Source organism: Rhizobium sp. WW_1, assembly GCF_003610155.1.
In the GTDB taxonomy this organism is placed as follows: domain Bacteria; phylum Pseudomonadota; class Alphaproteobacteria; order Rhizobiales; family Rhizobiaceae; genus Rhizobium; species Rhizobium tropici_A.
The window spans coordinates 279,494-337,164 of the sequence record NZ_RAIN01000004.1; the positions used below are offsets into that span (position 1 = coordinate 279,494).

Sequence of the window (57,671 nt, forward strand, 5' to 3'; positions counted from 1 at the left end):
CTAAATTTCCTATTCTCCGGCTCTATTCTTCTAATTTCTGCGTAGGCTGCGGAGTAAAACGTATTTATCAAGCACGCGAGCAAAGCAGGCGCCAGAAATTTACGCAGATATGTCTTTTGCATAAAATAATTTCCTTGTTTGCTTGATTGGATTTCAACGAGATCAGGTCAGGCCTTTGGGAGGAACTTAGTATTTGCATGTACAGTAGCTATACCAGCTACGGCACCTGCACCAGACGGCCGCTGCCTCTGATCTCGGAACGCCGCAGGACAGGATGCCCGTATAATTCGATATTGCCGCTGCCGCTGATCGAAATATCCGCATCCGCAGCGGCGGCCACTTCCGCATCGCCGCTGCCGCGAATCCTGATTTTGACGGATTGAGCGGCCAGATCCTTTAGCCGGGCGGCACCTGAACCGGAAACATCCAGATCGACCGTCTTTACACTCCCCGTGGCGGCAACGCTGCCGCTCCCCGATATGCCCAGACGCAGATCGGCCTGATCAAGCCCGGATAGGACAAGATCGCCGCTGCCGCGCACCTTCCAATCGGTAACGAGCGGGCCCGACAGACTGACGTTGAATTTGGAATTGGACCAACCGGGATCGCAATCGAGGCGCAATCTGCCGCGCTCCAGCCGCACGTGATCGAGGAGCGCGGGATCGCCGCTGATGACGGCTTCTGCCTTCCCACCGGGCTGATACTGAACGGAGGCGGGGATATCGATGGACAGGCTGCCGTCGGAACTGAAGGGCAGGATAACCTGCTGCCTGCCGGATGCCGCGGGTCCGCAATCGGATTGCACATCCCCCCACCAACGGCCCGCGCTCGCCCAATTCGGGCCGGATAGCCCGATACCGAGCGCAAGAAAGACGAATGCACAAATCAGTCCGGTCGTCGCGACAGTCGCCATTTTCCCGTTCATTGTCCATTTCCTCCAAATGAAGCTCAGTGCTCAAGCCCGGCGCTCGTCTGCCTGCGCCAAGCGGAAATGCAGGCGGGCATACTGTCCGAGCATGCGTATGCCCAAACTCAGGCCCATCAGCAGGAGTGCACCACCGCCAACGAAGCAGCTTACCAGCCCGGCGCCGACAAGCAGGCGGGCCAGCATGCCGACCGAGGGCAAGCCGATATGGAACAGCACGGTGGTGACGACGATCTTCAGACCGACCGCGCCGACGGCCACCAAAGCGATCGCGACACCGAGCGTGACGAACATCGCCGCAAACAACAGCGGCAGCAGGAAGAAGATGTCGACGATGGCAAGGCCCGCCAACGCCATCATGGCGGCCAACAGGTTCGGCACGCTCCAATGCGCCTCGAAGCGGCGCAATCCGACATCCGCGCGCAGCTCCCTCGCGATCCTGGCGGGATCACCGAGCGCGGCGGAAACCTCCTCCTCGCTCCGGCCCGACGCCTCGGACTCGGCAAAATGGGCCGCATAATCAGCAACGATATCGTCGATTTCGTGAGGCGGCAGGCCTGCAAGCCCCAGCCTCAGCGTGCGCAAGAAGACGTCCCTGGTCATGGCAAATCCTCAAGTAGCTTGTCGACGGCGCCAGCAAGAGAGCGCCAGTCGCGACGATGAGCCTCGAAAATCGAGCGCCCCAGCGGCGTGAGCCGGTAGTACTTACGCGGTGGCCCATTGCTCGACTCGACGATGCGGGTCGCAACGAGACCGTCATTCTGCATTCTGCGCATCAGCGGGTAGATCGTTCCCTCACCCATTCCGACCGCCGCAACCAGCGTGCTCGCAATTTCGTAGCCATAGCTCTCGCCCCGCGAGAGCACGGCAAGGACGCAGAGATCGAGCACGCCTTTTCGCAGTTGAACTTGGATCGAGTCAGTCATGAACGCCTCAACTTTACAAGACGAATATAACAAGCTATCTGTTTATGCAAGATAGTGGTGCGACATTTGAGCCGACTTCGCAATCGCAACGCGGCCATGACAGTCCGCGCGCTGACCTGCCGTGCCGCAACGATCCAAATAAGGCGTGGCGTAGATACTCTGAACACAGGAGAGTGTTATGATGATCCACCTTGCCCTTGCCGCTGCGCTTTGTTTTGCAGCACCACTCTGCCATGCGACCGGTTTCAAGTTCATTCGAATTCCAGCCGACACTCATGGTCCGGCAATCACGGCGGCGATGTGGACACCCTGCATGGAAGCGCCCACGGCAATAAAGGTCGAACAATTTACGTTGCAGGCAACCCCGGATTGCCCGATCATGGGTGAAAAGCTTCCGCTCATCATCATTTCGCACGGCTATGGCGGCGGCTCCCTCAGTCATCGAGACACCGCCCAGGCGCTCGCGGACAACGGCTTCGTTGTCGTTGCCATCAATCACCCACATGCCAACTACGCCGACATGAGCCAAGCAAACGGCATGGGCGTACTGATCGAGCGACCCATCGATATAAAGCGCACCATTGATTTTATGCTCGGCCCATCACCCGATGCGGAGAGCATCGATCCTCAGCATGTTGGCTTCTATGGATTCTCCCAGGGTGGCTATACCGGTCTCGTTGTTGCAGGCGCCAATCCGAACTTCAGCAAACTGCCGCCGCGCTGCGCGGACCCAAAAGTGACCGAGTGCACGCCGGCCGACCAAAGACGGCCTTTCCAGCGAGAACAACCGCCTCAGTCGTGGACACATGATCCCCGCGTCAAGGCGATGGTTATCGCCGACCCCTTGAGTACAGTCTTTCTGACGGCCGATAGCGTGAGGGATGTAAAAATTCCACTGCAGCTCTGGGGATCGCAGCTCGGAGGCGGTCAGGACGCCGAGCCGGAAAACGTCGCAAAGCTTGCGGTGCTGCTACCGAACAAACCCGATTTCGTGGTGGTCCCCAATGCTAGGCACTTGTCTTTCGGAGCGCCTTGTCCAAATACTGCGTCATCTTCGGATGCCTACTGCGCAGACGCGCCCGGCTTCGATCGCGTCGCATTCCACAAGCAGTTCAACGCCGCAATCGTCGCATTTTTCCGCAAGCATCTGATGCAGCCATAGCAGCGAACGCGCTGGCGTGAAACTATATGCAGCCATGCGACGGTTGAAACCGACCCGCGAATCCGATCAGATCGCGGCATGGCGAAAACGATACGCATAGCGGCGGCTCTGTTGCTGCGCTCGGATGGGAAAACATTGCTGGTGCGCAAGCGTGGCACTGCTGCCTTCATGCAACCCGGCGGCAAGGTGGAGCCAGGGGAAACAGCGGAAGAGGCTCTCCTCAGGGAGCTGTTCGAAGAGCTCGGCCTTGTAGCAGAGACAGGGGATCTGACTTTCCTCGGCCACTTTCAGGCACCTGCAGCGAACGAGCCGGACCATCTGGTCGTTGCGGATATATTCCGGCTGCATGTGGGCGATGCCGAGATTAAGGCAACGGCTGAGATCGAGGAGGTCCGCTGGGTATCGCCACAAGATCCGCAGGATATCATCATGGCTCCACTCACCGAGCATCACGTTCTACCGTTCCACCGGCAACGGGGCGCATCCGTGGACGATTGAATTCCAGCTTCCGCCGCTTCCGACATCATAGGGAGGCGAGCGTGAGCGCCAAAATCCGGCGCCGGCGCCAGCAAGCATACCGTGCGCGAGCAGCGATTGACCGGCAATCGACATCGAAGCGGCGCGTAATTCTGTCACGGTCTTGGCGAATGAATATTCGATCGCGCTTGCCGGCCGCGCAGCAAACCCGAGCGCAATCCGAATATTGTGGTAAAATGAGAAAATAACAGTTTTAAACTTCCCTCCCCCCATGTTTACTATGAAAATAAACCAAGGACATAGAATACCTAAAGTCGCGCCAATTTTTATTGAAAGCAAAAGCAACATTGGATACATAAGTAAAAAACACTACGTGAGGCCGAAAATGAAAAGAGAAAATACTGCCAGCCACGAAAGGTTTATTGAGCTCGCGAGCAAGATCGTTTCTGCCTACGTACTTCGCAATGCGACCGCGCCGGAAGATTTGCCGAGGCTCATCATGGAAACTTATTCGGCACTTGCAGGCTCTCAACAGCCGGCGACATCGTCGTCGTCGACAGAGAAACTGTTGAAGCCGGCCGTGCCGATCAAGAAATCCATAACCGATGACTATCTGATCTGCCTCGAAGATGGCGGAAAATATAAGTCGCTGAAGCGGCACCTGAATAGCAAATATGGGCTGACGCCTGAAGAATACCGAAGGAAGTGGGGCCTGCCTGCAGACTATCCGATGGTCTCCGCCTCTTATGCCGCCACACGGTCGACGCTGGCAAAGAAGGCTCTCCTAGGCCATGCAAAGGGTGTACCGGACATTCCTCCGGCCATCGAGCCGACGCGACGCCAACGGAAGGTTGGCTGATTCCAACCGCGTCGTCACTGACGATCATCATTCGGTTCATCTCTTGAGACTGTGCTGCCTTTGCATGATCAAAATCAGCACAGGCTCGGAGTGTCGGTTCGAGCCGCTCGTTTCGCAGGCGAGAGCCGGCTCGGAGTTGGGGCCACTGGCGTCACAACGCGAGCCGCCTGGCCTCCACGCCTGCCGACGGCGCGGCTATGAGGCCGTTTCGACCGTCCTGGCATTGACGACGATCGCACGACCCGCAAACCAGCCATTGATCGCGGCGCCGAGACCAAGCAAGACGAACAACACGGCGCTCCAGGCAAAGCTGCCCGTCCAGCCATGGATCATGCCGACGACAAGCGGACCGATCGCAGCAAGCAAATACCCCACGAATTGCGCCATGCCGGAGAGGTGCGCGGCCACATGCGCATCGGGCGAACGCAACACGATGACGGTCAGCGCCACCGCGATCAATCCACCCTGCCCGATACCCTGCAGTACGGCCCAGAACCAGATCGTCCATAGCGGCGCGAAAAGCAGGCCCAACAGCGCAACTACAGCGATCACGCAGAGAATGACGTTGATCGCGCGCTGGTCCTTGCCCTTGACGGCAATATGAGGAGCCACCAGGCACGCAGCCGCCTGCACCATGACCGAGACCGACACGATGACGCCGGCCGTCACCCCGTCGAGGCCGCGCTCGCGCAGGATGGGCACCAGCCAGCCGAAGACGCAATAGGCAAGCGCAGATTGGAGCCCCATGAAAAACGTGACCTGCCAGGCAACACGATCGCTCCAAAGACCGGTAACGCGAAAGCCGGTACGCCGCGCCTGACTGGGTGTTCCGATGACCTGCGGCAGCCAGAGAAGTCCGACGGCCAGCGCAGGCAGGGCCCAGACGGCGAGCGCGCCGCCGAGCGAGTCACCAAGCGCACGCTCGGCAGGAAGCGTGAATCCCGCCGCGCTCGCGGCGCCCGCACACAGCGCCATCGTATAGCAACCCGTCATCAGCGCTGCCTTATCGGGAAAATCGCGCTTGACCACCCCCGGCAGCAACACATTGCCGATTGCAATGCAGGCGCCGGCCAGTGCAGTGCCCAGGAAGAGCAGCGAAACCGACGAAAGGCCCCGCAACGCCGTCCCCAGCGCAAGAAGGAAAATCACGCCAAGCAGGACACGCTCGGTTCCCATGCGTTGCGCGAGCCGCGGCGCGAGCGGCGAAAACAGCCCCATGCAAACAACAGGCAGTGTCGTGAGGATGCTGGTGCCGAAGGCGGAAAGACCGAGTCCGGTCCGAATTTCCGGCAGAAGCGCCGATGCGCTCGAAAAGACGGGCCTCAAATTGAAGGCGATGAGTACAAGGCTCGCTCCCAGGAGAAACCTGCCAATCGGCGATTTGCCGCCATTTGGCAGCGGCGCCGGAATTTCATCGGCCTCCGCATCGATCAATTCAACGGACATAGGATTTTGCGAAGACATGGTCATGACATAAGCAACCGATCAAGAGCAGCAACAACGGGGGCCATGAAGCGGCGGACGGCCGCATCGGCCGCTTCGGGATCGCCAGCTTCGATGGCATCGACAATCGCGATATGCGCCTGCATATCCGGTTCGGGGATGTCTCTGTCGAGAGTCGCCTCGATGGTCTCGGCAATCGAAAGAGAGAAGAACTCGTAGATTTCGATCATGGCCCTGTTTTGCGAAGCCGCAACGACGGCCCTATGGAAGGCGAGGTCACGCTCGATAAAGGCAGCCTTGTCGCCCGCATAATTGCCGCGGGCAACGAGCAGGGCACGCAATTGCGTGACGACGGCCGGGGAATGGCGCAGCGCCGCGAGCCGGGCAGCCTCCACCTCCAGGGCAAGCCGAGCCTCGAACTGGTCCCTCAATCCCGCGCGGCGCGCCATGTCCAGGGGTCGGCTGACATCCGTGTTCGAGCGGACATAGGTGCCAGACCCCTGGCGCGTTTCGAGATAGCCCTGGGATACCAGCACTCTTACCGCCTCGCGGATCGTGCCGCGACTGACTGAAAGCATGGACGAAAGCGAGGCTTCGTTAGGCAATTTTTCGCCGACGAGCCAACGTCGGCCGGTGATTTCGCTGCGAATTGCCTCCACGGCCGTGTCCGCAAGCGTGGTCTTAGTCAGAGCGCGCATGATTGGATTTCATCAAGTCATCAGATGACTTTATCACTTAGCCAAGCGACGATCCTCAGTCAATCCTATTTTCGGAAAGACGAACGATCGATCAGAGCCATTCCGGGAAAAATGCGCAAAACCCTCTCAAGCTGCATGGAGCAAGAAGATCAAGCTTTGCCATGAGTTGAAGCCACTGAAAGGCTCTAACGGTGCCGCTTCGGCTTTCGAAAAAGAAGAGCTATCTTGCGCCATGCCCCTATTTGATGGCGCCCGAGCGGGCCATCGCAGCCAGACCGATCGCCGCAGCCAACGAGAATGCCGCAGGCAGATAAAAGACGTTCGGAAGCCCGAGATAGGCGACACCAACGCCTCCGACACCGCCGCCAAGTGCGCTTGCCAGCGCCGAAGAACTCATGAAGATCGCCGAGGCCGTTGCAACCGCATTCGGGAGAAGCCTTTGGGCAACGATTAGACCGAGAACCATATAGAGCCCCCAGACTCCGCCCATCAGGATCTGCCCGGCAAACATGCCGACCGCCGTCGGCCAGGCCGCAAAGCAGAGATTGGCCATCACGCCGCAGATCGCGGCGAGGCACATCATCCAGAGTATCCCGATCCGTCGCGCCAAAAGGACACTGAACGGCATGAGGATGAGTTCGATGAGTGGCTGCGTTCCGATCACCGAGCCCTGGATGGAGGGATCGAGTTTGAGCTGATCCTGCATATAAAGTAGCAGGAAGCCATATTTGATCGGCTCGCCGGCATAGACGAGGACATAGAGGCCGGTGAAGGCCAGCAACGGTAGTATTTCGCTCCAGCTCACGCCGCCGGCCGTATCGGTCTTCTTCTCCGCTCGCCGCCCGAGGCCCGACAAAGCGTGCTGGGTTCCAAGCGGAATGATCTGCGCAAGGAAACAGATCGCCGTTCCCCAGAGCATGGCACGAAGCCCGATTTCAACGGCAAACCACGCGCCCAGAAACGGCCCGATGACCCAGCCAGCCGTCAAAGCCATTCGGATGATGGCCACAACGCTCTCGTTTGCGCCGGTACCCTTCGTTTTGAGATCGTCATGAATGGCAGTGAAAAGCTGCGAAGTGGCAGATCCGGAGAAGCCCAGAATGACGGCGCCGATCACGAACGGCATCCAGACCTTGGTCGAAAGAGCAATCCCCGCCCAGCCGAGAGCACCGGCAATGGCGCAAAGCCGGAAAAGGCTGAGACGCCGGCCGGTTTTATCGGAATAGCTTCCGACAAGATAACCGGCAACCGGCGCTGTAAGGCCTGTCAGATAATAGAGGCCAGCCACCGGCAAGGATGCCCCGAGCTCCTTCACGAGGAAAAGAACGATCTGCGGCAAGGAAGCCGAGGTCGCCAGCCCCGAGAGAAAGAGCGCGAGCGTCGCGCCGCGATAAAGCGGCGAAGCCCAAACCTGCTGGATTGCCGTAGCCCTGCTGGAGGTCGTCAAGGATTGCGCGTCCATAACCTCATCATCCGTCATAACCGGTTGCCGACATGCCTTTCCCGGTTGAGCGGCACAGGATCGTCCTGATCGGTTGCAGCCAAACCAGGGTTTGCTGCCCGATGGAAACCACGCCTTCGTCCGGGGTGCTACCTATCCTTCTGTCAAAGCCGCTCAAGACGCAAATGGTTGTATCGAGCTTTGACCCGTCTGGCACAGATTGTCCACATCATTCATCGTACCAATCAACCCGGTCTGATCTCAGCCGGGCATGGCTCTCGAATAGGCCGCGAGAATGAAGCGCTCGGCCTGAAAGAGATATTTCTCCAGCGCGTCGGCGGCACCGGCCGGAGAACCGTCCTCCAGATGCGAAAGAATGGTCGCATTCTGGCCGACATAGGGAGCATGAAGATATTCCGGATCGCGGATCAGGCCGAAGACAAGGCGCAGCTCCAGGGAAATCTGCCCATAGAAGGCGGAGAGCCGGGGACTATCGGCCAGTTCCACGATGGCCGCATGAAAGGCGATATCGGCGCTGCCGACCTCCAGCCACTCGCCGCGATCGCGGTGCTGGACGGCGGCATTGATGGCCGCTCGCATCTTGTCGACGCTCGGATGACGGTGATGCGCATTGGCAAGCGCCGAACATTCGATCAGGCGGCGAATATGGAAGATATCCATGATCGTCGAGATGCTCGGCGTGGAAACGAAGACGCCGCGATTGGCCTCGTGGCGCAGCACGCCCTCTTTCGTCAGCAGCCGGAAAACCTCGCGCAGCGTATTGCGCGAAACCTGCAACTCCTCGCAAAGAGCCGCTTCCGAGAGATGGCTGCCCGGCGACAGCGTGCCGTTGATCACACGCTCGCGAATGCGGGCTGCGGTCAGTTCCGCAACCGTCTGTCCGGTCTCCGCCACGGCCGTCGGCTCGATGCTCGCAAGATTCGTCTGCTTCATTTGTTCTCCGGACGCCGGCAAAATCGCCTGCCGAAATCAGCTTATGCCCGGAATTGCCTGGAATTCAGGTCGGCAATCCCATGGCTGGCTGCAGGCTTTGGATATCTCAACGGAGCAATCCGTTGGACGATCTTGCGCGAACGCCTCCCCTTTTTTGATTGGCAACATGAAAATTGTTCAACAATATAGACCAGATTGTTGTTTGATGCTATCTCATGCTCCAACAAATATAAATGGGAACGAGATACAGATGTTCGCGAGACGCTTGTTTTGGAGAAAAACGTCGCCCGACCGCGTCAGGATTGAGTGGCTGCGGGCGTGAGCATGCTAACATCCGATCTCAACGGCGACCTTGCGAGGGCCTTTGCAGTGTCTCATGCAAAGAGCGATCGGCGCGCGCTCCCGGATGCAACGAACGACTTACCCAATACCGAGGTAAACGCATGACGAATGCTGAAGGCGACAACAAACCGCTTTTGTCTGTCGCGGATCTGACCGTGCGGTTCGGCGAAAACCGCGTGGTGGAAGGGCTATCCTTTTCGGTCAATCCCGGCAGAACACTCGCGGTTGTCGGCGAATCCGGCTCCGGCAAGTCGGTGACCTCGCTTTCGGTCATGCGCCTTGCCGACATGATGGGCGCACGCTTCGAGGCCGGCCGCATCCTCTTCAACGGCAAAGACCTGCTCAAGCTCTCGCAGAAGGACATGCGCTCCGTCCGCGGCAAGGAGATCGCCATGATCTTCCAGGAGCCGATGACGTCCCTCAATCCCGTCTTCACCATCGGCGACCAGATCTGCGAAGTCCTTCTGTTGCACGAGAAGGTCGGCAAATCCGCCGCGATGGCTGAGGCCCGACGCCTGCTCGAAATGGTGCGCCTGCCAGATGCGGCGGCGTTGTTGACGCGCTACCCGCATCAGCTGTCCGGCGGCATGCGCCAGCGCGTCATGATCGCCATGGCGCTCGCCTGCCGCCCGAAGCTCTTGATTGCCGACGAGCCGACCACGGCGCTCGACGTGACCATCCAGGCGCAGATCCTAAACATCATGCGGGACCTGCAGAAGGATCTCGGCATGGGCATGATCTTCATCACCCATGACATGGGCGTTGTTGCCGAAATGGCCGATGACGTTGTGGTTATGTGGAAAGGCAAGAAGGTCGAGGAAGGCCCGGTTCGTCAGATATTCGCCGATCCGAAACACCCCTATACGAAGGCGCTCCTGGCAGCCGTGCCGAAGCTCGGCAGCATGACCGGCCAGGATTTTCCAAAGCGCATGCCGCTGACCGTTCTCGACGGCGGCGAGCCGAAAGTCGTCGGTGAGGAACGGGTGCAGAATACCGCCCGCTACGATCAGCCACCGCTATTGTCCGTGCGCGATCTCTTTGTGCGCTTCGATATCAGAAAGAATATTTTCGGCCAGGTCACACATCGCTGCAGCGCCGTCCAGAAGGTCGCTTTCGACATTCACCCAGGCGAGACGCTGGCCCTCGTCGGCGAATCCGGCTCGGGGAAATCGACCATCGGTCGCACCATCCAGCAATTGCAGAAGGCGCGCTCGGGCGAAATCACGTTCAATGGCAAAAGCTTCGCAGCGATGTCAGCGCTGGAGCGCTTCCGCCTGCGGCGCGACGTGCAGTATATATTCCAGGACCCCTTCGCTTCGCTCGACCCGCGCAAGACTGTGGGATTCTCGATTGCGGAGCCGATCAACACGCATGGCATCATCTCCGGATCTAAAGAAGTGCGTCGCAGGGTCGATGAGCTTCTGGAACGCGTCGGCCTGACATCCGTCCATGCCGATCGCTATCCGCATGAGTTTTCCGGCGGCCAGCGCCAGCGTGTCTGCATTGCCCGCGCGCTTGCCTCCAATCCGAAGCTCATCATCGCCGACGAGGCGCTTTCCGCCCTCGATGTATCGATCCAGGCGCAGATCATCAATCTGCTGATGGATCTGCAGGCAGAGCGCGAACTCGCCTATCTGTTCATCAGCCACGACATGGCCGTGGTGGAGAAGATCAGCCACCGCGTCGCCGTCCTCTACCTCGGCCAGATCATGGAAATTGGCAGCCGGCGGCAGGTCTTCGAGACGCCGATGCACGCCTATACCCAACGGCTGATCTCGGCCGTGCCGATCGCCGATCCGACACAGGAGCGCAGAACCGCACTCATCGAGGGCGAGATCCCCAATCCCGTTCGCCGCGTCGGCGACGAGCCGCCGATTCTGGCTCATGAAGAAATCACGTCAGGCCACTTCATCGCCAAGAGCGCCTGAACGACCGTCAACCATCGCATCGATCTGAAGAGGAAACAGGTTCAATGAAAACAATGAAATGGGGATTGAAGACCGCTCTGACCGCACTCGTCATGTCGAGCGTCGCCATCAGTGCCGCTCCGGCATTCGCGGCAGGAAAGCTGACCGTGTCGTCGTCGCAGGACCCAGGCAGTTGGGACCCGATCGACACGTTCCTCGTGGCATGGGCTGCCGTCTCGACCAATATCTTCGACGGCCTCACCTATCGCGGCCCCGATCTCAAGCTGGTACCGGGTCTTGCCGAATCCTGGGAAGAGTTGGATCAAGGCAAGCGCATCCGTTTCAAGCTTCGCCACAACGTCAAATTCCATGACGGCGAGCCCTTCAACGCCGAGGCGGTGAAGTTCACCTTCGATCGCCTGCTCGGCGAACAAGGCGCCAAGGGACCACAGCGTTCGAACTACACCGCGATCGAAAGCGTTGATATCATCGACGACTACACGGTCGACATGAAGCTGAAGACGCCCGATCCGGTGCTTCTGACGAAGCTTGCCGGCTATGGTGCCATGATCGTTCCGCCGAAATACATCAAGGAAAAGGGCGAGGATTACTTCAACCTCAACCCGGTCGGCACCGGCGCGTTCAAGTTCGTATCCTATACGCCGAAGGTGAACATCAAGCTGGAAGCCAATCCGGATTACTGGGGCGGCGCTCCGAAGATTTCCGAGCTGGAATATCGCTTCATCAGCGAGCCGGCGACCGCAGTTGCCGAGCTTCAGGCCGGCCGCGTCGATATCGTCATTCCGCCGACCATTCCGATCGGCATGCTCCCGGTCATCCAGGGCGACTCCAAGCTCGAAATCGCGAGCGTTCCCGGCCCGACCGTCGACTCGCTGCGCTTCAACACCCGCGATGGCATCACGGCCGATCCGCGCGTTCGCAAGGCGATCATCATGGCCGTCGACCGCGACACGATCGTCAAGTCGATCCTGGCCGGCCAGGGAACCGAGATCGTCAGCTTCCAGAATTCGCTGTCCTTCGGTTACGATCCCGACCTGAAACCCATTCCCTTTGATCCGGCAGGCGCCAAGAAGCTGCTTGCTGAAGCCGGCGTAAAGCCCGGCGCCGCCGTTCAGATCGATATTCGCGGCAACGACGCGACGATGAACGAAGTGGCACAGGTCGTCGCGAGCTACCTGCAGATGGTCGGTCTCACCGCCACCATCAAGCCATACGAAACCAACGTTCTGCTGAACGACATCATCCCCCAGGGCAAGACCGGCGCGATGTTCCAGCAGAAGTGGGGCGGCTGGACCTTCGATTACGACAACACCGCCTATTCGATGTACCACTCCGGCGAAAAGTGGAACCCGTACGAGAAGGACGCGACGCTGGACAAGCTACTGGAATCGCAGCGGCCGCTCACAGATCGCGCCGAACGCGAGAAGGTACTCAAGGAGATCGGCAAGTATGTCGCCGACAAGGCGCTCGAACTGCCGCTCTACAACAGCAATGCGATCTACGGCGTCAGCAAGCGGGTCAAGGGCTTCGTGCCCGCTCCCGATACCCGCATCAAGCTGAACGAAGTCACCGTCGACTAATCATCCAGCAAGACGCCGCCGGCTCGGTCGGCGGCGTCGTCTGAAAGCTATCGGGGTAAGAACGTGGCCGGTTTTCTCATCAAGCGATTGCTGCAGGCGATTTTCGTCATTATCGCAATCACGCTTCTCGTCTCATTCGCCATCCGCCTGACGGGTGATCCTGCCTTGATGATGTTTCAGGGTGGCGGCAGCATGACGGAAGACGATCTCGCGCGCATTCGCACCGCGCTTGGCACGGATCAGCCCTTTTTCGTCCAATATTTCACCTTCCTGAAGGGGCTGCTGACGCTCGATTTCGGCCGCAGCTTCACCGGTGGCACGCCTGTTTCCCAGTTGATTGCCAACGCCCTGCCCGCGACGCTTCTGCTCGCCTTCATCTCCATGGTCGTGTCGATCGCGCTCTCCATCCCGCTCGGGATCAAGGCCGCGACGGCACGCGGCAAGACGGCGGACCAGATCATCCGCGTTCTCTCGCTGCTTGGCCTCTCCTTCCCGAATTTCTGGCTGGCGCTGATGATGGTGCTGTTGTTCTCCATCACGCTCGGCTGGTTGCCGCCGAGCGGCATGGTTGGCATTTCGAGCTACGTCATGCCGGCCGTGACGATGGGCGTGATCCTGACGGCGACGAACGTCCGCCTGGTGCGCACCGCGATGCTGGAGACGCTGCAGTCGCAATATATCATGGTCGCGCGGGCCAAGGGGCTCAGCGAAAGCAAGGTGCTCTACAAGCACGCGCTGCGCAATTGCGCGATACCGCTCATCACCTATTTCGGCATCCAGTTCGGCGGCCTGCTCGGCGGCATCGTCGTCATCGAGCGCGTCTTCAACTGGCCCGGTCTCGGCACGCTGGCATTCGATGCCGTCGGCGCCCGCGATTATCCGGTGCTGCAGGGCGTGATCACCGTGCTGGCGCTGTTCATCGTCGGCGTAAACCTTCTCGTCGATATCGCCTATGGCCTCATCGACCCACGTATCCGCACGGAGTAACGCCCATGGCCGCCACGATCTCACGCCGTTCGCGTTTCTACAGCTTCGAATTCATCGTCGGAGCCTCGATCACCGTCGTCATCTGCCTTGCCGTGCTTCTCTCCGATGTGCTCTTCCCCGGCGGCGCCGAAAAGATCGACCTGATGGCACGCCTTGCCAGACCCTTCGTCAGCCTCGCTCACCCCTTCGGTACCGATCCGCTCGGGCGCGATGTGCTGGCCCGTGTCGTTGCAGGTGGCAAGATATCGTTGACCGTCGGCCTCATTTCCGTGGCTGGCGGCGTAGTGCTCGGCGTTTTGGTGGGCCTTGCCGCGGGTTATTATCGCGGCATCTGGGACATGCTGCTGATGCGTTTCGCCGACATCCAGCTCGCCATGCCTTTCATTCTTCTGGCAATAACCTTCATCGCCATCGTTGGCGGCAGCCTCACCAACACCATCATCCTGCTCATCGTCTCGCAATGGGTGCAATATGCGCGTCTTGTGCGCGGCTCGGTGCTCAGCCTGCGCGAGCGTGAGTTCATCCTGTCGGCGCGCGCCATCGGCGTCAAAGACTGGCGCATTATCTTCCAGCATCTGCTGCCGAACCTCGTCGGCCCGGTGATCGTGCTGATGACGCTGAACATCGCCAACAACATCCTGCTGGAAAGCAGCCTCACCTTCCTCGGATTGGGCGTCGACCCGACCATCCCGAGCTGGGGCGGCATGTTAGCCGATGGCCGCACCTATCTGCAGACGGCATGGTGGGTGAGCCTTTTCCCAGGCCTCGCGATCCTTTTGACCGTGCTCGGCCTCAATCTCCTGGGTGACTGGCTGCGCGACAGCCTCGACCCGACTGGCCGAACGACAAGGTAAGACATCATGACCCTGATTTTCGAAAGAAGCTTTGAGCGAACGTTGTCGCGCCTCGTTGCCGATGCCAAGGCCGGCCAGAATTTCGAGGCCTGGACCTTTGATGACAGGAAAAGCCGCCAGCAGGCGGAACGCGCGCTCAAGGAAAAAGGCGTAAACGCGCGCATTCGCAGCGCGTACAAGCCGCTGGTGAATGCCTTCGTCGAGGAGATCGATCTGCAGGATGTGGCTGCGATCGAGATCCATTATCCGGTTCATCCGAAGGCGCCGGATAATCGCTTCCGGCTGGAAGCCTATCCGCTAGCCGCGATGGTCGAAAATCGCAAAATCACCTTTGCTGCGAGAACCGACAGCGACTTTCATTATGATGTCGTGTTGCACACCAATGCCGGCAGTGCGCACCGATTGAAGGTGTTGGTGCCCAATCGCGTTCACATTGACGCAGCAGGCGAAACGAGCGTCTCGCCGACCGGTTGGCTCGTGCGGAATGGTGGCGTGATTGGCGAACCGCTGCGCACCGATTACGAAGATCTCTTCGAAGAAACGATCGCCGCAATAACCCATTTCGACTGGGGTTCGACCGAACCCTATTTCGAGGAATTGAATATCCGCGTCGCCCTGCCGGCAGCGGATGAGGCCCTGCCAGTCGCCGATGAGGTCATGAGTCTGCGCGAGGCGCTGCATGAAGACTTCTATTTCTCCCTGCTTGAGTTCTTCCAGAAGAAGTCCGGCCGCCCGCTAGGCGACCGCGGATTGAAGCCCGGGCAGATCGTTCCGCAGATTCTGCAATCTTCCGGTGACGTCTCGGTAAAAGTGCAGACGCAACCGCTCAGCTCCCGCTACTGGGATGGGCCGGAACAGCAGATCGAGACGGCCACGGAACCTCTGGCGGCGCGGCAGATCGAGGCTGTGCTTAACACTATCGGTGGCGAGGCGTTCGAAACTGTCACTCGCTCTGGACGCTCTGTTCGCGCACGCTATGTCAAGGGCCGCGATGCCGCCGTAATGATCAGCGGTGGCCAGCACGCCAATGAGACGACCGGCGGCGTGGGTGCGCTGCGTGCCGCACAGCGCCTGGTCAAGGTCGAAGGCGCTCATTTCACCATTTCGCCGCTCGAAAATCCCGATGGCTACGCGCTGCATCAGCGCCTGCGTCAGGACAGCCCGCGCCACATGTATCACGCCGCCCGCTATACCGCGCTCGGCGACGACCTCGAATACCGCACCGAAGAGAATGCCGGTCCTTATCTCTACGAGAAGAAAATCCGCTTTCAGGCGGAAAAACTGAGCGGCGCGCAGCTTCACGTCAACCTGCATGGTTACCCGGCGCATGAATGGACCCGCCCGCTTTCAGGCTATGTCCCGCGCAATTTCGCCATGTGGACACTGCCGAAAGGCTTTTTCCTGATTGCCCGCTATCATTCCGGCTGGGCGGCTCAGGCCGAGCGGCTGCTGGACAAGGTCACCAGGCACCTCGGAACCATCCCCGGCCTGTTGGATTATAACGACCGACAGATCGCGCTCTACGAAACCCATGCCGGCGAAACCGGATTCCGTATCATCAACGGCTTCCCCTGCCTCGCCAATATCGACGATCGCCATACGGTGCCCATCACATTGATCACCGAATACCCCGATGAAACGATCTATGGCGAAGCCTTCGTCGACGGCCACACCGCGCAGATGGAAACCGTGCTTTCGGCCTATAGCTCCTGGCAGGACATCATGGCTTCGAGCTAGGCCTTGCCGGCCGATCGAGCCATATCGAGCAGCGCGGTCATGGCACTGGACGTATAAGCGTCCGAGCGACGCACGAAAAGCGTATCTACCAGCGACCGCTCCGGCGGAAGCTGATGAATTGCGACCCTGCCATCTTGATGAGCGGCTGCCACGGCGCCCTTTGGCAGAAGGGTGATGCCGACGCCGGCGGACACGCAGCTTATGATCGTATCGAGAGAACCGAATTCCAGCGGTTTCGAAGTGACGATGCCCAAATCTGCCAGAAGCGCCTCCAGCCGCTGCCGATAGGAACAACCGATCTGAAAGACGATGGTCTTCAGATCAGCAATACCGACCAAATCCTCCAGCGTGGCGATGACGGGCGAGGTGACGAGAACGAGTTCCTCCTGAAAGATCGCCTCGTGCTCGAGATCGGGATGGCTGACCGGGCCTGCCACGAACGCGCCCTCTACCCGGCAAGCGACGACATCGTCGATGAGCCTGCGGGTCGTGCCCGTCGTGACGACAAGGCGAACCTGAGGATAGGCCTTGGCAAATCGTCCCAGGAGCGGCGACAGGCGCAGCGCCGTGGTTGTCTCCAGACTGCCGATTGCGAGCGTCCCGCCCGGCTCGCCATCATCCTTGGCCGCGGTGCGGGCATCAGCCAGAAGCTTGGTGATGCGGCCGACAAAAGGCAGAATGCGCTGCCCGGCGGGTGTGGTCGACACGCCCCTTGCGTGCCGGTGAAACAGGCTGACACCCAGCTCCTCTTCCAGTGCCCGGACACGCGCCGTCACATTCGATTGGACCGTATGCAGTTCCTGCGCCGCCCGGTTCATGCTGCCGTGCCGCGATACCGCCTCGAAAATTCTGAGATCGGATATGTCCATGCCCTACCTATCTCAATCAAAGATAACTCTTCTCATAATAAATCAATTTTTATGATATAGCTTGCAGCGTATTCTCTCAAGCACCGATCGTTGAGAGAGTTCCCATGACCGACGCCGCAGCCCATGAAATCGACCGGAACCACAAGACACAGGCGGCATGGCGCGCCATCCTGTCGGGATTCTGCGCCTGCCTTATCGGCATCGGGCTCGCCCGCTTCGCCTACACCCCGCTTCTACCCGCTATCGTCGATGCGCATTGGTTCGAAGCCGCCGCCGCGGCCTATTTGGGCGCCGCCAATCTTTCCGGTTATCTGGCCGGCGCATTACTCGGCCGGCCGGTCGCGACGCGGTTCTCCACCATTTTCACACTCCGGATCATGATGCTGGCCGCGACGGCTGCTTTCTTCGCCTGCGCCTTTCCTTTGAGCTTCCTATGGTTCTTTATCTGGCGCTTTGCCGCCGGGTTTGCGGGCGGCGCCCTGATGGTGCTGGCGGCGCCGGCCGTCCTGCCGCTGATAGCCTCGGCGCGCCGAGGCCTTGCCGGCGGCGTGATCTTCATGGGCATCGGCGCCGGCGTTGCGCTATCGGGCACGCTCGTCCCCCTGCTGCTGCAGCAGGGCCTGCGCGAAACGTGGTTCGGCCTCGGAGCCCTGTCGCTGCTGTTGACCATCATCGCCTGGAGCGGATGGCCGCGTGATGTCGTCGCATCGCCCGCCCCGACCCATCATTCCCTCCACATCCCGGCGCCCGGCACGCTGCGTGCCGTTTATGTAGAATATGCGCTCAACGCGGCCGGTTGGGTGCCGCACATGATCTTCCTCGTCGATTTCGTCGCACGGGGGATGGGCCAGGGCCTGCAGGTCGGGGCGGAATATTGGGTTCTTTTCGGTATTGGCGCGACGATAGGCCCGCTTCTTGCCGGCCATCTCGCGGATCGAACGGGTTTTGCGGCGGCACTGCGGCTCGCCTTCCTGCTGGAAGCCTTCGCTGTCGTCATTCCCGCTCTTGGCCTCGGACAGGCATGGCTCATCGCCTCGAGCCTGATCGTCGGCGCCTTCGTCACCGGAACCGCTCCCCTGGTGCTCGGCCGGATCGCGGAACTGCTGCCACATCATCCGGCCCAACAAAAGGCAGCCTGGAGCCTGGCGACGGTGTTCTTCGCATTATTCCAGGCGGTGGCAGCTTATGGACTTTCCTTCCTCTTCGGACGAACCGGCGGAAATTATCATCTGCTCTTCTTGATCGGCGCCAGCGCCATGGTGCTGGCTCTGGCGATCGATCTGGCCGTTCCTGTCTTCACCCACACCACCCGGCAGGGATCGGAAGACTAATTACCCGTCAAAAGACCGGCGCAGATAGCGAAAACGACCATGTCGTCAGCAATAAATAAGGCTCTGATGGTTGTCGCGAACCCGTCTCGCAATACTTTACCCTGACAAAACCACGCTGCGCCCACATGGCGCCAAAGTTTCAGGCAAGTTGAGATTCATGAGGCATTTTCTGCTGTTACTCGCTGGCCTGTCTGTTGCTTGTCTGGGATCATTCGCGCCGTCGGCGCATGCAGACGGATTTGTTCGCGCCGATCATCAGCGGATCGTCGATGAGAAGGGCAATGCGCTCATCCTGCGCGGCCTTGGCCTTGGAGGCTGGATGGTGCAGGAAGGCTACATGATGGGCCTTGCCAATCTCAAGGCGCAGCACATCATTCGCCACCGCATCTCGGAAGTCGTCGGCAAGCAAAAGACCGAGCAGTTCTATCGGTCCTGGCGCGACAATGCCGTGACCAGGGCGGATATCGATGCGATGGCCAAGTGGGGCTTCAACAGCGTGCGTCTGCCGATGCATTGGCAACTGTTCATCAAGGACGGAAGCGGCAAGGATGCACCACGGGATATCGTATGGAACGAAGAAGGTTTTCGACGGGTCGATGCACTGATCGGCTGGCTGAAAGCCAATCACATGTATCTGATCCTCGATCTGCATGCCGCACCTGGCGGCCAGGGTCACGACATCGCCATTTCCGACCGCAATCCGAGCAGGCCTTCGCTCTGGAATAGCGACAGGAACCAGGCAATGATGATCGCGCTCTGGAGCGAAATCGCGCGGCGCTACAAGAGCGAGGCGACAATCGCCGGCTACGATCTCCTCAACGAGCCGAATTGGGGTTTCCAGGACGAGAAAGACAAGGGGGGCTGCCGCGAAACCGAAAACCGGCCGCTGCGCGATATCTATCAGCGCACCATCCGCGCAATCCGCGCGATCGACACCAACCACATGTTGATCATCGAAGGCAATTGCTGGGGCAACAACTACGCCGGCATATTGCCGATTGCCGATCGCAATACGGCGCTCAGCTTTCACAAATACTGGACACCGACGACGCAGGAATCAATCGAGCCATTCCTGAAGCTGCGCGAACAATATGACATGCCGCTTTGGAACGGCGAATCCGGCGAAAACAACAACGACTGGTATGCCCGCGCCGTCGCTTTGCAGGAGAAAAACGGCATCGGCTGGTCGTGGTGGCCCCTGAAGAAAATGGGCGCGGGCAATCCGCTGGAGATCAAGGCGAATGACAATTATAATCGATTGACTGCCTATCTTCGCGGGGAGGGAAAGAAGCCCACGGCCAAGGATGCTTTTGCAGGCCTGATGCAACTTGCAACCGATAGCCGTTACGACAGGAACGTCCATCATCAAGGCGTGGTCGACACATTGATGGGCCCCTCTCGCAAATCGGACGCCACCGATTAGGAGCGCACCATCGATTAGCACATGCGCCCCTTGAATTCCCGACTCGATCTACCCGATCGCATGTCTGATGGTTTTCGAAAGACGCAAGAGCAACCGAGGCCTCGACGAGGCGACAAGCTTCCAGGACAGAATAGTCCTTGCCATGTTTCGAGGAAGCACGCCGATTGAAAGAAACCATCCGGCCAGCACCAGGCGACGTTTTCGCGATGCTTTCATTTTGAGGCTCGCAACGGCGCCAGCCGCAGCCAGCGAGAGCCTGGAATCATCCGCAACCGGATGCTGACTCCTATCGATGCAAAGCGATGCCAAACGCTCCTCCAAATGCACGGGATCGCGCAGACCGGCATTGTCGGGCACATCCAATCCAATGTCCGCCGCCTGATCCGACAATGCTTTCAATCGGCGAAAATCATGCGCAATACGCCACCGTGCACGCTGGCCGAGTTTTTCGGCAAAGACGGAGTGATTGGCGCCATGAATGCGGTAAGCGCCAAGGCAATCCTCGATCGACGTCACCTCGCCGTGGAGCGGTGCCACCGTTGCAAGATATCCATCCGCACCCTGCCGGAACTCCGGCTCCGGGACTGGCATCACCCTGTCCAGCACCGAGCGCTTGAACGCCAGACCGCTTGTAACGGTCGTTTGATAGCGACCCTTGCGCAACAGTTCCGGGATGACATCGCCGGAATCGAACGGCAATTCCATCGGCGGAAATATATCCTTCACATGCATCTCCTCATCAACGATATGCAGCCGGAACTGAACCTGCGCCGTCTTCTCTTCCCATGCTTCGACAACCTCCGACACCGCATTCGGATAGAGATAATCATCCGCATCGAGAAACAGTACGATCTCGCCGTGACTGGACGCAAAGCCTGTATTGAATGCTGCAGCATGTCCGCCATTCACTTCGCGCAGACACGTTCTTATTCTAGAGCCATAGGAGGCAATGACATTCGCCGTCGCATCGCTCGACGCATCGTCGACGACGATGACTTCGGCGTCGGCGTAATCCTGCTCCAATGCGCTGTCGATGCTACGCTTCAGAAAGTGGGCGTAGTTGTAATTTGCGATAACGATTGAAACGGGCGTGCGATCTTGGATGGAATACATCGCATTGAACCTCGCAGATCTGCTTTGGTCGCGGCGAACCTTCTCATTCAGGTCCCTATAGATAAAGCGATTCCCACCGCGATATACCTCGGTGTATGGGTCGCATCTCATGAGTATATCAGGCGCGAGATGTCTGGATCGTATCGATCCACCTTGCTCTTTCGAGCCTCGTCAGTTTTATGGCTTTTGAATGACCGGCCCTCATATGTGAATGCCGGTCGTTCCATTCAGTCGATCAACTTCTATTTCACCTGATAGCGTCGAGCTGCAGCCGATCGCGACAGATTGGGCTTCAGCGCCTCTCGTGCAGCTTCATAGGCCTGCTGCAATCCGACATCTTCGAGAGCCGGGATCGTCGCGAGCTCTCCCTGATCAAACCCCACCAGAGCGGCATCGACCATGTCCTCAGTCGACATGACGATTTCCGACGGCAGATGCTCGACGGAGATGCCGGCAACCGACCAGAATTCCGTGGCGGTCGCGCCGGGCAGAACCGCCTGTATGCGAATGTTCTTTTCCGCCAACTCGTGCTTCAGCGATTGGCTGAAGGCCAGCACGAAGGCTTTCGTGCCACCATAAACGCCGTTCAGCAATTCCGGTGCGATTGCCACGATCGACGCGATATTGATGATGGAACCGCCCCCGCGCGCCACGAAGCCCGGCACGGCGGCATAGGTGAGCCGCATCAGTGCCGTAACGTTCAGATCGATCATCTGCTGCATCCTGTCGACATCCGCCTCCAGCAAGGGGGCCGCCCCGCCGAAGCCGGCATTGTTGACGAGAAGCGTGATCGCCTCGTCCGTCTTCAAGACATGCTCGATGCGGCGAAGATCGCCCGAAGCGCCGAGATCCGCCGCGATGACGTCGACCTTGCGCCCCGTCTCCTTGCGCAGCCTATCTGCGATCGCCGAAAGCCGTTCTTCATTGCGCGCCACCAGAATGAGGTCGAAGCCGCGATTGGCAAGCCGATGCGCGTAAACAGCGCCAATGCCCGATGAAGCGCCTGTGACCAATGCCTTGCCTAGTGAATTTGTCATTGTTTCCATTCCTTGTGCTGCGGCGTTGTCATCCCGCGTGCAGAAACAATACGCGTGAATGCTGATGACCGAAATGTCATATTCACAGCGTTTTAAGACATGATCTCCTGAGTGCTCGCCATAACCATGAAGAAATCACTGCTTCTGGTGGCGGAGAAGTGCTATAAGCACCTTTTCCAGCCGCGAGTTTTGCCATGCATTCCATTGGATTTATCATCTTCCCCGGCTTTCAGGTCATGGGATTTACAGCAGTGACCGCCTTTGAGATCGCAAACCTGGCAAGCGGGCGGGAACTCTACCGCGTGACGCTTCTTTCGGAGGCAGGAGGACTTGTGCGCTCGTCTGCGGGCTTCAGTGTCGAAACGGAAGCCTTTGGCGATGCTATTTTCGATTCCGTTTTTATCGGCGCGGCCACGGAGATCTCGCCCACGTCTTCCACAATCCTCGACTATATCCGTCAGGCGGCAAAATTCGCCCGGCGTGTCGCGGCGCCTTGCACAGGCGCCTTTGCTTTGGCGGAAGCCGGTCTGCTCGACGGTCGCCGCGCAACGACACATTGGATCTTCGCACGGGAACTCCGGGATCGCTTCCCAGCTCTCAAAGTCGATGACGACAAGATTTTCATCATCGACGGGTCCATCTGGACATCGGCCGGCATGACCGCCACCATCGACCTCGCTCTTGCCATGATCGAGAAGGATCACGGAGAAGAGCTGGCGCGAACCGTGGCTCGAAAGCTTGTCGTCTATCATCGCCGTGCCGGCGGCCAGTCGCAATTTTCGACCCTTCTGGAACTGGAGCCAAAATCCGACCGTGTTCAACGCGCGCTCGACTTTGCGGGAAGAAACCTGCGCAAGATCGTGTCGGTCGAGGAACTGGCCGAGGCGGCAAGCCTCAGCCCCCGCCAGTTCAACCGGGTCTTCCGCAGCGAAACCGGCCAGTCGCCCGCCAAGGCGATCGAGAACCTGCGTGTGGAGGCAGCAAGGCTGATGATCGAAGACGGCCGTCATTCAATGGATGAAATCGCTACCGAAGTCGGCTTTGCCGATCGCGAACGCATGCGCCGCGCCTTCCTGCGCGTCCTCGGCCAGCCGCCGCAGACGATCCGCCGCAATGTGCGCGCATTCGGATAGATGCAGCAGCAAAGGCCGGACATAGGCACTTAGCTGTGCATTCAGCAGTTCATGTCACAAGCCCGTAACAACCCCTGATTAGGTCGACTACGTTCAACCTTAACGCGGGGGCGTATTATGAAAAAGCTTATCTCCGTCATTGCAATGACGGTTCTTTCCAGCAGCATTGCTTCGGCAACCGATTACGTATCCTACATCGATTATCCTCAGCCGAAGGATGAAAGCCGGGAATTCTACACCGCGATCGAGATTCCGGCCGGCAGCTTCACCAAGTATGAAATCGACGCCAAGACCGGTCACATCGTCGTCGATCGCTTCCAGTCCATGCCTGTCGCCTATCCGGCCAACTACGGCTCCATCACCAGTTCGCTCGGTGGCGACGGCGATCCGCTCGACGCTATCGTCTATACGCGCGAACCCATCGTTCCCGGCGCCATCGTTCGCGTGCGCGCAATCGGCGTGCTGAAGATGATCGACGGCGGCGAAGTCGACAACAAGATCGTTGCCGTGCCGACGACGAAGATCGACCCGACCTACGACAGCATCAAGGAAATCTCCGATCTTCCCAAGGTCGAGCAGGATCGCCTGCAGGCGTTCTTCCGCGTCTACAAGCAGCTTCCCGATGCCCGCAAGGTCGTCGAGGTCGGTGGCTTCGACAATGCGGAAGCGGCCAAGAATGAAGTCGCCGCCGCCCTCAAGGCATACAGCGAGAAAAAGTGAAATCGACCGGAAGGGGCGGCAGGCGCCGCTCCTTCCGGATTGCCGCAGAGCGCGGAGCAAACTTTCTCAAGGCCGAGCGCATCGCGCCCCCTCGATCAGCCGGCCAAGGAAGAAGCTTCGCTCAACGCATTGACCTGCCGCAACCTCCTGCCGTCCTCTGCGGAAGGAGAGCCGAACCGGCGGCGATATTCGCGGCTGAACTGCGATGGGCTGTCATAGCCGACGGCAAAGACGACTTCGGCGCGAAAGTCGTAACCTCATGGATGACGAGTGAGGCATACATGGCTGCGTGCAAGCTAAAGGAGGTTTTCTGGATCGACGCTGCCGATCATGTCGATCCCTACGACAAAAGACGAATATGTCTCGCCTGCGATCACCAAGCTCGCCTCCTTCTTTGAATCGAGCCTCGCATAGAAGCGACTTATGCAATGGTGCTGCCTGAGTCTGCCTTGATCGAAATCCAGCTGCTCATCCTTGATCATTGAGTTGTATCAAACAACTCCGAATATGATCGCGATGCATCAACCGCTTCAATACGCAGCCACCTGATCAAGAGCTTCGAGCGGTTTGCTCCTGACCGCTCGGACTTGCCGACACTCGCGATCAGCCATAGACAAACGTGCGAGCCTGCAACAGCTCGCACGTTCGCCTCTATCAGAACGATAGTAAAGCAAAGCCCACATGAAGCAGGCTTCTTAAGTCTTATTCGGCTGCGCCAGCAGCCTTCGGCTTGCGAGTGCGCTTCGGCTTTGCTGCCTCTGCAGCGGCCGGTGCCGCTACTGGGGCAGCCTTTGCTGCGCGAGTAGCCTTCGGTGCAGCCTTGGCAGCTGCGGGCTTGACGGCGGCCGACTTTGCGGCTGCTGCTGGCTTGGCGGCCTTCGCCTTGGTCTTCGACGCCGCTGCCTTGCCTCCGGTCTTTGCCGCATTCAGAAGTGCGACACGACGCTGACGGTTCTGTTCGAGAGCCTGCCGGAAGCCGGTATCATGTTCTGCGTGATGGGCCAGATCATCGAGAAAATCTGCCACGTCCTTGACGCCATCAACAACGACATAGCTCAATCCACGACCGGCATTGACGGAATCGCGACCGACCGTCACACCGAAGCCGCCGGGAACACGCTGGAACCAAGTGGAGCGCCACTTCTTGAAGCCGGCCGCGTCACGCTCGTACTCCTCCAGATATGCCTTCTGTTCCGCCACTCGAGCACGAAATGTATCGACGACATTCCGCGTGCCAGCCTTCGGCTTATCAGCCTTTTTTGAAGTCCATTTCTCAAGAAAGTTTGCCATTGGTTCGATCTCTTCAGGTTAGCGTTCCTTGTCAAGCCGCCGTTGCTTAGGAAGCGATGACGAAGCTCCTCCGCATGGATGCCCGCATATATGTAAAGGATAGATGTATAATGGCAACATAATCCGACATTTATTGTCGATAATTAGCCACCAAAGTCGCCTCGCTGCCGCTTTTTGAGCCCGACAGGCGCGAATTTGCCGCTATCTCTCGCTGCGATCACTCGCGTCCAGCCAAGACTGGAGGCTTAGACGGGCCTTGCTGCAGCGCATATTTGCTTGAATTATCCTTTGGCGGCGCACAAGCCGGCAACTGCACGAATGGATCGGTTGATGCCGTCGCCGGTTCTTGCCGCCATTTCGTTGTTCGGCAAACTCCTATGCGTTGACCGATATGACATCGGGGGCGGAGATAGCAGCCTCCGCCCCCGTTCATATTCGCCTCGGGATCGACATGTGATCCCGATGAGCCTTTCTTCTTCAGGCCGCCCTTGTCAGCTCGCCATGCGGATCGAGCACGAACTTCGTTGCAGCGCCTTGATCGAAGCTCTCATATCCTTGTGCTGCATCTTCGAGCGAGATGATCTTGGCGTTGACGATGTCGGCAATCGGCAATCTGTCGTGCAGGATCGCCTGCATGAGTTGGCGATTATATTTAAGCACCGGCGTCTGACCCGTATGGAAGGATTGTGCCTTGGCCCAACCGAGCCCGAAGCGCAGAGACAGGCTGCCTTGCTTGGCAGCACTGTCTACGGCACCTGGGTCTTCCGTCACATACAACCCAGGAATACCGATCGAACCAGCCGCCCGAGTGATCTCCATCATCTGATTGAGCACGATTGCCGGCTGCTCGCCTCCCGAATGTCCGCGCGCTTCGAAGCCAACTGCATCGATCGCGCTATCTACCTCGTTGATGCCGACGACTTCCGCGATCATATCGCCGAGACGATCGCTCTTGGAAAGATCTATCGGCTCGAAGCCAACCTTGGCGGCATGCGCAAGTCTATCCTTGTTGAAATCACCGACCATGACGACAGCGGCACCCAGGATGCGGGCTGAAGCGGCAGCCGCCATGCCGACCGGACCTGCGCCTGCGACATAGACAGTAGAGCCGACACCGACGCCGGCACGAACGGCGCCATGAAAGCCGGTCGGCAAGATGTCCGACAGCATGGTGAGGTCACGGATTTTCGCCAGGGCCTTGTCACGGTCCGGGAATTTCAGCAGGTTGAAGTCCGCATAGGGTATCATGACATAGCGTGCCTGGCCGCCTATCCAGCCGCCCATATCGACGTAGCCGTAGGCACCGCCGGCACGCGATGGATTAACCGTCAGGCAGACGCCGGTATCCTGCGACTTGCAACAACGGCAGCGGCCGCAGGCAACATTGAACGGCACCGAGACGATATCGCCGACGTCGAGCATCTCGACATCGCTACCCTTTTCGATGATCTGTCCGGTGATCTCATGCCCGAGCACGAGGCCGGGCATCGCCGTCGTGCGTCCACGCACCATGTGCTGATCGGAGCCGCAAATATTCGTGGAGATCACCTTCAGGATCACACCATGCTCGATGCGCCGACCGTCCGGCGCCTCCAGTTTCGGATCGTCGATATCGCGAACCTCGACCTTGCCGGGCCGTAAATAGACGACGCCTCTGTTCCCAGTCATGCCATCTCCTCCTTGATTGAACGCTGGATCATGATTGCCCGAGATTTCGGGCCCTTTCGGATCGGCCCGCTCCTCAACGGGCTGAACAGCAGCAAAATCGGTCGCGGCAACCGCAAGCTTCTGCGGCGTCCGGCCGGCGCGTGCGCGACTGATATGGTGTTGCGAGATCGGAACGAAGTGAAGTCAAAACACCCGTATCCGCCTCTCGATCGCCCACCGCGATCAGTCGAGCCTGCATTCAAGGCTGGTTTCCGGGCTCGGACCTGTCCGCTCGGACACCTCGATACCTTCCCGGCTGTTCCGCCAGTGGCATCAATCGAGGCATTCGGTCCGCCACCGTTGCGGGGGCAGCACCGGCTTAAGACCGGTTTCCCAATTATCCGCCGGGGAAATCCCGACGGCACCTTGAACATGTCCAGAAGATCACGGGAGAAGGCGAGGCGCGCATAGGAAAACGACATCGGTGCCCTGTAAGACGACATCTGGCGTTTTCATGAAATCGACGCAGGAAGCGCCGCGACGCAAATGGCCGGCACGCGCGTCGGCCATTTGCGTCTTGTTGCTCGAGTGACGACGCTTAGCCGCCGTCGAGCCAAATCGCCACATCGACAGGCGCAAGCGTTCGATTGCCGACAAGGAATGTTGCACTCTGCCCTGCCGGTACTGTTGCCGCGACGCTTCCGTAATTGAAGGCGAAGTGCAGCCTTCCGCGCCGGGCAAGGCGCAGATCGCCAAGATCCGGCAAGCTGCCCACGCCGGCCCAAGCAAGCGTGTCACCCATCAACTTCAACAGGAACTCGTCACGCGGCAGCGTGGCGCAGTAGCGTGCGACATCATTGCCGATCACCGCCGGGGAATCCGAGCGATACTCTCCCTGGAATGTCGCAAGCACGGTTTCCGATGTCCGGATCGTTTCGCGCCAGACGGAGGTCTGGTGACTCGCATTGCCGTAAAGGACGGTCTCGGACTGAAAGGCCGGCAAGGATTCGACACGCGTGACGCGGAAATCGAGGAGGTCGCCCAGTATGCCCGGCGGCAGATCAGCGGGGATGTGCATGTCGCGCGTCTTGCTGCCGCTGCGAGGCCCGAACAGCACCTTGGCGCCGGAGGTCTTGAGCCGTGCAATGAAGTCCGGATCGGGAATGACGAGATCGGGTGCGAGCACCAGCCTATATTCCTCGAGATCGGAATGCTGTCCGATGAAATCGACATCGACACCGAGGCGAGAGACAGCCGAATACCAGTCGAGCGCAAGGGCGGAAGCAGCGTAGTCGCGCCCCTGCGGCAAGGCACGGGTCGCGAAACGCGAGTCGTAATCGAGCAGCAGTGCCACCGAAGCCTTGCCGCGCATCTCGCCCTTCGGCAGCCGTTTCATCTCGGCGACGACCTCGGCCACTTCCCCATAGCCCTGATCCTCTTCGCTGTTTGGCAGGAGAAGACCAGCATGGAACTGCTCCTGCGCAAACGGCGCCTGCCGCCAGCGGAAGTAGGAGACCATGTCGACGCCATGCGCATAGGCAAGCCACGTCCACAGCCTCACCATGCCGTCCGCCGGCGACTGATTGTGCGAAGCCCAGTTCACCGGTCCCGGCTGCTGTTCCATCACCCACACACGGCCGCGACCGACTGCGCGGTAGAGATCGTGGTTGAAGGCGGTTTGATCGGGATCGCCGGTGCGCAGATAGCGTCGCTTCTCTTCGTTGCTCAGCCGACCATTGATAAGCCCGCCCATCGGATAGACGTCCCATGAGGCGATATCGATGTCTTCGCCGACCTTGTAGTGATCGAAGTCGGTGTTCTGCGACATGAAGTTATGGGTCACCGGCCGGCCCGGTGAATGACGGCGAATAATATCGACCTGTGTCTTGTTGAAGGTCTGCACCTGATCCGAGGAGAAGCGGAAGTAATCGACGAGATGCGTCGGTGTCGGTTCCTCCACGAGATTGTTGGGCAGATCCACCTCTTCGAAGCTGTTGTAGTGCATGCTCCAGAATGTGGTGCCCCAAGCGCGGTTCAACTCCTCGACGGTGCCATATCGCGCGACGAGCCATTCGCGAAAGGCGTGAAGAGCCGCTCTCGAATAACTGTGAATCGTGTCGTGATCGCCATACTCGTTGTCGGTCTGCCAGGCGTGGACGAAAGGATGGGCGCCATAGCGCCGCGCGACCGCTTCGGTGATGCGGGCAGCCTCAAGCCGATAGCGTTGACTAGAGAAGCAATAGTGCCGGCGCGCGCCGAACTTGCGCACGACGCCGCGCACATCGACGGGAAGGATATCGGGGTAGCGATCAACAAGCCACTTCGGAGGCGCGGCCGTCGGCGTGCCGATGATCACCTTCAATCCCGCCTTGCCGAGCACATCGACCGCCTCATCGAACCACTCCCATTGGAAGACGCCGGATTGCGGCTCGATGCGCGACCAGGCGAATTCGCCGATGCGCACCCAGGCGAGCCCTAGCTCCGCCATGCGAGCGGCATCCTCTTCCCATTTTTCCCGCGGCCATTGTTCCGGATAGTAGCAGACGCCAAGTTCGAGCATACCGGCATCCGGCCGGCTTGCATCGAAATTGTTCTGTCTGGCGAGCGGCTTGTGCACTGTCTTGTCCTTCATCATTCAAGTCGCCGACGTCGGGCTTCGCCCTTTGTCGCAGTCGAAATTTAAACGTTTATATTGCCGCTCAAAAATGGTTGTGGCGCCATCGCGGCTATGGGTTCGAATTTTATCGGGGCGGTAGGCGAGACAAGGTCTCCTCCAGCGCGATCAAGAACCGGTCGCAGTCGTCCACACTGAACGGCGCCGGCGGCTTCACTTTCAGCACGTTATGGTGCGGCCCTTCGCTACTGAGCAGGATACGGTGCTTTCGCTTCATTTCCGCGATCACAAAGTCCAACTCCGCGGCTGCGGGCTCCAGCGTCTCACGATCACGCACAAGCTCGACGCCGTTGAACAAGCCATGGCCTCGCACATCGCCGATGATCTCGTAACGCGGCGCAAGCGCGCGCACGCCGTCCATCAACCGGTCTCCGACGACACGGCAATGATGCATCAGCCGCTCGTCGCGAATGACGTCAAGGACCGCAAGGCCGATCTCGGCGGAGACGGGATTGCCGCCGAAGGTGTTGAAATACTCCATGCCGTTGGCAAACGCGGCGGCAATGGCTTCCGTCGTTACGACGGCTGCCATCGGGTGACCGTTGCCGATCGGCTTGCCCATGGTGACGATGTCGGGCACCACGTCCTGCAATTCATGCGCCCACATGTGGCTGCCGACACGACCAAAACCGACCTGAACTTCATCGGCGAGGCAAAGACCGCCCGCCGCCCGCACATGGCCATAGGCCTCTTTTAGGTAGCTGTCCGGAAGTGTCAGCTGGCCACCCGTGCCGAGAATGCCCTCGCTGAAGAAGAGCGCCGGCCGGCGCCCTTCCGCCCCCAAATCCGCAAGCTGGTTGCGCACGTCCTCGGCATATTTGCGACCCGCCTCTGCGTCGCCATAGCGGAACCGCCCGCGATAGAGATCGGGCATCTCGGCGACGCGCACGTGCTGCGGGCGCCCCTCTCCGCCCTTGCCGGCGAATTTGTAGGGGCTCACATCGATCAGGCTCGACAGATGCCCGTGATAGGCATGATCGACCGTGATGATATCGTGATTACGGGTGTAGGCGCGGGCAAGTCGGATCGCGAGATCGTTCGCTTCGCTGCCAGAGTTGACGAAGAAGCAGACGTTGAGCGGATCGGGAAACAGGCTCGCCAGGCGGCGGGAATATTCCACCAGAGAATCATGCAGGTAGCGCGAGTTGGTGTTGAGCTTGCCGATCTGCGTCTGCGCCGCCTTGACGACGCGCGGATGGCAATGGCCGACATGGCAGACGTTGTTGACCATGTCGAGCCAACGGGTGCCTTCCTCGTCGATCAGATAGGCTCCCTCGCCGCCGACGATCTTTAACGGCGTCGCGGAATAGGCGATGCTGAGCGAACGGCCGATACGCCGGTGGCGCTCGCGCACCAGAAACTCCTTGTCCCGGGCAACGGTGACGGACGCCGGTGTCGAAAAGCCGAAAACAACGCTCGGATCGGGGCTGATGGCACGCCAGATCTGCCACTGCTCGCGCACGCCGACGCCGTGCATGCCTCCGCCAAGACCGAGATGGTCCGTGACGATCTGGAAATGCAGATGCGGCGACCAGCTGCGGTTTTCCGAAGCGGCCCCGAGGGTACTGAAAGCCTCGCCCTTGGCAATTGCCTGCCCAACGATAAGCTTGGCAACACTTTCCCGCGAAAGATGACCATAAAGGGTCCAGAAGGCATCGCCCTCCTGCGTGCGATGCTCCAGCAGCACCGTCGGGCCGAAGCCGAAATCGACCGCGTCATCGTGGATGAAGGCAACGACACCGGCGAAGGGCGCATGCACCGGTTCATGCGCCGGCAGGAAGATATCGATACCAAGATGTATCGTACGACGCTGGCCCACAGTCGGCGTTTCGAAGGCGTCGCCCTTGTAGACACTGCGATCTTCACCGTAGAGGCCGATGGCAAAAGCGGCCCCGGCCTGTGCGACACGCTCGTCAATCAGGCGTTCGGCGCCGGCGGCATCGAGCCTTGCCCAAAGTTCGGCGTCCGGTCCGTTTGCCGTCAGATCAAGCGCAAGCACCTGCGGCGTTGCAAGCGACGGCCTGAGAATCCTCGCGAAATCATGAGCATTCCGTTCCAGCCAACGCTCGACGCGGGCGCTATGCGCGATCGGCTCAAAGCCGCAGGCGTCGCGGATACGGGCAATCGCCAGAGACCGGTTTTCGCGCTGCAGGCGCTGCAATTCGCGCCAAACATCGTCCTGGCTCACCAGAAGATAGGTGTTTTCCGGATTGTCACGGATCTGCTTCGCCGCCATGCACATACTGACGGCATAGCGCGTGCAGGTGAGATCGAAGATGAGCTCCGTCTCGGTCTCGCTGATCGGATTGACCGCATTATAGGCGCCAGCAAGGCGCGCAATCACATCCACCGGATCATCTGTGCCGATTAGCGCATAGGCGCCAGCGACTGCAATTTCGATGACGCGCCAGGTCTCGACCATATCGCCGAAATCGAGCAGGCCGCTGACGGCACCAGCCGCATCGAGCAGGACGTTGTAATCGTTAGCATCATTGTGAATGACCTGTCGCGGGCATTGCTTCAGCCTCGGCAGCACCTCGCTGACGAAGCGGTCGAGGATCGACCTTACCGTCTCCTGCTTCTCTGCGTCCCCGATGAAGACGAGGCTCTGCAGATGCATGTCCGCGCGGCCGATATCCCACGCATAGGTGCGCCGGGCGCCCGGATGGCTGAAGCCTTCGAGACTGCGATCCATCTCGCCCAGCAACCGGCCGAGGGTGACGATGCTTTGTCTGTCGCGTGCTCGCGATTTCGACCAGACATCGCCCGCCAGCCACGTCAACAGTCTCGCAGTGCGCCTGCCGCGCAGCTCCAAAGCGATTGCCGTCGCACCGCTTCTGTCCGGGAGCGCGCGCGAGATCGGAAGGTCCGGCGCTGTCCGAGCAAGATGATCGAGCACTGAGATCTGCATGCCAAGATCATCCGCATCGCCTGGAGCATGAAGCTTGAGGAGAAAGCGCGTTCCGTCGGCCGCCTCGACGCAATAGTTGAGGTCATGTTCGCCGGGCAGAGCGGTGATCTCACCCGAAATGCCGTAGCCGTTACGCAGAAGCGCGCCGATCGCCTCGATCTCGCTGCCATGTTGTCCGTTTGCGTCGGTCATTGCCCCACCTCTTTCCCTAGCAAGATACAGTTTTGCCGTCATGGACACTGAAACATCCAACCACGGCCTCTGCCACCGGAATCATTTTGACAACCGCTTTCGGCCTTGCGCCATTTTCAGCGATGCTTGACGTCATATTTCTTCTCGATAAGGCTCACGAGGCTGGCCGCCGCGAGCGTCAGCAGAATGTAGAGAACCGCCGCGGAATTATAGGGCGCAAAGGGCAGGAAGCTTGCCGACTGGAATTCGCGCATGCGCTGCGTGATGTCGCGGATCGACAGGATCGACAGCAACGATGTGTCCTTCAAGATGGCGATCAGCTCGTTGCCGAGCGGCGGGATGATGATGCGGAACGCTTGCGGCAGGATGACCAGCCGCGCCGTCTGCCAGCGATTGAGCCCGATGCTGGCGGCGGCTTCGATCTGGCCAACAGGGATGGCGTTGATGCCTGAACGGAAGATCTCGGCGAGATAGGCTGAATAGGCGAGCGCCATCGCGACGATGCCGCGCATCAGATTCGGTGGATCGAATACACCTTGCGTCGCATCCTTCAGGGCGCCGCTCAGCGGCAGGCCGACATAGAGCACAATGACGAGCATCGGAATGCCTCGGATGGTGTCGACAATAAATTCGGAACCGATCGACAGGGGATGGCGGCTATGGAGAAAGCCGCCGAGGGTCAGTAGGCCGATAACGATCGCAACAACCGAGAAAGTGATGCCCGCCGCACGATCACGATCATTCAGCGCCTCCGTACGCCAGATGATGGGCCAATCGGAAGGAACGGATGCGGCCGGCAGCAACGCGCCGCTGACATCCTGCTTCTTGCCGACCGTCTCGATGGCCTGCTGGGGAGCAACGAAGGTTCTGACCGGTATTTCCGCCTTGGGAGCACCGTCAAACTGGCCGAAGCGTACCGCACCGATCAGACCAGACGGCGTGTTGGTAACAATGCCGATCTTGCCTTCGAGCGTGCCTGCAAGAACATAGTCGTCGCGCGGTTGCAGCAGGAACCAGGCCGAGAGAATGGCAAGACCGATGGTCAGGAGAATGAAGGCCACCAGGCTCGAGCGCGTATAACGCAGCTTCTGCAGCCCGACCCAGACAAGACCAAGAGCGGCAGCCAATAGATAGGCCGCGATAGCCGCACGGATCGTGGTGGCAAGACCCGAGGCAAAGGCGATGTAGGCAAACAGAAACACAAAGGCGAGACCCGCGCCATTGGTCACGGCAAGAATCCAGACGCCAGTACGACGCATGCGGCTCTCGGTCTGGACAGCAGCACGGTTGCCCGTAGCAAGCAATCCAAGGCCGACGACAAGCAAAAACGCGTAGATCGGCCAGAGCCACGTCTCCACCTGCCGCACCATGATATCGGCATCAGGCGTGAGTTGACGCGGCGTCACGCCCTTGACAACTAGGCTTGATTTGAACGGATCGACGCTATTGGCCACCACTGATGCGATGAAGGGGTGAACCATATCGCCAGCAAGAATGGCTGCCGTCGCGATCAGAGCCAGAAGCGCCGCAGCCAGCGTCAGACGTGGCCGCGCGATCTTCATCTTGGATAAGACGAGAACGGAAATACCCGATACAAATGCAGTAGAAAGCAGCAGAAATCCGGGTACGAAAGCCGAAGATCCCGGCTCGACGCCGAGGATCGCCTGCAGCGAACGCTGATAGTCCGAAGACGATGCGAACAGATAGACAATAAAGGGCAGCGCCGCAAGAATGATCAGGTTGCTGGGCCGCACGCTTTTGATGAACAACATTCCGGCCTCCAGCGCCAGATCGAGCAGATGATGCCGGAAGTGCAGCAATGCGCTTCCGGCAAAAACTTACTTGAGACCCCAATATTTGGCGATGAGCTTATCCAGCGTGCCGTCCTTCTTGATCTCCTGCAGGCCTTCGTTGAAGGCGCCGACATTCTCATCGCCCTTACGGAAGACGAGACCGATCGGATCGGACTGCAGGCCCTTGATGGCCGCGACTAGCTGACCGGCAAATTCGCGTTCATAGGCAGCCGCATTGGCGCCATTGATGACGACGCCGTCGACATCCTTATTTTTGAGCGCGATGATAGCAGCGCTGAAGGTGTCGTAGGCGACCACATTTTCCTTGCCGACGAGGCTTTCCGCCACTTGCGCATCCGTCGTGTTGGCCTGTGCCGACAGCTTGCGGCCTTGCGCCTTGAACTGCTCGATAGTGATGCCCTGATCTTCCGCCCGGGTCAGCACCACCTGGCTATTGACGATATAGGGGTCGGAGAAGTCCATCGCCTTCTTGCGCTCGTCGGTGATCGACACGCCTGAGGCGACGAGATCGAAGCTAGCCTGATCGAGCGCTGCGAAAATGCCGTCCCAGCCCGTTGTCACGAATTCGGCCTGACAATGGATCTTGGCGCAGATGGCATTGACGACATCGACGTCGAAACCGACGATCTGGCCGCTCGCAGGATCGACGCTTTCCATCGGCGGCGACGTGGTGTCCGAGCCGACCTTGAGCAGCTTGCCGCCGAGATCGGCAGCGTGAACAACGCCAGCAGCCATCATGGCAAATGCAAGCGTCACGACAAATTTCTTCATTTCTTCCTCCTCAACCGTCGGCACCGCCACCTCGACAGTGCGCGACAAGACCCTTCGAAAGATCGGTCCCCCTCGACGCCCTTACTCCGATCTTCGTTTGTGCGTAAGTTTCCTAACAAGGAATATAAACGTTTTCAATACAGATATAAACGTTTTTATTTTCAAATCTGTGAGCAAACCGGAGAAGATGCATGACATCATGAGACAAAGAGAAAAAGCTCCGGGACAATGGGAAAATGACCCGAGTGGCGATAACAGGGCGCTGAAAACGACTTCTCAGCTCTTCGGCATCACACGATCATCCGAACGCTCGATCAACTTCGGCATAATGAGCGCCTGAAGCACCTCCGGCGCCTCGCCTTCCATGCGGCGCAGGATGAAGTTGCCCAGCAACTCGCTCGGCTCGTTGATCGGCAGGAAATAGGTGGTGATCGGCGGCGCGAAGTACTGGCTGACATTGAGATCGTCGGTCGCATTGATGACAGCATCTCGCCCATGCACCAGACCGCGCTCGTGGAAGCCGGAGAAGGCGCCGAGCGCGGAGGCTTCATTGGCGCAGATATAGGCCGTGGGTGGATTTGGCAGGCGAGACATCGTCAGCACGCTTTCGCGACCGAAGGCAGGTGTCAGCCTGTCGTGAACGATAAGAGCCGGATCGAACGGCAGGCCCGCAATCTCCAGCGCAAGGCGATAGGCCTCAAGCCGGGTGATTGCATAGCTCAGATCGGCCATCGGATTGATCAGGGCGATGCGCCGATGACCGCGCTCGACCAGCCGCGCGACGGAGCGGCGGATCATCTGCTCGTTATCGGCATCGACAAAAGCATGCGGATCGTTCTGGATCGTCGTGCCGTAGGTGACGAAGGGGAAATCTGCCTCCTGCATGATGCGGATACGCGGGTCGTCAGCGCGCGTGCCGGAGACGATGATGCCATCGGCCTTCTTGAGCGAGACGATCTGCCGGATCGTCGCTAGACTCTCCTCGAAATTGCGCACGGCATAGAGCGAGACGCGGTAGGGGCTTTCCTCCAGCGCCCAGGAAATGCCGCTCAAGAGCTGGGCATATTCGACGCCTTCCCATTCCTGCTGCTTCGGGCCCGGCGCCGTCATGATAGCTGCAACCTGATAGGTCTTACCGGTGCGCAACTGCACGCCGTGCATGTTGAGCTCGTAGCCGACGCGCTCGGCGGCCGCGACCACGATCGCGCGCGTTTCCGGCCGGACCTGCGGCGAACTCTTGAGAGCTTTCGATACGGTTGCGATCGAAAGCCCCGTTTCCTGCGCGATAGTCTTGATCGTCGGTCTTTGCATGCAGTTCGGCTCGCTACGGCTGATTCGTGCTGAGGGAGGCAGTCAACAGGATATAGACGGCGGATGTCCAAGCGAAGGCCCGGTCGCGCAATCCTCTCCCCGACCGAGCATCGAAGTTCTCGGCCATACCGCTTTTACAGACAAGCGAACAGAACTTTTCCGCAATTGTCCGTGCCATTTCCATTTCTCCTTGCTTGCGCAGACCATCCCAGATGAGCAGCGTGGTCGGCGCCCAGATCGGACCGCGCCAGTAGCCATCGTCCTCGTAGAACGGGCTGTCGACGCTTTCTGTCGCCGGCCCCCACTGCGTGATGAAGCCTCCATCGGCCAGCCGCGCCACGAGCTTCTCTGCCATATCGCGCGGCAATCTCTCGCCGAGGAGCAACGGCATGAACTGGATCAAGTTTTGATCGGGCAGATTGCGGTCCGGGTCTTCCATCAGGCGAGCACGAAAAGTCTCGCCGGTCCAGAGATCCCGGAAGAGCATCGCCTGCAACCGATCCGCCTTTCCTCGCCACTCTTGAGCACGTGCCTCGTCATCCTCCAGAAGGGCGGCAAGCGTATCGCAAGCGAGGATCAGGAAAACAGGCAGATCCGGCGTGATGACCGGCCCTCCCTCGGCGAAGAAGGTCGAATTGTCCCAGCCGCTATCATTGCCATGAAAATAGCATGGGAGCGCGTCGTCGCCGGCCCGGGCATGGGTCAGCCAGTAGTCGATCTGGCGAGCGATCGCAGCGCTGAGATAGGCCTTGCGCTTCGGTGTCAAGAATCCCGGCTGCATCGCCTCGATCATCGAAACGGCCCAGCCATGCACCGGCGGTTTCGTGAAGGCGAAAAGCACGTCGCGATCGTTGACATAGTCCGGCAACAGCCCCGAGGCATCCTGATGATCGAAGATAACGGCGAACTGGTCGAATGCCAGATCAGGATCAACGCCGGCAACGCCGAGAGCCGAGAAAGCATTGTCCCAGCTCCAGATGTTGATCATATGGTTCTTGGACATATAGATCGCCGGACGGGTCAGCGCACCGCCGGAGGGGACTGTATTGGCCCAGAGCAGATAGCTTGCCAGGCGATGCGTTTCCGCCTGATCCACATGGCCTTGCGGCATCCGCTCATGCCACGCGACAAACTCCGAGCTTACGCCGGCAAGAGCTTCCTCGAAGGAGCCGGGACGATCGGCTGGCGGCACCGTGCGGAAGAAATCAATATTGCCCTCGAATGAGCGCGCTCCGGAGAAGGTAAAACTGACCTTCTCCGAATGATCACGCTGCCAGGAGCCGGTAACCTCGAGTGAACCAAGATCGGCCCGCGGGATGAACTTCACATTCTCGACGGCTGCAACGAGACAAGGCTCTCCCCGTGGCGTGCGATAGAGGTAATCATAACGCGATCCCTCAAGATGAAACCGCACGCCACCGGTGCCACGAAGATGCAACCGCTCACCTTGGCCCATGACAAGTTCGATCTCGCCGCCATCGATGCGGGCAGTGAGCCGCTCGGGCGCAAGTTCGAAAGCCGGCTTCGTCGGATTGCCCGAAGCGTCAAGGAAATCCACACGGCAAAGCCGCCCGAGCGACGGACGCTCATCACCACCGGCGACAAAGCGCAGGTAAAGCGCCTGTTCGCCATCGGCTCCCGGCACCGGCATGATCGACAGAGTGAGGAAGCAACCGCGGCGGCTAAAAGGAATATGAGCGATATCGAACGGCATGGCTACCCCTTGACCGACGAGCTGACGGCGCCGTCCATGATGTAGCGCTGCGCCAAAAAGAAGAGCACAAGTGGCGGCAGGCAGAGTATCACGGTGATTGCGGCAATTGATGTCACATCCACCTCATGCAATCCCTTGAACATCGAAAGGCCGAGCGTCAGCGTGTATTTTGACTGGTCATTAAGGAAGATCAGCGGTCCGAGATAGTCGTTCCAGGCATTCATGAAGTGGAAAGTCCCGACCAACACGAGCGCCGGCATCATCAGCGGCAGGTGAATACGCCAGTAGATATCGAAAGAATTGGCGCCATCCATGCGAGCCGCTTCGTCGATCTCTATCGGAACGGTCATGATGTACTGCCGCAGCAGGAAAACGAAGAAGGCATCGGCGAAATAGGCCGGCACGATCAGCGGCTTCAGCGTGTTGATCCAGCCAAGCAGGTTGAACTCCATATAGAGCGGGATCATCTTGACGTCCCATGGGATCATCATGGTGGCGAGCAGCAGGATGAACAGCGGATCGCGGCCGGGAAACTTGAAGCGCGCGAAGCCATAAGCGACCAGAGAGCTGGAAATCAGCTGACCGATGGTCGATGACACAACGACAACGAGCGAGTTCTGGAAATATGTGCCGAACGGCTGCTTGTTCCAGGCAGTGGTAAAATTTTCCCAATGCCATTCCGATGGCCAGAACACCGGCGGGAACCGATAGAGATCAGCCTGACCCTTTATGGCAGTCATGAAGGTCCAGTAGAACGGCGCGATGAAGAGCGCTGAAAGCAGGATCAGAGCGGAATAGAGCAACGTCTTACGCATGATCGCCTCCCTTTTCCCGAACCTCACCCTCGTAATAGACCCACGCGGCGGACCAGCGCATGACAAGCAGGCTGAGCGCGAGCACGATGAGGAACATCACCCATGAGCCTGCAGCCGCGTAACCCATGTCGAAATATTTGAACGCATTGTCGTAGATATACATGGCGAAGAAGTAGGTGGAGCCCAACGGGCCGCCCTTGGTCAGAAGTAGCGCGATCGTCAATTGCTGGAAAGCCGCGATGATCGAGGTGATGAAGGTGAAAAGAAGCATCGGCCCAAGCATCGGCAGGGTGATGAACAGCATTTGTGCCCAACCCGGCACGCCCGAAACCGTCGCGGCTTCATAAAGCTCCTTCGGGATCGCCTTCAGACCGGTCAGAAGGATCAGCATCGTGCCGCCGAAACCCCAGAGGCTGGCGATAAGGATCGCAATGATCGCAAGGCCGGGATCTCCGAGCCAGTTCGGCCCGTCGATACCGACAAGCGACAGCATGAAGTTCAAGAGACCGTATTGCCGGCTGTAGATCCAGCTCCAGATCGTCACAAGGGCAACACCGGAGATGACACTCGGCAGGTAGAAAGCCGTACGGAAAAAGCCGCTTCCCACGGTCGCATGATGCAACATCAATGCGACCAGAAACGAAATGACGATGTTGAACGGCACATAGATCGCCGCGAACTTCACCGTGATCCAGAGACTGTCCCAGAACTGGGGATCGTCAAACAGCATCGTCTGGTAATTCTTGAGGCCGACGAATGTGCGCGCACCCACGACGGGCCAATCGTAAAAGCTCATCGTCAGCGAGAAGAGCAGCGGGCCGAGCGTGAAGAACAGGAATCCCAGTATCCACGGGGAGATGAAGAGATAGGCCGGCAGGTGATCGAAAAATGCCGATCGTCGCTTCGGCACTGCCGGCGTCAGGACGTCCGATTGGGTCATATCCATCTCCCGGCCCCGCCTTACTTCAGGAACCGTTGCGAACGCTTCACGGCATCGTCGAGATGCTGTTTGGCATTGCCCTGGTCGATCATCGTCGCCTCGATGGCACGGGCGAGATTGTCCTGGATCTTGCCCCAATTCTGGTTCTTCAGGAACGCGTGCGTCTGTTCACCCGAAACCGCGAGAATATCGAAGAACGGCTTGTAGATCGGGTCCTTCGTCATGCCCTTTGCCTCGGCGACGCTGGTGCGCACCGGAAGATCGTTGGTGCGCATGGCGATCGCTTCCGGCGAGGAGAAGAACTTGACGAATTCCCAGGCGAGGTCCGGATGGGCAGCATCCTTGGCGATCGAAATCGCCGATACGCCAACGGCCGAGTGCGCAACCTTGTCGCCGAACTTCGGCAGCGGCGCCACGCCATAGTGGAAGCCGGCCGCGTCTATTCCGGCCTTAGACCACATGGCGCTCTGGAACATGGCGATCTTGCCGTCCTTGAACAGAGTCAGGCCGGTGGTATCGTCGCCGACATTCAAGGTGACGGCCTCTTCCTTCTTCGCCATGTCGGCGAACATGTCGAGCACTTCGGCGGCAGCATCGCTGTTCATGTATCCGTCGATCGTCTTGCCGTCGTCGGAGATGTATTTGGTGCCGTTCGACCAGAGAAACTGCTCGAAATCATAGGGGTCCGGCTTAGCATCGACGGCAAAGCCGTAGATCTTCCTGTCCTTGTCGCGGAATTTGGCCGCCTTGGCACGCAGATCGTTCCACGTCCAGCCGTCCTTCGGCTCCTCGACACCGGCGGCCTTGAACATGTCCTTGTTGTAGAACACGACCTGCGTCGTAAAACCGGCCGGCATGCCGTAGGTCTTGCCGTCGACCCGCGTCGTATTCATCAAGCCCTTCGGAAAATCGTCCGGCTTGATCTCGGCGGCATCACGGGCGATGAGCTCGTCGAGCGACAACAGCGACGTGTAGTACTGCGGAAAGTTCCACATATACATGACATCCGGCGGATTGCCGGCACCGAAAGCCGCGACCAGTTTCTGGTCGAAGCCATCGGCATAGGGTTCCACCTGCACCTTCACGCCGGGATGCGCCTCTTCAAACTTGTTGGCGATCTTCTGCTCGATCGATAGGCTCTCTCCCGAATCCCAGGTCGCAAATCGCAGAACCTGATCGGCCCGCGCCGCCGAGCCGCCGGCAAGCACTAGGGCGATCAGCGAATTGACAAAGATCTTCGCACTCTTCTTCATTCCTCTACTCCCACTCCTCTTTTCTACTGCGGATCAGGCGACCCGCTTCCCCTTTTCATGATGGATAAGAGCCTGCGTCTCGGCATCGAGATGGCGGCGAACCGCCTTGCCGTCCGCGTCGAACAGATAGCAATGCTGCGGCGGCAGCCGCAGATGGACCGCCTCGCCGTTGACGACCGGATGCGTACCGCGAACAACCGCGGTTATGGCGCGGCCGTCATCGAGGCTGATATGCACGTGGCTCTCCGTGCCGAGACGCTCGACGAGGCGGACGCTGCCGGCGACCTCTCCCTCGCCGGCAGGAACGATCTCGATCTTGTCCGGCCGGATACCAAGCGTGAATTTGCCACTCATACGGATTACGGGCGGATCGGCTTCGAAATTCACCGACCGCATCAGGCCACCACCTGAGAGGGCAGTGCCGGAGCCATTGATCGACACGCCTTCCACCTCGAAGAAATTCATGCGCGGCGAGCCGATGAACCCGGCGACGAAGAGATTGGCCGGCTGGTAAAACAACTCGAGCGGCGTGCCGAACTGGCTGACCTTGCCCTTATCAAGCACGACGACACGGTTTGAGAGCGTCATTGCCTCGACCTGATCATGCGTCACGTAAATCATGGTCGTGCCAAGACGGGCATGCAGCGCGGCAAGCTCAACGCGCATCGTCACGCGAAGACCTGCATCGAGATTGGACAGCGGCTCATCGAGCAGAAAGAGCTTCGGCTCGCGCACGATGGCGCGGCCGATGGCCACGCGTTGGCGCTGGCCGCCGGAGAGTTGACGCGGCTTGCGACCGAGCAACTCCTTGATGCGCAGGATGTCGGCGACATTCTCGACGCGGCGATCGATCTCGCCACGCTTCATGCCGTTGAGCGCCAATCCAAAGGACAGGTTCTTGCGCACGTTCATGTGCGGATAGAGCGCGTAGTTCTGGAAAACCATCGCAATGTCGCGCCTCGCCGAAGGCTCATGCGTGATGTCGCGCTCACCAAGACGAATAACGCCGCCATCCAGCTTTTCAAGGCCGGCGATCGAGCGTAACAACGTGCTCTTGCCGCAGCCCGAAGGACCAAGAAAGCAGACGAATTCGCCATCTGCTATATCGAGGTCGATGCCCTTGAGCACCTCCAGTGCGCCAAAACCCTTGCGGAGATTATCGATACGAATGGGTGCCAACGGCTTCCTCCCTGTCGGCGATGCGAGCGCTTGTTAAACGTTTATATCAAAATAAAAACGTTTAACTTCTTTGTAAAGAGGCTTCGCCGACGTTTTTGCGATGAGTGTGGACGAAGGGTGGGATAGTCGCTGCTGTCGAGATTTATGTGGGACGAGTTTTTCTCGCTTGAGCCGGACCTAAGGTCATACCTTATGGAAGATTCCCGAAGGAGCTTTCGATGTCAGGACACGCCCGCGACGAAGTTTTGGTCACTGCCTTGGAATGCGCCGAGCGCACGGGAATAACCATTCGGGCATTGCGGCTCTACGAGCAGCACGGCTTGATTGCCCCGCGCCGCACCTCGAAACAATGGCGTCTTTATGGGCGTGACGAGATTGCGCGCCTGAACGAAATTCTCGCCCTAAAAACACTCGGCCTCAGCCTCCGCGATATCGCAAGGCTCCTTCGAAACCACCCGACGGACCTGACCCATACACTGACACTTCAACGCGGCGCCCTGGAGGAAACCCGAAAGCGCGCCGAGCATGGCTTGCAGGTGATAGCCGCACTGCAGTCGAAAATCGGCTCGGGAGCCACCGTCTCAGTCGACGATCTCATTCATTTGGCAAGAGAGACCAACATGACCGAAACATCAAAGGATACGCGCGCCTGGCGCAGCTATGAACAGATGCGCCCGAGAATCGAAACTGTAATCAATCCCAACTTGCTTGGCGATTACGCAGGCGCCTACTCCACCGAGGACGGGACGATTTCGATCGTTTCCGAGCGAAACGGCAGGCTCTTCTATCGTATCGTTGGACAGCATGACATCGAGATCCTACCGGAGGGTGAAAGCCAGTTCTTCATGAAGGAACTGCCGGTGCAGATCACGTTCGAGCGAGACAATGGCGAAGTCAGAAATCTGATTCATCACCAGAACGGTTTTGAGGATCATGCCGAAAAGATGAATCCGGAGCAGGCGCTGTCCATCGAAGACGAGGTGAGACAGCGCATGGAACATCAAACGCCCATGCCTGATGGCGAACACATTTTGCGACGTGTGATCGAGGAGCATGCACGCGGAAAGCCGGATATCACCGGCATGTCTCCCGGGCTGGCGGTACTTGCCAGTGAGCAGAAGAATCACATTCAAAGCGAGCTCGAAAAGGCGGGGCCCGTGAAGGAGCTGTCGTTCAAAGGCGTTTCGCATGGCCTCGACATTTACGACGTCAAATTTGAAAACGCCAAGATGGAATGGGGCTTTGCCCGAACCTTCAAGGGAAAGATCAGCCATCTCTATCTGAGGCCCACCTTTTAAGGCGGCCTTTTAGAGGTTACCTGGCCGGCGCCATCGACGCCGGCCAGTCCTAGACATTATCAGGCTGCCCGCTTCAGCGCATCGCCGAGCACGGAGACGATCGTCTCGATCTCGGCGCGCTCGATGATGAGCGGCGGAGAGAGGGCGATGATATCGCCCGTGACGCGGATCAGCAGGCCCTTTTGGAAGCAGTCGACGAAGACGTCGTAGGCGCGCGCGCCGGGAGCGCCATCGCGCGGTGCAAGTTCGACGGCGCCGACGAGGCCGAGATTGCGGATGTCGACCACATGCGGCAGGCCCTTCAGCGAATGCAGCGCCGTCTGCCAATCATCCGCCAATTCGGCTGCGCGGGTGAGCAGGCCCTCTTCCTCGTAGATTTCCATGGTCGCAAGGCCGGCAGCGCAGGCGACCGGATGCCCCGAATAGGTATAGCCGTGGAAAAGTTCGATCTGGTTTTCCGGGCCGGTCATCAGCCCATCATAAACCTTGCGGCTGGCAAAGACGGCACCCATCGGTATCGTGCCGTTGGTGATGCCCTTGGCGGTCGTGATGAGATCGGGAACGACGCCGAAATAATCGGTCGCGAACGGCGTGCCCAAGCGGCCGAAGCCGGTGATCACTTCGTCGAAGATCAACAGGATACCGTATTTATCAGCGATGGCGCGAAGCCGCTCCAGATATCCTTTCGGCGGCAGAATGACGCCGGCCGAACCAGACATCGGCTCGACGATGACGGCGGCGATCGTTTCAGCACCGTGCAGCGCGACAAGGCGCTCCAGATCCTCGGCAAGTTCGATACCATGAGCGGGCAGGCCCTTGCTGAACGCGTTGCGCTCAATGTCTAGCGTGTGGCGCATGTGGTCGGCGGGGATTTGCGGGAAGACGCGGCGGTTGTTGACCAGGCCGCCGACGGAAATGCCGCCGAAGCCGACGCCATGATAGCCTTTCTCGCGGCCGATGATGCGGGTGCGCGTGCCCTGCCCGATCGCGCGTTGATAGGCGATGGCAATCTTGAGTGCTGTATCGACGGATTCGGAACCCGAGCCGGTGAAGAACACGCGGTCAAGCCCGGCCTCGGGCCCGCCCGGCGCATGCGCGGCAAGCTTTGCCGCAAAATCGAAAGCGATCGGATGGCCCATCTGGAAAGTCGGAGCAAAATCCATCGTCGCCAGCTGGCGCTCAACCGCCTGCGCGATCTTCTTGCGGCCATGGCCGGCGTTGACGCACCAGAGGCCCGCCGTTCCGTCGAGCACCTTGCTGCCGTCGACGTCGGTGTAATACATGCCATCAGCGGCGGCGAGCAGCCGAGGTGCTGCCTTGAACTGCCGGTTTGCGGTAAACGGCATCCAGAAATTGTCGAGAACCGGGGTGTTGGGATGGGTAATCTTGTCCATTGTCGCCTCCAATACGCTTTCCCTGACATCAGCGATTTTCGTGTCCCGAACAAGTCCTTTTCTTGTCAACTTTAAGCCATTGATTTTGCTTCGCCAGCATGTGATGTTTTCGATATTTCGAACATCTGAAACTCGAGGCCACGATGTCCGTCGATATCGGCAATCGCCTGCGTCATCTGCGCCTGGCGCGCAATCTTTCCCAACGCGAGCTGGCGAAGCGCGCAGGCGTCACCAATTCGACAATTTCACTGATCGAATCCAATTCGGCCAATCCGTCCGTCGGCGCGCTGAAGCGGATTCTCGATGGCATCCCCATCGGCCTTGCCGAGTTCTTCGCCTTTGAACCGGAAGCGCCGAAGAAGGCCTTCTATGCGGCGGAGGAATTGATCGAAATCGGCAAGGGCCCGATTTCCTATCGCCAGATCGGCGAAAGCCTCTTCGGCCGCAGCCTGCAGATTCTGAAGGAGTGCTATCAACCCGGCGCCGATACCGGCAAGGTGCCGCTGGTGCATGAGGGGGAGGAAGGCGGCATCGTGCTGTCCGGCCGCCTGGAGGTGACCGTCGATGACGAACGCCGCATTCTCGGCCCCGGCGATGCTTATTATTTCGAAAGCCGCCGCCCGCATCGCTTCCGCTGTGTCGGCCCGGTGCCCTGCGAGGTCATCAGCGCCTGCACGCCGCCGAGCTTTTAGTGGCCGTGATCGTCACGCCTCCCAGACACCGTGAAAAACCGATTGGACAGGTCCCTTGAGCGATACGCCGCCGGCACCATTCCATGTAACCGTCAAGGAGCCGCCGTCGCATTCGACCGCCACGGTATCTTGCAACAGGCCGCGACGAATGCCGTTGACCACGGCGCCGCAGGCACAGGATCCAGAGCCGGACGAAATGCCACCGCCGCGCTCCCATATTCGCAGCCGAATCCGCTCAGGATTGATCACCTGCACGAAATGCACGTTGGTTCCCATTGGAAAGAGAGAATGCCTTTCGATTTCCGGTCCTCGCGCCTCGATTTGAACGGCTTCCGCGTCCTCGACAAAATGGGTGCAATGCGGATTTCCCATGCTGCAAGCGGCCGGGCTGCCATCCAGTGGCAGTCTCAAAGTGTCCGCCTCACGAGCAAGCGGGACGTCAGCCCAGTGAAGAAGGGGGTCGCCCATATCAACCGCTATCAGGCCATCCTCCGCCTGTTTGCAGGTCAGAAGTCCGCGTTCGGTTCTTACGGTCACGCACGAAGACTGCATTTCTCGCATTAGCTTCCATGCCACCCCGCGCGTGGCGCTGCCGCAGGCATCCAGCGTCGAGCCGTCGGGATTCCAGAACATGAGACGAGCGTCCGCATCCTCGCAATCGGTCATGACGGCGAGCTGATTGAACCCGACCCCGCGATTGCGATCGCCCAAGCGCCTGACGATCCCGGCATTGATGAATGGCTGCTCTCCACGGCAATCGACAATGACGAAGTCGTCTCCGTTGGCATGCATTTTCTCAAAGCCAAATGACATTTGGTCGTCCGATTTCCATCCCGCTCCGCAACTTGCAACTTGAGGCCTAGCCTACCCCTCAAGTCGATCGGCGTCACGCCGTCGGCGAAAGATGCCGCAGCGCTCGGCGATCCTCCAACGGCTCGGGCAGGCCGAGGTTAGCGCGCAGGGTCGCGCCGACATACTCCCGGCGATAGACACCACGCTCCTGCAGGAGCGGCACGATCTTCTCGACGAATTCGTCGAATCCGCCCGGCGTCAGATGCGGGGCGAAGACGAAACCGTCCGCCGCGTCGGCCTGTACGTAACGATTGATCTCGTCAGCAATGCTTTCAGGCGTTCCGACGAACTGCTTTCTGCCGGTGACGCGGATTGCCAGCTCTCGGATGCTGAGACGATCCCGCTCGGCAATTTCGCGCCACTGCCGCGCCGTCTCCAATCGCCCCTTGGTATCCTTGTTGGTGGTGCGTCCGTGAGACAGGCGCTCGGCGGAAACATCAGGCTCGACCTCCGGCAGCGGCCCTTCCGGGTCGTAGCTCGAAAGATCTTTGTTCCAGACCTGCTCGAGAAACGCGATCGCGCCTTTGGGACTGACCTGCTGCCGTCGTATCGCCTTCAGCTTCTCGTCGGCATCTGCCTGTGTATCTCCGATGACGAAATTGGCCCCCGGGAGGATTTTCAAGGCATCCGGACTGCGACCGTATTTTGCCAGACGCTTCTTCACGTCCTGGTAAAAAGCCTGCCCCGCTTCAAGCGAGCCGTGACGGGAATAGATCAAGTCCGCATGGCTTGCAGCAAATTCTCTTCCCTGATCGGAATCTCCGGCCTGAGCTATCACAGGAGCACCTTGCGGCAACGGCCCGAGGTCGGATCGGCCGTCAATATCGAAGTATCTGGACCGGATCGAAAACTCCCTGCCACTCCAGATGCTTTGTGCCGCGTCGACGAAGCCGCGAGCACGTTCATAGCGCTCTTCGTAGGGGAGATGATCTCCACGGCGAAAATTCGCGCCCGTAAAAGCGTCAGGCGACGTCACGACATTCCAGCCGGCGCGCCCAGCGGAAAGTATATCCAGCGTCGCCAATTGCCGGGCCAATGCATAGGGTTCGTTGAATGTGGTCGTCAGCGTGCCGATCAAACCGACATGTTCGGTGATCGCGGCAAGCGCCGTCAGAATTGCAAGCGTGTTCGGGCGACCGGCGACATCCAGTTCGTAAAAACGCCCCTTCTGCTCGCGAATGCGCAAGCCCTCGGCCAGAAACATGAAATCGAATTTTCCTTGCTCCACCGTCTCGACAAAGTGACGGAAGGACGAAAACTCGATCTGGCTTCCGGCCGCCGGATCGCTCCAGACGGTGAAATTGTTGACCCCTGGAAATTGTGCGCCAAGAATGACCTGTTTCTTCTTCGTCATGCGAGAGCTCCTTGGAAATTCAGGCTGCATTGCTGTAGCGGTTACCGGCCGCCGGCAAACCAAATCGGCTTCTCAGTGTACCGCTCGCGACCGGACCAACAGAGGCCCGAGCCCTCAACGCCGGAATGAGCTCGTCGACCACATGTGCCGCCTGCGTCGCGGGATCGCTGAGAAGCAGGCGAATAGCGCGGACACCGAGCCTCCCGAGCTCCCCAAGCTGCGCCGCATAGTCGTCCACCGATTTCGACGCGGCATCGATCACGATATCCGCAATGAACGCACGCGCCCTATTCTCGTCCGCGCCACGGATAGTCTCTATGGCCGCCGCGATGTCCTTGCCCTCGTTATGGAGAAAGACGACATCGGCAGCCGAGGCCAAGGACGTGTTCTCGCCATGACGATAGGTCGTCGCGATCACCGGCTGCCCCTGCGGCGGACGCGGGGTGATCGAAGGGCCGAGAACCTGGAATGCACTGCCCTGGAAATTGATGTAGTGCAGTTTCGAACCATCCAGAAAGCGCTGGCTTTCCCGGTCTCGAATGATTGCACCTTCCTCCCAGCTGTCCCATAGCCGTCGAACGACTTCGACCGCATCCACCGCGTCATGCCGTAAAGCGGAGGGTTCGGTCGCAGGAAATCCGTTAAGTCTACCGGTGGCTTGCCGCGCATGCGAAGCCCTGGTCCCACCATATTGTTGGACCAGCAAACCTGCCCTGCCCTCGCTTACGAAATCCAGCGTTGCGACGGCCGTCGAAATGTGAAACGGCTCCAGAAAATTGATGGCCGCGCCGGCGATGATTCCTGTGCTGGAACTGCGCGCCGCGATCCAGTTTGCAAGCAGCAGCGCATCCAGTCCATCGCCATCGGAACGGGCAAAGCCATCGTCCAACGTTACGAAATCGACCACGGTGTCGACGCGCGCAATAAGTGCCCGCCAGGAGTTTTTCTGGGCATCACGCAGATTACGTGAATGCGCCGCGACGTCGAAGCCGATGCCAACCCTGAGACCATATGGATGCGTCATGTGAAGTCCTGTTTCGTCATGATTGTGAGCCGGGGGGCAGATCCCGGTATTCTCCGGGATTTACTGAGGTCATTGGCGGTGCCACGATTGTCAGGCCGCAGAGGTTTCGTGAGCGGCAAGGCGGGCGACGATCAGTTGCTCCTGCGCAGCCTTCAATGCAGTCACGCGCTGCGTGGCCTCCTCGAAGGAAGCCGCAGGTGGGTAGATTGGCGTTACCCCGGGCTCTCCAGCCTTCTCGCCGATATGCTTTTCGAAAGGCAGAGAACGATAGAGGCTTGGGTCGACAGTCGGGTCGAAAAGCGGGCGATAGCCGAGCGACAGATAGAATGCGAGGGCTTCCGGCTGGCGGAAGCCGGTGCTGAGATAGGCGCGGGTGTAACCGAGTTGGCCAGCGCTCTCCTCGATCGCGGCCATGATGCGGCGCGCCAGCCCCTGCCGCCGCAGATCCGGATGAGTCCAAATCCGCTTGAATTCGGCAGTCTCATCGTCATGGCTCATGAAAGCGCCGCCGGCAATGGTTTGCCCATCGCGCCGCAGCAGAAGAAAATCACCAAGCGGCGGCGAGAAAAGCGCGCTTGGATAGCGCATGATTTCCGCTCGTGCACCGCCTGGGCGGCTCGCAGCGCCATATCTGGCATTGTACTCGCTAGCGAGGCCGTCGATCAACGGCTCCGCCGCCGGGTCCAGCAGGGACGACCGGATAATGATATCGCTCATGCTATGTCTCCAAACAATGCTCAGAAGGTTGCCGGCGGCGGTCGTTAGGGCCCCGCACCCGGCGGCGGCCCTCCAAACTCCGTGGAGCGCTTCGTAAGCTGAGCATGCACGATCGACGGGTCGTTTCGCACGGCACGATCTTTCATTGTGCGGTCGATGATTGAAACATCATTGCCTGATTCAATTACCTATTAAAATTATAGATTATATCGGCAAACTTGCACGATTGGCGAAGAGCTGGCCCTTATGTCCTGCAGCCTCCCCGCAAAGCCAAATCACCGGTCTGCTCCTTTCATTCGGCGCCCCGCTCGATCCTCGAGAGCGGGCAGTCACGCATGGTGAGAATATGCGCGCATCGGGCTGAAATCCGCGGAGCCTTGCGCGGGTCTGCAACGCACGACATGATTATTCGCTGGATATGCGAACAGACAATAAGGAGTGATCGAAGTCGTCATCCCTGTTGATTTCATTGGTGTCTTTAAGCATCCATGAGTCGATTGACTATCGCGACAATGCGAATCCGCGCGCAAACCGGCATCCAAGGAGCCAGAAGCACATGGTCGAATTCCGAAGAGCGAGGCACGACGACCTCCCTGCAATCGTGATGCTGCTTGCCGAGGACGATCTCGGCGCGGGCAGAGAAGACCCAAGCCTCCCGATTCAGGAAGCCTATGAAACGGCCTTCGCCGCCATCGCTGCCGATCCAAACCAATTTCTGGCGGTCGCGACCGACAATGGCACCATCATAGGCACGCTGCAGATCACGATCATACCCAACATATCGCGAATGGGCGCACTGCGCGGGCAGATCGAGGGCGTCAGGATCGCTGCTTCCCACCAGGGAAAGGGACTTGGCGGCCAGGCATTTGAATGGGCATTCGAGTATTGCCGTTCCAGAGGCTGTGTTCTGATCCAATTGACCAGCGACAAGTCACGTTCTGACGCTCATCATTTCTACGAAAAGCTCGGATTTGTCGCCAGCCACACGGGCTTCAAGAAAATCATTTGAGGAAAATCTGAAGACGTAGCGGCAGCTTCGCGGACTTATCCTGCTGCACGCCATTCCGACACAACAAGTTAGCGGCCAGAGCCGCCTGTTTCCGCTGGAGCAATCCCAACGGAAACGCATAGCAATTTTCCATGCGGTATCGCGTAAGGACGAGGGTTTGGATGCCTTTCTCATCTCGAAGAAGAACGGAAAGATCCTAGTCTTCCCCCTCAGTTCGGCAGTAGGGCGGATGGGCGAACCGGCTGGCCACGCCAAAGTCGAGCAATCCTACCTTGGCCAGGGCTCGGTCAATTTCAGCTTCCAGGAGTTCCATCACCTCCACGACGCCATCCTCCACGTTGACAGGCAGACCGAAGAGTACGGCTCAGCGGATGACATCAGGGGCTTTATTCCCTAATCGGGCCGGGGCAGCCGCGCAGACATCTCCATGGCTGTTTCGCCGTGGCCCTCGCGAATTGCCGGGCCACGGCGCGCATTTGCTGAGATCGGCTTCGCGCCGTCATGTTCTCCTGATCAGGTTTTCGGGAAGAGGCGATGCTCCTTTGCGTGTGATGGAATATTGCACGACCAGCACCAGCAGCGCCGTGATCGCAAGGCAGAATGCCAGGAAGAACATCGGCGCCGTGGCGCTGCCGGTGGCATCGCGAATCCAGGGAACGACATTCTGGGCGATGAACCCGCCGAGATTGCCCACGGAATTGATCGCTGCCAATCCTGCTGCGGCACCGGCGCCCTTCAGGAACTTCGACGGCAGGTTCCAGAAGACCGGCTGTCCTGCAAAGATCCCGGCGGCGGCAACGCACAGAAACGCGAATTGCAGCGTATGGTTGGTCAGGATGGCGGATGCGACGAGGCAGACGATGCCGACCAGAGCGGGACCGACGATATACGGCGTCTGAGATCTCGATCGGGCAGCCGCAGTGGGCACGACATAAAGACCGATCGCAACCAGAACCCATGGAATGATGTTGAGAAATCCATTCGACAGGTTATCGAAGCCAAAGCTTTTCACGATCGTCGGCAGCCAGTAGCTCAATCCATAGGCGGACAGCGGAAAGCCTATGAAGCAGACGGACATCAGCAGTACTCGGGCATCCAGTAGCGCCGCCAGCGGATTGCCGCTATGGCTGTCGATCCCGACATCCTCGGATGCCAGTCGCTGCGCCAGCCAGGCCTTTTCCGTGTTGTCGAGAAAAGCCGCCTGTTCCGGCCTGTCCGGAAGCAGGAAAAGCGTGGCAATTCCGGCAAGCACGGCCGGAACGCCGGTTGCAAGGAAGACCCATTCCCATCCGGCAAAACCAAGTATGCCATCGAGGTTGAGGAGTGTCCCGCCGAGCGGCGCGCCGACCGCGTTTGCAACTGCGCTGAAGATCATGAACAATCCGACCATCTTGCCGCGATGTTCGGACGGATACCAGAGCGTCAGAAGATAGAGCACACCGGGGAAGAAACCTGCCTCGCACGCACCGAGCAGAAAGCGCAGAATGTAAAACATCGTCGCGTTGGCTGTGAATGCGAGCGCGATGGTTACGATACCCCATGACACCAGGATGCGCGCAAACCATTTGCTCGCGCCGAACCGGGTCAGCAAAAGATTGCTCGGCACCTCGAAAATGAAATAACCGATGAAGAACAGCGATGCTCCCAGCCCATAGGCATATTCGCTGAGGCCGAGCGCATCGACCATTTGCAATTTTGCGAAACTGACATTCTGACGGTCGATGTAGGCGATCAAGTAAAGCAAGCCCAGCCAGGGCATCAGTCGCCAAGTGATCTTGGCAACCAGGTCTTTTTCGGAAACCATCGATCTCCTCCTTTTATGGTTCTGAATGATTATGGATTAATGGCTCTCGCGCGGTACTTTTGCGCCGCGTCCTCCGACGAGGAAATCGAGATCAGCGCCGGTATCGGCCTGCATGACCGTTCGTACATAGAGCCCTTGATATCCGGTGGTCATTGGCGGTACCGGCTCCTTCCAGGCCGCCCGACGTCTCGCAAGCTCCTCGTCCGGCACGTCCAGCACCAATGTGCGGGCTTCGACATCGAGCGCGATGAAATCCCCTTGCTCGACAAGCGCCAGCGGGCCGCCGGCTGCAGCTTCCGGCGATACGTGCAGGACCACAGTTCCGTAGGCGGTGCCGCTCATACGGCCATCGGAAACGCGCACCATGTCGCGTACGCCCTTCTCCAGCAGTTTGCTCGGCAAAGCCATATTGCCGACCTCGGCCATGCCGGGATAACCGCGCGGACCGGCGCCCTTCAGGACGAGAACGGAATTCTCGTCGACATCGAGGTTCGGATCATCGATCCTCGCATGGAAATCCTCGATGTTCTCGAAGACGACGGCGCGGCCGCGATGGCGCATCAGATGCGGCGATGCCGCCGATGGCTTGAGCACCGCGCCATCAGGCGCGAGATTGCCCTTGAGGACGGCAATTCCGCCGCTGTCGACGAGCGGATTTGCGCGGCGGCGGATCACGTCGCGATTGTGATTGACGACATCGGCAATGTTCTCGCCGACGCTTCCCCCCGAAACGGTCAGCGCATCGAGGTGGAGAAGATCTGCGATTTCCTTCATGACTGCCGGGATGCCGCCGGCATAACAGAAGTCCTCCATGAGATACTTTCCCGACGGCATCAGGTCGACGATCGTCGGCACGTCGCGGCCAAGCCTGTCCCAGTCCGCCAGCGACAGGTCGACCCCGATACGCCCGGCGATAGCAAGCAGATGAACGACAGCATTGGTCGACCCACCGACCGCGCCATTGATCTTGATGGCATTTTCGAAGGCCTGCCGCGTGAGGATCTTCGAAAGCCGCATGTCTTCCTTGACCATCGCAACCGCGCGACGCCCGGTCATGCGGGCGAGACGCGCGCGCCGGGCATCGACGGCTGGCCACGCCGCGTTGGTCGGCAGGGCAACGCCCAAAGCCTCCACCATCGACGCCATGGTCGAAGCCGTCCCCATGGTCATACAGTGGCCGGGCGAGCGTGACATGGCGCTTTCCGCATCCATGAATTCCTGTCGGCTCATGGTGCCCGCCCTCACCTCTTCGGAGAACTTCCAGACATCCGTGCCGGAGCCGATCGGCTTGCCGCGGAAATTGCCGTTCAGCATCGGGCCACCGGAAATGACGATCGTCGGCAGATCGCAGCTTGCCGCACCCATCAGCAGAGACGGCGTGGTCTTGTCGCAGCCGGCCATCAAGATGACGCCGTCCATGGGATTGCCGCGGATCGCCTCTTCGACATCCATGGACGCGAGGTTCCTGAAGAGCATCGCCGTCGGGCGCAGATTGGACTCGCCGCAAGAGAAGACCGGAAACTCGAGCGGCAATCCGCCAGCTTCCAGAACGCCCGCCTTTATATGCGTGACGAGCTCGCGGAAATGAGCATTGCAGGGCGTAAATTCCGAAAACGTGTTGCAGATACCGATGACGGGACGGCCGTCGAATACGTCGTCGGGCAGACCGCCATTCTTCATCCACGAGCGATGGATGAAACCATCCTTGTCCACGCCGCCGAACCACGCCTGCGACCTTCGCTTTGCATCCTTCGTCATGATTGCCTCATTTTGTATTATGATTTATATTTTTGTTATACAAATTGACGCGTGCGGTCAAGCGCAACTGCGCTTGTGACCACAAGCCGAAGACGCTAGAAATGTCTCGATTTTGGGAAAAGCATATGGCCGGGATGACTTCGGATGCCGACGACGCGAGCGTCGGCACGAACAAGAGATACCACGATGCAATCGTGCAGACTTTAGGCGAACGAATCGTCGGCGGCGCGCTTGCAGCCGGCGCGTCCATCGGAACGGAGCAGGAGCTTTGCGATTATTTCGGGACGTCGCGCACCGTCATCCGGGAGGCTATCAAGATCCTGTCGGCCAAGGGCCTTCTCGAAAGCCGCCCGAGAAGCGGTACCAGGGTGACCGATCACGCCGAATGGCTTCTGCTTGATCCGCAGGTTCTCGCATGGCGGCTCGGAGCGGAGAGCGGCAGCGAGCGGGCACGTATCGACCTCTATGAACTCAGGCAATCCTTCGAACCGGCAGCAGCGGAGCTTGCCGCCGCGCGCGCGACGCCACAGACGCTACAGAAGATGAAACATGCCCTGCTCGGCATGACCCTCGCCTCGACGGCGGACGAAAAGATCGAACACGATCTTGCGTTTCACACCGCGATTTTGGCAGCAACCGGCAACGCCTTCTATCTGGCATTGGGATCGTTGATTTCTGCAGGTCTGAAACATGTCTTCAAGGTAGGGCTGCAGCGTACGGCGAAGGAAGACGAACGCTGGATACGCCGTCACCAGAATGTCTACGAAGCCATCGCCGGCGCCGATGGCCCCGGAGCGGCCGAGCAGATGAGGAACCTGCTGCGCGAAGCGCTGGAGGTCCAGAAGCTCGAACTGCCGCAATCCGAAGGCTAGAAGCAAATCGGCGTCAGAAAGATCCGAGCCTCGTCGCATGCGAGGCTACGAGCGCTTCGCCGAATGGCGTCGGACGCATGGCGGGCGCGCGATCCCGAACCGAGAGCTCTGCCCGCTCCGCAAACAGCCGCTTGCCGTAGCACATCAGATGCTCAATCCCCTGCATGACGGCAACGGCGGATGGAAGCATGGCTCGATAGATCTCCTCGGCGCGGGCCTCGTCTCCATCGCGAAAGGCGCTGTATGCCTTGACCGCGTAATCGATGAGATCGGGTGCGAGAATATAGCCAACGCAACCGGCCCGCAGCCCATCAAGCAGTTCCAGACCGCCTCGGCCGTTGAAGACCGGCACGCCCTTGCCGATCGCCTGCATCAGCGCCTCGACCTCGACAGCCGACCCTTCCGCCTTGAGCACCCTCACATTGGGATGGGCGGCGCGCAGTGCCGCGAGATCCGGCCCCGTCAGCCCCCGGCCGAGAAAGGCGGGCGCGTTCTGGATCGCAACCGGCAGCCTCGTCGCATCCGCGACGCGGCCGAAAAAGTCGATATATTCCTTTGCCCCGAATGAACCGACCGGCGGCGGCTGGAGTATCACCCAGTCGGCGCCAACCTTCTCCGCATGCCGGACCTGCTCGATCTGCTCGGCAACCGAGGTGCCGAAGATCGTGAAGGCGAGCGGCAGACGGCCGGCATTGTCCTCGGCAAGCCAGTCCATCACCGTGCGCCGTTCAGCGGCCGTCAATTTGGAAACCTCGGTGGCAAGGCCAAGCGCGGCAAGACCATGGACACCTGCCGCCACGCAGATTTCCGTCTGCCGCTTCATCGCCGCCCTGTCGAGCTTCTCATCGCTATCGAAGAGGGCATAGAGGATCGCGTGAATGCCGTGCAGTTTCTCAGGTTCGAATGTCATCTTGAATGCCTTGCTGTTTTGAAAGTTGAAGGGCCGGCGCACCCGTGCGGACGATTGCGATGCCGAGAAGACCGCCTGCGATGAGCGCCGCCGCCACCAGCGTCAGCGCGATATCATAACTCCCGGTCGAGTCCTTGATCCAGCCGATGACAGGCGGCAGGGCGAGACCTGCAACATTTGCCAGCGCATTGATGAGCGCGATCGACACGGCAGCGGCGATACCTGAGACGAACTCGGTCGTCACGGCCCAGAAGATCGGAATAACCGCCCAGTTGAGCGCGACTGAAAGGACGAGCAGCAGATAGGCCAGATGCGGGTCACCAGCATAGGTGGCACCGAGAAGGCAGATGCCGGCAAGGGTGAGCGGAAGCCCGAGATGAAAGGCCCGCTCGCCGGTTCGATCGGAGTGCCTGCCGTTGAAGAACATGAAGATGCAGGCGGCAAGAAACGGCACCGCCGAAAGCAGGCTGACGGCCAGATTTCCACCGCCGGACAGGTTCTTGACGATCAGCGGCATGAAAAGCGTAATGCCGATCGTCCCGAATGCCTGAAGCAACCAGAAGAAGGCGAGCATCCAGACGCGAGCGTTGGAGAACGCGGCACTCCAACCCGCATGATGTGAGACAGGTGTTTTCTCCTCTTCGGCCGCGATGGTTCGCTCGAGGCCGTCCTGCTGCTCGACACTGAGCCAGGTCGCATCTCGCGGACGATCGGGCAGAAACTTCAATACGACGAAGCCCAAAACGATGGCGGGGATGCCCTCGATCAAAAACACCCAACGCCATCCCGACAGGCCGAGAATACCGTGCGCATTGAGCAGGAGACCGGAGAGCGGCAAACCGATCACTGAGGCGAGCGCCGCGCCGATATAGAAGAAGGACATGGCGTTCGCCCTGTCGCGTGACGGATACCATTTCGCGAGATAGAAGATGATACCCGGCGTGAAGCCGGCTTCGGCCGCGCCGAGAAGCAGGCGCATTCCATAGAGCTGATAGGCGCTGGAAATGAACGCCATGCCGGCCGCAATGATACCCCAGCTGATCATGATGCGCGCAATCCAGCGGCGCGCGCCGAACCGGGCGAGCAGCATGTTGCTCGGTATTTCAAAGACGATGTAGGTCGCGAAGAATATGCCGGCCGCCAGCCCATACATCCGGCTTGTCAGGCCTAGCTCCTCGTTCATTCCGAGCGCGGCGACCGAGATGTTGGACCGGTCGATATAGGCGACCAGATAAAGCAGCATCAGGAAGGGCAAGATGCGCAGATTGATGTGCCGGATCGCCTCCCCATTGGTGTCGAAATTCATTTCCCCCTCCATGGCACTCATCGGCGCCTTACAAACATCATACCTTTAACATATGATGTTTGTAAGGCAACAAGCTATTTGCTTTTATCGCTGCATTCTGATTGGTCTCGTTGGCGATGGAGGCGAAGGACCGACGCATGACGAAGACAAAGCCGAACAGGACAACGGCCCTCGTGGAGACCCTCGGCATCCGCATCGCGTCCGGACAGATCGCGCCCGGAGCCTATCTTC

At 59.3% G+C, this 57,671-nt stretch carries 51 protein-coding genes and 1 riboswitch (2 of these 52 running past the window's edge); of the genes, 18 read left to right on the forward strand and 33 right to left on the reverse strand.

Translation table 11 applies throughout. The features are described 5' to 3' along the window. The 4 genes from BJ928_RS14420 to BJ928_RS14435 all read right to left on the reverse strand — a co-directional run. Window positions 1-122, reverse strand: the 5' portion of a protein-coding gene (locus BJ928_RS14420) for an ATP-dependent Clp protease proteolytic subunit (protein WP_052227548.1). Its footprint begins 589 nt before the window's first position; 122 of the gene's 711 nt are visible here — the first part of the coding sequence; its start codon is at window positions 120-122; its stop codon lies beyond the left edge, outside the window. 95 nt (window positions 123-217) lie between these two features. Then, window positions 218-925: a DUF2807 domain-containing protein gene (locus BJ928_RS14425; protein ID WP_047630059.1), complete on the reverse strand. Its 708-nt coding sequence runs from the start codon at window positions 923-925 to the stop codon at window positions 218-220. 30 nt (window positions 926-955) lie between these two features. Continuing rightward, a complete protein-coding gene (locus BJ928_RS14430; RefSeq protein WP_047630061.1) occupies window positions 956-1,528 on the reverse strand; it encodes a DUF1700 domain-containing protein in 573 nt (190 codons plus the stop codon). After that, window positions 1,525-1,851, reverse strand: a complete 327-nt coding sequence (locus tag BJ928_RS14435; protein ID WP_047630064.1) for a PadR family transcriptional regulator — start codon at window positions 1,849-1,851, stop codon at window positions 1,525-1,527. Before BJ928_RS14435 ends, BJ928_RS14430 begins: the two co-directional genes overlap by 4 nt. A 313-nt stretch (window positions 1,852-2,164) precedes the next feature. On the opposite strand from BJ928_RS14435, the gene BJ928_RS14440 reads away from it, so the two are divergent. The 3 genes from BJ928_RS14440 to BJ928_RS14450 all read left to right on the forward strand — a co-directional run bounded on the left by BJ928_RS14440 (window position 2,165) and on the right by BJ928_RS14450 (window position 4,349). Beyond that, complete coding sequence (locus BJ928_RS14440; RefSeq protein ID WP_245432305.1) at window positions 2,165-3,013, forward strand: dienelactone hydrolase; 849 nt, start codon at window positions 2,165-2,167, stop codon at window positions 3,011-3,013. Window positions 3,014-3,091: 78 nt separating this feature from the next. Beyond that, the gene (locus BJ928_RS14445) at window positions 3,092-3,511 is read left to right on the forward strand and encodes an NUDIX domain-containing protein (RefSeq protein WP_047630065.1); all 420 of its coding nucleotides are present in this window, start codon (window positions 3,092-3,094) and stop codon (window positions 3,509-3,511) included. A gap of 259 nt (window positions 3,512-3,770) precedes the next feature. Further along, window positions 3,771-4,349, forward strand: a complete 579-nt coding sequence (locus BJ928_RS14450) for a MucR family transcriptional regulator (RefSeq protein ID WP_281024131.1) — start codon at window positions 3,771-3,773, stop codon at window positions 4,347-4,349. A gap of 195 nt (window positions 4,350-4,544) precedes the next feature. Here BJ928_RS14450 and BJ928_RS14455 read toward each other — a convergent pair whose 3' ends face one another. From BJ928_RS14455 to BJ928_RS14470, 4 genes are all read right to left on the reverse strand, one after another. Further along, window positions 4,545-5,819: an MFS transporter gene (locus tag BJ928_RS14455; protein ID WP_047630067.1), complete on the reverse strand. Its 1,275-nt coding sequence runs from the start codon at window positions 5,817-5,819 to the stop codon at window positions 4,545-4,547. Continuing rightward, complete coding sequence (locus BJ928_RS14460) at window positions 5,816-6,490, reverse strand: FadR/GntR family transcriptional regulator (RefSeq protein WP_047630068.1); 675 nt, start codon at window positions 6,488-6,490, stop codon at window positions 5,816-5,818. Before BJ928_RS14460 ends, BJ928_RS14455 begins: the two co-directional genes overlap by 4 nt. 238 nt (window positions 6,491-6,728) lie before the next feature. Continuing rightward, on the reverse strand, window positions 6,729-7,952 hold the full coding sequence (locus BJ928_RS14465) for an MFS transporter (protein ID WP_047630481.1): 1,224 nt from the start codon (window positions 7,950-7,952) through the stop codon (window positions 6,729-6,731). Window positions 7,953-8,192: 240 nt separating this feature from the next. Next, the gene (locus BJ928_RS14470) at window positions 8,193-8,885 is read right to left on the reverse strand and encodes a GntR family transcriptional regulator (protein WP_047630070.1); all 693 of its coding nucleotides are present in this window, start codon (window positions 8,883-8,885) and stop codon (window positions 8,193-8,195) included. Between the two features lie 443 nt (window positions 8,886-9,328). Between BJ928_RS14470 and BJ928_RS14475 the strand changes: the two genes are divergently transcribed. The 5 genes from BJ928_RS14475 (at window position 9,329) to BJ928_RS14495 (ending at window position 16,313) form a co-directional block, all read left to right on the forward strand. Next, window positions 9,329-11,155, forward strand: a complete 1,827-nt coding sequence (locus BJ928_RS14475; RefSeq protein ID WP_047630072.1) for an ABC transporter ATP-binding protein — start codon at window positions 9,329-9,331, stop codon at window positions 11,153-11,155. 44 nt (window positions 11,156-11,199) lie between these two features. Beyond that, window positions 11,200-12,735, forward strand: a complete 1,536-nt coding sequence (locus tag BJ928_RS14480) for an ABC transporter substrate-binding protein (protein WP_047630073.1) — start codon at window positions 11,200-11,202, stop codon at window positions 12,733-12,735. Window positions 12,736-12,798: 63 nt separating this feature from the next. Next, complete coding sequence (locus BJ928_RS14485; RefSeq protein ID WP_047630075.1) at window positions 12,799-13,722, forward strand: ABC transporter permease; 924 nt, start codon at window positions 12,799-12,801, stop codon at window positions 13,720-13,722. 5 nt (window positions 13,723-13,727) lie between these two features. After that, window positions 13,728-14,576, forward strand: coding sequence for an ABC transporter permease (locus tag BJ928_RS14490; RefSeq protein WP_047630078.1), 849 nt, complete (start codon window positions 13,728-13,730; stop codon window positions 14,574-14,576). A gap of 6 nt (window positions 14,577-14,582) precedes the next feature. Next, on the forward strand, window positions 14,583-16,313 hold the full coding sequence (locus BJ928_RS14495) for a M14 family metallopeptidase (RefSeq protein ID WP_047630079.1): 1,731 nt from the start codon (window positions 14,583-14,585) through the stop codon (window positions 16,311-16,313). On the opposite strand, the gene BJ928_RS14500 is transcribed toward BJ928_RS14495, so the two are convergent. Beyond that, window positions 16,310-17,182, reverse strand: coding sequence for a LysR family transcriptional regulator (locus tag BJ928_RS14500; RefSeq protein WP_047630080.1), 873 nt, complete (start codon window positions 17,180-17,182; stop codon window positions 16,310-16,312). The two genes, BJ928_RS14495 and BJ928_RS14500, sit on opposite strands and share 4 nt — an antisense overlap. Before the next feature lie 104 nt (window positions 17,183-17,286). Between BJ928_RS14500 and BJ928_RS14505 the strand changes: the two genes are divergently transcribed. Then, window positions 17,287-18,513: a YbfB/YjiJ family MFS transporter gene (locus BJ928_RS14505; RefSeq protein ID WP_047630081.1), complete on the forward strand. Its 1,227-nt coding sequence runs from the start codon at window positions 17,287-17,289 to the stop codon at window positions 18,511-18,513. 157 nt (window positions 18,514-18,670) lie between these two features. Continuing rightward, complete coding sequence (locus BJ928_RS14510) at window positions 18,671-19,936, forward strand: glycoside hydrolase family 5 protein (RefSeq protein WP_047630082.1); 1,266 nt, start codon at window positions 18,671-18,673, stop codon at window positions 19,934-19,936. A gap of 48 nt (window positions 19,937-19,984) precedes the next feature. Here the strand turns inward: BJ928_RS14510 and BJ928_RS14515 are convergent, their stop codons facing one another. Further along, window positions 19,985-21,049, reverse strand: a complete 1,065-nt coding sequence (locus tag BJ928_RS14515) for a glycosyltransferase (protein WP_047630083.1) — start codon at window positions 21,047-21,049, stop codon at window positions 19,985-19,987. A 242-nt stretch (window positions 21,050-21,291) separates the two neighbouring features. Continuing rightward, complete coding sequence (locus BJ928_RS14520; protein WP_047630482.1) at window positions 21,292-22,086, reverse strand: SDR family oxidoreductase; 795 nt, start codon at window positions 22,084-22,086, stop codon at window positions 21,292-21,294. 194 nt (window positions 22,087-22,280) lie between these two features. Between BJ928_RS14520 and BJ928_RS14525 the strand changes: the two genes are divergently transcribed. Both BJ928_RS14525 and BJ928_RS14530 read left to right on the forward strand, forming a co-directional pair. Further along, complete coding sequence (locus tag BJ928_RS14525) at window positions 22,281-23,219, forward strand: GlxA family transcriptional regulator (protein WP_047630084.1); 939 nt, start codon at window positions 22,281-22,283, stop codon at window positions 23,217-23,219. Between the two features lie 117 nt (window positions 23,220-23,336). Then, window positions 23,337-23,939: an inorganic diphosphatase gene (locus tag BJ928_RS14530; protein ID WP_047630085.1), complete on the forward strand. Its 603-nt coding sequence runs from the start codon at window positions 23,337-23,339 to the stop codon at window positions 23,937-23,939. A 296-nt stretch (window positions 23,940-24,235) separates the two neighbouring features. Here BJ928_RS14530 and BJ928_RS14540 read toward each other — a convergent pair whose 3' ends face one another. From BJ928_RS14540 to ugpC, 13 genes are all read right to left on the reverse strand, one after another. Then, a complete protein-coding gene (locus tag BJ928_RS14540) occupies window positions 24,236-24,421 on the reverse strand; it encodes a hypothetical protein (RefSeq protein ID WP_047630086.1) in 186 nt (61 codons plus the stop codon). Window positions 24,422-24,641: 220 nt separating this feature from the next. Continuing rightward, a complete protein-coding gene (locus BJ928_RS14545; protein ID WP_047630087.1) occupies window positions 24,642-25,229 on the reverse strand; it encodes a hypothetical protein in 588 nt (195 codons plus the stop codon). Between the two features lie 477 nt (window positions 25,230-25,706). Then, a complete protein-coding gene (gene fdhA, locus BJ928_RS14550; RefSeq protein ID WP_047630088.1) occupies window positions 25,707-26,897 on the reverse strand; it encodes a formaldehyde dehydrogenase, glutathione-independent in 1,191 nt (396 codons plus the stop codon). 224 nt (window positions 26,898-27,121) lie between these two features. Next, window positions 27,122-27,320: riboswitch (cobalamin riboswitch) on the reverse strand. 154 nt (window positions 27,321-27,474) lie between these two features. Beyond that, window positions 27,475-29,511 (reverse strand): beta-galactosidase, encoded by a 2,037-nt coding sequence (locus BJ928_RS14555; RefSeq protein ID WP_245432306.1) that lies wholly within the window; start codon window positions 29,509-29,511, stop codon window positions 27,475-27,477. A 106-nt stretch (window positions 29,512-29,617) separates the two neighbouring features. Next, on the reverse strand, window positions 29,618-32,653 hold the full coding sequence (locus BJ928_RS14560) for an aminotransferase class III-fold pyridoxal phosphate-dependent enzyme (RefSeq protein ID WP_047630089.1): 3,036 nt from the start codon (window positions 32,651-32,653) through the stop codon (window positions 29,618-29,620). 116 nt (window positions 32,654-32,769) lie between these two features. Further along, complete coding sequence (locus tag BJ928_RS14565; protein WP_047630484.1) at window positions 32,770-34,425, reverse strand: amino acid ABC transporter permease; 1,656 nt, start codon at window positions 34,423-34,425, stop codon at window positions 32,770-32,772. Window positions 34,426-34,491: 66 nt separating this feature from the next. After that, window positions 34,492-35,238 (reverse strand): transporter substrate-binding domain-containing protein, encoded by a 747-nt coding sequence (locus tag BJ928_RS14570; protein WP_047630090.1) that lies wholly within the window; start codon window positions 35,236-35,238, stop codon window positions 34,492-34,494. Between the two features lie 276 nt (window positions 35,239-35,514). After that, on the reverse strand, window positions 35,515-36,549 hold the full coding sequence (locus BJ928_RS14575) for a LacI family DNA-binding transcriptional regulator (protein WP_047630091.1): 1,035 nt from the start codon (window positions 36,547-36,549) through the stop codon (window positions 35,515-35,517). Between the two features lie 13 nt (window positions 36,550-36,562). Continuing rightward, the gene (locus BJ928_RS14580) at window positions 36,563-38,263 is read right to left on the reverse strand and encodes a trehalase family glycosidase (protein ID WP_047630092.1); all 1,701 of its coding nucleotides are present in this window, start codon (window positions 38,261-38,263) and stop codon (window positions 36,563-36,565) included. 2 nt (window positions 38,264-38,265) lie between these two features. Beyond that, window positions 38,266-39,078 carry a carbohydrate ABC transporter permease gene (locus BJ928_RS14585; RefSeq protein WP_047630093.1) on the reverse strand — a complete coding sequence of 271 codons (813 nt, stop codon included), beginning with the start codon at window positions 39,076-39,078 and terminating at the stop codon, window positions 38,266-38,268. Then, window positions 39,071-40,018, reverse strand: coding sequence for a sugar ABC transporter permease (locus tag BJ928_RS14590; protein WP_183079410.1), 948 nt, complete (start codon window positions 40,016-40,018; stop codon window positions 39,071-39,073). The genes BJ928_RS14585 and BJ928_RS14590 overlap by 8 nt, the downstream gene beginning before the upstream one ends. A 20-nt stretch (window positions 40,019-40,038) precedes the next feature. Further along, on the reverse strand, window positions 40,039-41,271 hold the full coding sequence (locus BJ928_RS14595) for a sugar ABC transporter substrate-binding protein (protein WP_047630097.1): 1,233 nt from the start codon (window positions 41,269-41,271) through the stop codon (window positions 40,039-40,041). A gap of 33 nt (window positions 41,272-41,304) precedes the next feature. Further along, a complete protein-coding gene (gene ugpC / locus BJ928_RS14600; protein ID WP_047630099.1) occupies window positions 41,305-42,450 on the reverse strand; it encodes a sn-glycerol-3-phosphate ABC transporter ATP-binding protein UgpC in 1,146 nt (381 codons plus the stop codon). Window positions 42,451-42,668: 218 nt separating this feature from the next. Here ugpC and BJ928_RS14605 point away from each other — a divergent pair, with 218 nt between their 5' ends. Beyond that, a complete protein-coding gene (locus BJ928_RS14605) occupies window positions 42,669-43,748 on the forward strand; it encodes a MerR family transcriptional regulator (RefSeq protein WP_047630101.1) in 1,080 nt (359 codons plus the stop codon). Between the two features lie 59 nt (window positions 43,749-43,807). Here the strand turns inward: BJ928_RS14605 and BJ928_RS14610 are convergent, their stop codons facing one another. Further along, window positions 43,808-45,142, reverse strand: coding sequence for an aspartate aminotransferase family protein (locus BJ928_RS14610; protein WP_047630104.1), 1,335 nt, complete (start codon window positions 45,140-45,142; stop codon window positions 43,808-43,810). 143 nt (window positions 45,143-45,285) lie between these two features. Between BJ928_RS14610 and BJ928_RS14615 the strand changes: the two genes are divergently transcribed. After that, window positions 45,286-45,834: a cupin domain-containing protein gene (locus BJ928_RS14615; RefSeq protein WP_047630107.1), complete on the forward strand. Its 549-nt coding sequence runs from the start codon at window positions 45,286-45,288 to the stop codon at window positions 45,832-45,834. Between the two features lie 12 nt (window positions 45,835-45,846). On the opposite strand, the gene dapF is transcribed toward BJ928_RS14615, so the two are convergent. The 4 genes from dapF to BJ928_RS14635 all read right to left on the reverse strand — a co-directional run bounded on the left by dapF (window position 45,847) and on the right by BJ928_RS14635 (window position 49,781). Then, on the reverse strand, window positions 45,847-46,647 hold the full coding sequence (gene dapF / locus BJ928_RS14620) for a diaminopimelate epimerase (RefSeq protein WP_047630110.1): 801 nt from the start codon (window positions 46,645-46,647) through the stop codon (window positions 45,847-45,849). Window positions 46,648-46,720: 73 nt separating this feature from the next. Then, window positions 46,721-48,040, reverse strand: coding sequence for an LLM class flavin-dependent oxidoreductase (locus BJ928_RS14625; protein WP_047630112.1), 1,320 nt, complete (start codon window positions 48,038-48,040; stop codon window positions 46,721-46,723). 19 nt (window positions 48,041-48,059) lie between these two features. Next, the gene (locus tag BJ928_RS14630) at window positions 48,060-49,064 is read right to left on the reverse strand and encodes an LLM class flavin-dependent oxidoreductase (protein WP_047630115.1); all 1,005 of its coding nucleotides are present in this window, start codon (window positions 49,062-49,064) and stop codon (window positions 48,060-48,062) included. 90 nt (window positions 49,065-49,154) lie between these two features. After that, a complete protein-coding gene (locus BJ928_RS14635) occupies window positions 49,155-49,781 on the reverse strand; it encodes a GNAT family N-acetyltransferase (RefSeq protein ID WP_047630117.1) in 627 nt (208 codons plus the stop codon). Window positions 49,782-50,337: 556 nt separating this feature from the next. Here BJ928_RS14635 and BJ928_RS14640 point away from each other — a divergent pair. Continuing rightward, window positions 50,338-50,790, forward strand: coding sequence for a GNAT family N-acetyltransferase (locus BJ928_RS14640; protein ID WP_047630118.1), 453 nt, complete (start codon window positions 50,338-50,340; stop codon window positions 50,788-50,790). Between the two features lie 157 nt (window positions 50,791-50,947). Beyond that, window positions 50,948-51,187 carry a hypothetical protein gene (locus BJ928_RS14645; RefSeq protein WP_047630120.1) on the forward strand — a complete coding sequence of 80 codons (240 nt, stop codon included), beginning with the start codon at window positions 50,948-50,950 and terminating at the stop codon, window positions 51,185-51,187. A gap of 102 nt (window positions 51,188-51,289) precedes the next feature. Here the strand turns inward: BJ928_RS14645 and BJ928_RS14650 are convergent, their stop codons facing one another. Both BJ928_RS14650 and BJ928_RS14655 read right to left on the reverse strand, forming a co-directional pair. Further along, window positions 51,290-52,594, reverse strand: coding sequence for an MFS transporter (locus BJ928_RS14650; RefSeq protein ID WP_047630122.1), 1,305 nt, complete (start codon window positions 52,592-52,594; stop codon window positions 51,290-51,292). 36 nt (window positions 52,595-52,630) lie between these two features. Further along, window positions 52,631-54,352, reverse strand: a complete 1,722-nt coding sequence (locus BJ928_RS14655; protein ID WP_047630123.1) for an IlvD/Edd family dehydratase — start codon at window positions 54,350-54,352, stop codon at window positions 52,631-52,633. Between the two features lie 125 nt (window positions 54,353-54,477). Here BJ928_RS14655 and BJ928_RS14660 point away from each other — a divergent pair, with 125 nt between their 5' ends. Beyond that, window positions 54,478-55,224: a FadR/GntR family transcriptional regulator gene (locus BJ928_RS14660; protein WP_047630125.1), complete on the forward strand. Its 747-nt coding sequence runs from the start codon at window positions 54,478-54,480 to the stop codon at window positions 55,222-55,224. Between the two features lie 13 nt (window positions 55,225-55,237). On the opposite strand, the gene BJ928_RS14665 is transcribed toward BJ928_RS14660, so the two are convergent. Continuing rightward, window positions 55,238-56,134, reverse strand: coding sequence for a dihydrodipicolinate synthase family protein (locus BJ928_RS14665; protein ID WP_052227582.1), 897 nt, complete (start codon window positions 56,132-56,134; stop codon window positions 55,238-55,240). Beyond that, window positions 56,118-57,440 (reverse strand): MFS transporter, encoded by a 1,323-nt coding sequence (locus BJ928_RS14670; RefSeq protein WP_197070118.1) that lies wholly within the window; start codon window positions 57,438-57,440, stop codon window positions 56,118-56,120. Before BJ928_RS14670 ends, BJ928_RS14665 begins: the two co-directional genes overlap by 17 nt. Before the next feature lie 137 nt (window positions 57,441-57,577). Here BJ928_RS14670 and BJ928_RS14675 point away from each other — a divergent pair, with 137 nt between their 5' ends. Next, on the forward strand, window positions 57,578-57,671 hold the start of the coding sequence (locus tag BJ928_RS14675; protein WP_052227551.1) for an FCD domain-containing protein. Its footprint extends 608 nt past the window's final position; 94 of the gene's 702 nt are visible here — the first part of the coding sequence; its start codon is at window positions 57,578-57,580; its stop codon lies beyond the right edge, outside the window.

What these genes read in the sequence shown, in the direction of transcription:
- BJ928_RS14545 (WP_047630087.1), bottom strand. Translation starts at nt 25,229, where the DNA reads ATGGCAAACTTTCTTGAGAAATGGACTTCAAAAAAGGCTGATAAGCCG.
- fdhA (WP_047630088.1), bottom strand. Translation starts at nt 26,897, where the DNA reads ATGACTGGGAACAGAGGCGTCGTCTATTTACGGCCCGGCAAGGTCGAG.
- BJ928_RS14520 (WP_047630482.1), bottom strand. Translation starts at nt 22,086, where the DNA reads ATGACAAATTCACTAGGCAAGGCATTGGTCACAGGCGCTTCATCGGGC.
- BJ928_RS14435 (WP_047630064.1), bottom strand. Translation starts at nt 1,851, where the DNA reads ATGACTGACTCGATCCAAGTTCAACTGCGAAAAGGCGTGCTCGATCTC.
- BJ928_RS14460 (WP_047630068.1), bottom strand. Translation starts at nt 6,490, where the DNA reads ATGCGCGCTCTGACTAAGACCACGCTTGCGGACACGGCCGTGGAGGCA.
- BJ928_RS14610 (WP_047630104.1), bottom strand. Translation starts at nt 45,142, where the DNA reads ATGGACAAGATTACCCATCCCAACACCCCGGTTCTCGACAATTTCTGG.
- BJ928_RS14615 (WP_047630107.1), top strand. Translation starts at nt 45,286, where the DNA reads ATGTCCGTCGATATCGGCAATCGCCTGCGTCATCTGCGCCTGGCGCGC.
- BJ928_RS14570 (WP_047630090.1), bottom strand. Translation starts at nt 35,238, where the DNA reads ATGAAGAAATTTGTCGTGACGCTTGCATTTGCCATGATGGCTGCTGGC.
- BJ928_RS14530 (WP_047630085.1), top strand. Translation starts at nt 23,337, where the DNA reads ATGAAAAAGCTTATCTCCGTCATTGCAATGACGGTTCTTTCCAGCAGC.
- BJ928_RS14540 (WP_047630086.1), bottom strand. Translation starts at nt 24,421, where the DNA reads ATGATCAAGGATGAGCAGCTGGATTTCGATCAAGGCAGACTCAGGCAG.
- BJ928_RS14500 (WP_047630080.1), bottom strand. Translation starts at nt 17,182, where the DNA reads ATGGACATATCCGATCTCAGAATTTTCGAGGCGGTATCGCGGCACGGC.
- BJ928_RS14450 (WP_281024131.1), top strand. Translation starts at nt 3,771, where the DNA reads ATGAAAATAAACCAAGGACATAGAATACCTAAAGTCGCGCCAATTTTT.
- BJ928_RS14635 (WP_047630117.1), bottom strand. Translation starts at nt 49,781, where the DNA reads ATGAGCGATATCATTATCCGGTCGTCCCTGCTGGACCCGGCGGCGGAG.
- BJ928_RS14655 (WP_047630123.1), bottom strand. Translation starts at nt 54,352, where the DNA reads ATGACGAAGGATGCAAAGCGAAGGTCGCAGGCGTGGTTCGGCGGCGTG.
- BJ928_RS14595 (WP_047630097.1), bottom strand. Translation starts at nt 41,271, where the DNA reads ATGAAGAAGAGTGCGAAGATCTTTGTCAATTCGCTGATCGCCCTAGTG.
- BJ928_RS14490 (WP_047630078.1), top strand. Translation starts at nt 13,728, where the DNA reads ATGGCCGCCACGATCTCACGCCGTTCGCGTTTCTACAGCTTCGAATTC.
- BJ928_RS14630 (WP_047630115.1), bottom strand. Translation starts at nt 49,064, where the DNA reads ATGACGCATCCATATGGTCTCAGGGTTGGCATCGGCTTCGACGTCGCG.
- BJ928_RS14510 (WP_047630082.1), top strand. Translation starts at nt 18,671, where the DNA reads ATGAGGCATTTTCTGCTGTTACTCGCTGGCCTGTCTGTTGCTTGTCTG.
- BJ928_RS14440 (WP_245432305.1), top strand. Translation starts at nt 2,165, where the DNA reads ATGGAAGCGCCCACGGCAATAAAGGTCGAACAATTTACGTTGCAGGCA.
- BJ928_RS14425 (WP_047630059.1), bottom strand. Translation starts at nt 925, where the DNA reads ATGAACGGGAAAATGGCGACTGTCGCGACGACCGGACTGATTTGTGCA.
- BJ928_RS14670 (WP_197070118.1), bottom strand. Translation starts at nt 57,440, where the DNA reads ATGAATTTCGACACCAATGGGGAGGCGATCCGGCACATCAATCTGCGC.
- BJ928_RS14625 (WP_047630112.1), bottom strand. Translation starts at nt 48,040, where the DNA reads ATGACGAAGAAGAAACAGGTCATTCTTGGCGCACAATTTCCAGGGGTC.
- BJ928_RS14665 (WP_052227582.1), bottom strand. Translation starts at nt 56,134, where the DNA reads ATGACATTCGAACCTGAGAAACTGCACGGCATTCACGCGATCCTCTAT.
- BJ928_RS14640 (WP_047630118.1), top strand. Translation starts at nt 50,338, where the DNA reads ATGGTCGAATTCCGAAGAGCGAGGCACGACGACCTCCCTGCAATCGTG.
- BJ928_RS14525 (WP_047630084.1), top strand. Translation starts at nt 22,281, where the DNA reads ATGCATTCCATTGGATTTATCATCTTCCCCGGCTTTCAGGTCATGGGA.
- BJ928_RS14470 (WP_047630070.1), bottom strand. Translation starts at nt 8,885, where the DNA reads ATGAAGCAGACGAATCTTGCGAGCATCGAGCCGACGGCCGTGGCGGAG.
- BJ928_RS14465 (WP_047630481.1), bottom strand. Translation starts at nt 7,952, where the DNA reads ATGGACGCGCAATCCTTGACGACCTCCAGCAGGGCTACGGCAATCCAG.
- BJ928_RS14480 (WP_047630073.1), top strand. Translation starts at nt 11,200, where the DNA reads ATGAAAACAATGAAATGGGGATTGAAGACCGCTCTGACCGCACTCGTC.
- BJ928_RS14580 (WP_047630092.1), bottom strand. Translation starts at nt 38,263, where the DNA reads ATGCCGTTCGATATCGCTCATATTCCTTTTAGCCGCCGCGGTTGCTTC.
- BJ928_RS14445 (WP_047630065.1), top strand. Translation starts at nt 3,092, where the DNA reads ATGGCGAAAACGATACGCATAGCGGCGGCTCTGTTGCTGCGCTCGGAT.
- BJ928_RS14455 (WP_047630067.1), bottom strand. Translation starts at nt 5,819, where the DNA reads ATGACCATGTCTTCGCAAAATCCTATGTCCGTTGAATTGATCGATGCG.
- BJ928_RS14575 (WP_047630091.1), bottom strand. Translation starts at nt 36,549, where the DNA reads ATGCAAAGACCGACGATCAAGACTATCGCGCAGGAAACGGGGCTTTCG.
- BJ928_RS14585 (WP_047630093.1), bottom strand. Translation starts at nt 39,078, where the DNA reads ATGCGTAAGACGTTGCTCTATTCCGCTCTGATCCTGCTTTCAGCGCTC.
- BJ928_RS14515 (WP_047630083.1), bottom strand. Translation starts at nt 21,049, where the DNA reads ATGTATTCCATCCAAGATCGCACGCCCGTTTCAATCGTTATCGCAAAT.
- BJ928_RS14495 (WP_047630079.1), top strand. Translation starts at nt 14,583, where the DNA reads ATGACCCTGATTTTCGAAAGAAGCTTTGAGCGAACGTTGTCGCGCCTC.
- BJ928_RS14505 (WP_047630081.1), top strand. Translation starts at nt 17,287, where the DNA reads ATGACCGACGCCGCAGCCCATGAAATCGACCGGAACCACAAGACACAG.
- BJ928_RS14660 (WP_047630125.1), top strand. Translation starts at nt 54,478, where the DNA reads ATGGCCGGGATGACTTCGGATGCCGACGACGCGAGCGTCGGCACGAAC.
- BJ928_RS14605 (WP_047630101.1), top strand. Translation starts at nt 42,669, where the DNA reads ATGTCAGGACACGCCCGCGACGAAGTTTTGGTCACTGCCTTGGAATGC.
- BJ928_RS14590 (WP_183079410.1), bottom strand. Translation starts at nt 40,018, where the DNA reads ATGACCCAATCGGACGTCCTGACGCCGGCAGTGCCGAAGCGACGATCG.
- BJ928_RS14555 (WP_245432306.1), bottom strand. Translation starts at nt 29,511, where the DNA reads ATGATGAAGGACAAGACAGTGCACAAGCCGCTCGCCAGACAGAACAAT.
- BJ928_RS14560 (WP_047630089.1), bottom strand. Translation starts at nt 32,653, where the DNA reads ATGACCGACGCAAACGGACAACATGGCAGCGAGATCGAGGCGATCGGC.
- BJ928_RS14565 (WP_047630484.1), bottom strand. Translation starts at nt 34,425, where the DNA reads ATGTTGTTCATCAAAAGCGTGCGGCCCAGCAACCTGATCATTCTTGCG.
- dapF (WP_047630110.1), bottom strand. Translation starts at nt 46,647, where the DNA reads ATGTCATTTGGCTTTGAGAAAATGCATGCCAACGGAGACGACTTCGTC.
- BJ928_RS14475 (WP_047630072.1), top strand. Translation starts at nt 9,329, where the DNA reads ATGACGAATGCTGAAGGCGACAACAAACCGCTTTTGTCTGTCGCGGAT.
- BJ928_RS14650 (WP_047630122.1), bottom strand. Translation starts at nt 52,594, where the DNA reads ATGGTTTCCGAAAAAGACCTGGTTGCCAAGATCACTTGGCGACTGATG.
- BJ928_RS14430 (WP_047630061.1), bottom strand. Translation starts at nt 1,528, where the DNA reads ATGACCAGGGACGTCTTCTTGCGCACGCTGAGGCTGGGGCTTGCAGGC.